This is a genomic window from Janthinobacterium sp. BJB426 (genome assembly GCF_002735705.1).
Lineage (GTDB): Bacteria > Pseudomonadota > Gammaproteobacteria > Burkholderiales > Burkholderiaceae_D > Janthinobacterium.
The window spans coordinates 1-57,671 of record NZ_PDZL01000011.1; the positions used below are offsets into that span (position 1 = coordinate 1).

The 57,671-nt window shown below is 63.5% G+C and carries 38 protein-coding genes (1 of these 38 running past the window's edge); 23 read left to right on the forward strand and 15 right to left on the reverse strand.

What is annotated here, in order from left to right; all coding sequences use genetic code 11:
• Positions 1-242: 242 nt before the first annotated feature.
• The gene (locus CSQ93_RS17750) at positions 243-716 is read left to right on the forward strand and encodes a MarR family winged helix-turn-helix transcriptional regulator (RefSeq protein ID WP_099379180.1); all 474 of its coding nucleotides are present in this window, start codon (positions 243-245) and stop codon (positions 714-716) included.
• A gap of 18 nt (positions 717-734) precedes the next feature.
• Positions 735-1,586 (forward strand): CPBP family intramembrane glutamic endopeptidase, encoded by an 852-nt coding sequence (locus CSQ93_RS17755; RefSeq protein ID WP_233516229.1) that lies wholly within the window; start codon positions 735-737, stop codon positions 1,584-1,586.
• 15 nt (positions 1,587-1,601) lie between these two features.
• Here CSQ93_RS17755 and dacB read toward each other — a convergent pair whose 3' ends face one another.
• Together dacB and CSQ93_RS17765 are read right to left on the reverse strand one after the other, a co-directional pair.
• A complete protein-coding gene (dacB, locus tag CSQ93_RS17760) occupies positions 1,602-3,104 on the reverse strand; it encodes a D-alanyl-D-alanine carboxypeptidase/D-alanyl-D-alanine endopeptidase (protein ID WP_099379181.1) in 1,503 nt (500 codons plus the stop codon).
• 8 nt (positions 3,105-3,112) lie between these two features.
• Positions 3,113-4,351, reverse strand: a complete 1,239-nt coding sequence (locus CSQ93_RS17765; protein ID WP_035823177.1) for a nucleoside recognition domain-containing protein — start codon at positions 4,349-4,351, stop codon at positions 3,113-3,115.
• A gap of 217 nt (positions 4,352-4,568) precedes the next feature.
• On the opposite strand from CSQ93_RS17765, the gene CSQ93_RS17770 reads away from it, so the two are divergent.
• From CSQ93_RS17770 to CSQ93_RS17785, 4 genes are all read left to right on the forward strand, one after another.
• Complete coding sequence (locus CSQ93_RS17770) at positions 4,569-6,371, forward strand: ABC transporter substrate-binding protein (RefSeq protein ID WP_099379288.1); 1,803 nt, start codon at positions 4,569-4,571, stop codon at positions 6,369-6,371.
• Between the two features lie 220 nt (positions 6,372-6,591).
• On the forward strand, positions 6,592-9,345 hold the full coding sequence (locus tag CSQ93_RS17775) for a TonB-dependent receptor (protein WP_233516231.1): 2,754 nt from the start codon (positions 6,592-6,594) through the stop codon (positions 9,343-9,345).
• 89 nt (positions 9,346-9,434) lie between these two features.
• On the forward strand, positions 9,435-10,514 hold the full coding sequence (locus CSQ93_RS17780) for a S66 peptidase family protein (RefSeq protein WP_099379182.1): 1,080 nt from the start codon (positions 9,435-9,437) through the stop codon (positions 10,512-10,514).
• Positions 10,515-10,599: 85 nt separating this feature from the next.
• Complete coding sequence (locus tag CSQ93_RS17785) at positions 10,600-11,493, forward strand: YihY/virulence factor BrkB family protein (protein WP_099379183.1); 894 nt, start codon at positions 10,600-10,602, stop codon at positions 11,491-11,493.
• 398 nt (positions 11,494-11,891) lie between these two features.
• Here CSQ93_RS17785 and CSQ93_RS17790 read toward each other — a convergent pair whose 3' ends face one another.
• The 7 genes from CSQ93_RS17790 to CSQ93_RS28920 form a co-directional block, all read right to left on the reverse strand.
• Entirely contained in the window at positions 11,892-13,019 is a 1,128-nt protein-coding gene (locus CSQ93_RS17790) for an acyl-CoA dehydrogenase family protein (protein ID WP_099379184.1), read from the reverse strand.
• A gap of 38 nt (positions 13,020-13,057) precedes the next feature.
• A complete protein-coding gene (locus tag CSQ93_RS17795) occupies positions 13,058-13,726 on the reverse strand; it encodes an SDR family oxidoreductase (protein WP_099379185.1) in 669 nt (222 codons plus the stop codon).
• A gap of 83 nt (positions 13,727-13,809) precedes the next feature.
• Positions 13,810-15,006 (reverse strand): acetyl-CoA C-acyltransferase, encoded by a 1,197-nt coding sequence (locus CSQ93_RS17800; protein ID WP_099379186.1) that lies wholly within the window; start codon positions 15,004-15,006, stop codon positions 13,810-13,812.
• Complete coding sequence (gene aceK / locus CSQ93_RS17805) at positions 15,003-16,802, reverse strand: bifunctional isocitrate dehydrogenase kinase/phosphatase (RefSeq protein ID WP_099379187.1); 1,800 nt, start codon at positions 16,800-16,802, stop codon at positions 15,003-15,005. The genes CSQ93_RS17800 and aceK overlap by 4 nt, the downstream gene beginning before the upstream one ends.
• 53 nt (positions 16,803-16,855) lie before the next feature.
• Positions 16,856-18,040: an isovaleryl-CoA dehydrogenase gene (locus tag CSQ93_RS17810; RefSeq protein WP_070260712.1), complete on the reverse strand. Its 1,185-nt coding sequence runs from the start codon at positions 18,038-18,040 to the stop codon at positions 16,856-16,858.
• Between the two features lie 124 nt (positions 18,041-18,164).
• Entirely contained in the window at positions 18,165-18,569 is a 405-nt protein-coding gene (locus CSQ93_RS17815) for a MerR family transcriptional regulator (RefSeq protein ID WP_099379188.1), read from the reverse strand.
• Between the two features lie 174 nt (positions 18,570-18,743).
• The gene (locus CSQ93_RS28920) at positions 18,744-19,037 is read right to left on the reverse strand and encodes a hypothetical protein (RefSeq protein ID WP_158301276.1); all 294 of its coding nucleotides are present in this window, start codon (positions 19,035-19,037) and stop codon (positions 18,744-18,746) included.
• Between the two features lie 244 nt (positions 19,038-19,281).
• On the opposite strand from CSQ93_RS28920, the gene CSQ93_RS17820 reads away from it, so the two are divergent.
• Positions 19,282-19,689 (forward strand): hypothetical protein, encoded by a 408-nt coding sequence (locus CSQ93_RS17820; protein WP_034753756.1) that lies wholly within the window; start codon positions 19,282-19,284, stop codon positions 19,687-19,689.
• Between the two features lie 62 nt (positions 19,690-19,751).
• On the opposite strand, the gene CSQ93_RS29510 is transcribed toward CSQ93_RS17820, so the two are convergent.
• From CSQ93_RS29510 to CSQ93_RS17850, 6 genes are all read right to left on the reverse strand, one after another.
• On the reverse strand, positions 19,752-20,159 hold the full coding sequence (locus tag CSQ93_RS29510) for a hypothetical protein (protein WP_233516247.1): 408 nt from the start codon (positions 20,157-20,159) through the stop codon (positions 19,752-19,754).
• A gap of 109 nt (positions 20,160-20,268) precedes the next feature.
• On the reverse strand, positions 20,269-20,883 hold the full coding sequence (locus tag CSQ93_RS17830) for a UbiX family flavin prenyltransferase (RefSeq protein ID WP_099379189.1): 615 nt from the start codon (positions 20,881-20,883) through the stop codon (positions 20,269-20,271).
• On the reverse strand, positions 20,876-21,187 hold the full coding sequence (grxD, locus tag CSQ93_RS17835) for a Grx4 family monothiol glutaredoxin (RefSeq protein ID WP_099379190.1): 312 nt from the start codon (positions 21,185-21,187) through the stop codon (positions 20,876-20,878). The genes CSQ93_RS17830 and grxD overlap by 8 nt, the downstream gene beginning before the upstream one ends.
• Before the next feature lie 105 nt (positions 21,188-21,292).
• Positions 21,293-21,769, reverse strand: a complete 477-nt coding sequence (locus CSQ93_RS17840) for a GNAT family N-acetyltransferase (protein WP_099379191.1) — start codon at positions 21,767-21,769, stop codon at positions 21,293-21,295.
• A 4-nt stretch (positions 21,770-21,773) separates the two neighbouring features.
• Positions 21,774-24,122, reverse strand: a complete 2,349-nt coding sequence (locus tag CSQ93_RS17845) for a Tex family protein (RefSeq protein WP_099379192.1) — start codon at positions 24,120-24,122, stop codon at positions 21,774-21,776.
• 94 nt (positions 24,123-24,216) lie between these two features.
• The gene (locus tag CSQ93_RS17850) at positions 24,217-24,582 is read right to left on the reverse strand and encodes a hypothetical protein (RefSeq protein ID WP_158301277.1); all 366 of its coding nucleotides are present in this window, start codon (positions 24,580-24,582) and stop codon (positions 24,217-24,219) included.
• 260 nt (positions 24,583-24,842) lie between these two features.
• Here CSQ93_RS17850 and CSQ93_RS17855 point away from each other — a divergent pair, with 260 nt between their 5' ends.
• The 16 genes from CSQ93_RS17855 to CSQ93_RS17930 all read left to right on the forward strand — a co-directional run.
• Positions 24,843-25,505 carry a secretin and TonB N-terminal domain-containing protein gene (locus CSQ93_RS17855; protein WP_158301278.1) on the forward strand — a complete coding sequence of 221 codons (663 nt, stop codon included), beginning with the start codon at positions 24,843-24,845 and terminating at the stop codon, positions 25,503-25,505.
• A 2-nt stretch (positions 25,506-25,507) separates the two neighbouring features.
• A complete protein-coding gene (locus tag CSQ93_RS17860; RefSeq protein ID WP_035823145.1) occupies positions 25,508-26,065 on the forward strand; it encodes an RNA polymerase sigma factor in 558 nt (185 codons plus the stop codon).
• Entirely contained in the window at positions 26,058-27,005 is a 948-nt protein-coding gene (locus tag CSQ93_RS17865; RefSeq protein ID WP_099379195.1) for a FecR family protein, read from the forward strand. The genes CSQ93_RS17860 and CSQ93_RS17865 overlap by 8 nt, the downstream gene beginning before the upstream one ends.
• A 186-nt stretch (positions 27,006-27,191) precedes the next feature.
• Complete coding sequence (locus tag CSQ93_RS17870) at positions 27,192-40,856, forward strand: filamentous haemagglutinin family protein (protein ID WP_099379196.1); 13,665 nt, start codon at positions 27,192-27,194, stop codon at positions 40,854-40,856.
• A gap of 141 nt (positions 40,857-40,997) precedes the next feature.
• On the forward strand, positions 40,998-42,635 hold the full coding sequence (locus CSQ93_RS17875; protein ID WP_199534447.1) for a ShlB/FhaC/HecB family hemolysin secretion/activation protein: 1,638 nt from the start codon (positions 40,998-41,000) through the stop codon (positions 42,633-42,635).
• A 56-nt stretch (positions 42,636-42,691) separates the two neighbouring features.
• Positions 42,692-44,473 (forward strand): DUF2341 domain-containing protein, encoded by a 1,782-nt coding sequence (locus tag CSQ93_RS17880; protein WP_099379197.1) that lies wholly within the window; start codon positions 42,692-42,694, stop codon positions 44,471-44,473.
• Between the two features lie 13 nt (positions 44,474-44,486).
• Positions 44,487-44,897 carry an ExbD/TolR family protein gene (locus CSQ93_RS17885; protein ID WP_034753784.1) on the forward strand — a complete coding sequence of 137 codons (411 nt, stop codon included), beginning with the start codon at positions 44,487-44,489 and terminating at the stop codon, positions 44,895-44,897.
• 10 nt (positions 44,898-44,907) lie between these two features.
• Positions 44,908-45,627, forward strand: coding sequence for an energy transducer TonB family protein (locus CSQ93_RS17890; protein ID WP_233516232.1), 720 nt, complete (start codon positions 44,908-44,910; stop codon positions 45,625-45,627).
• Between the two features lie 36 nt (positions 45,628-45,663).
• The gene (locus CSQ93_RS17895) at positions 45,664-47,400 is read left to right on the forward strand and encodes a putative porin (RefSeq protein WP_099379198.1); all 1,737 of its coding nucleotides are present in this window, start codon (positions 45,664-45,666) and stop codon (positions 47,398-47,400) included.
• Between the two features lie 9 nt (positions 47,401-47,409).
• Positions 47,410-48,093 carry a hypothetical protein gene (locus tag CSQ93_RS17900; RefSeq protein ID WP_099379199.1) on the forward strand — a complete coding sequence of 228 codons (684 nt, stop codon included), beginning with the start codon at positions 47,410-47,412 and terminating at the stop codon, positions 48,091-48,093.
• 27 nt (positions 48,094-48,120) lie between these two features.
• Positions 48,121-48,609 carry a YbjN domain-containing protein gene (locus CSQ93_RS17905; protein WP_233516233.1) on the forward strand — a complete coding sequence of 163 codons (489 nt, stop codon included), beginning with the start codon at positions 48,121-48,123 and terminating at the stop codon, positions 48,607-48,609.
• A gap of 209 nt (positions 48,610-48,818) precedes the next feature.
• Entirely contained in the window at positions 48,819-51,923 is a 3,105-nt protein-coding gene (locus tag CSQ93_RS17910; RefSeq protein ID WP_099379201.1) for a DEAD/DEAH box helicase, read from the forward strand.
• 49 nt (positions 51,924-51,972) lie between these two features.
• Positions 51,973-53,100 (forward strand): PAS domain-containing sensor histidine kinase, encoded by a 1,128-nt coding sequence (locus tag CSQ93_RS17915; protein WP_099379202.1) that lies wholly within the window; start codon positions 51,973-51,975, stop codon positions 53,098-53,100.
• 138 nt (positions 53,101-53,238) lie between these two features.
• Positions 53,239-53,919, forward strand: coding sequence for a response regulator transcription factor (locus tag CSQ93_RS17920; RefSeq protein ID WP_034780956.1), 681 nt, complete (start codon positions 53,239-53,241; stop codon positions 53,917-53,919).
• Positions 53,920-54,072: 153 nt separating this feature from the next.
• The gene (locus tag CSQ93_RS17925) at positions 54,073-54,780 is read left to right on the forward strand and encodes a transposase (protein WP_099379203.1); all 708 of its coding nucleotides are present in this window, start codon (positions 54,073-54,075) and stop codon (positions 54,778-54,780) included.
• A 194-nt stretch (positions 54,781-54,974) separates the two neighbouring features.
• Positions 54,975-57,671 carry the 5' portion of a glutamate synthase-related protein gene (locus CSQ93_RS17930; RefSeq protein ID WP_099379204.1) on the forward strand. It continues 2,004 nt past the right edge of the window, so 2,697 of the gene's 4,701 nt are visible here — the first part of the coding sequence; it begins with the start codon at positions 54,975-54,977; its stop codon lies beyond the right edge, outside the window.

Genomic DNA, 57,671 nt, shown 5'->3' on the forward strand with positions numbered 1-57,671 from the left:
ACAGGACCGTGAAACAACTTTGCGCCGATGATAGTGCTGCAACCAGTGTGAAAGTAGGTTATCGTCAGGCTTGTTATTCGCAGTAGAGAAAAACCCGATCAGCAATGGTCGGGTTTTTTTTCGTCTGGCAATTCCTGCCACTCCCCACCTGTTTCAGGCATCCACCATGTCTATTGTGCATAAAATGCAACAGCCTTCACTATTTATATAAGTGCTTATATAAATACTGTTACTATCGCTACATGAAACAAGGACTCGGAACACAACTACGCCACCTGATTGAACTGCTGGACGGTGCCGTCCAGCAAGCTTACGCAGACGCGGGCCTCGATTACCGGCCGCGCTACACGCCCGTGATGCGGGTGCTGGCGCAACAGCAAAGCACGACCATCGGCCAGTTGGCCGAGCTGGCAGGCATCACGCAGCCAGCCGTCACGCAAACGGTGGCATTGATGAAAAAGGAAGGCTTGCTGCTGGTCGCTGTCGGTGGCGAGGATGGCCGACAGCGTGTGGTACGCCTGAGCAGCCAGGGCGAGGCACTGCTACCCCATCTGCAGATGTGCTGGCAGGCGACCAAGCGTGCTGCCGACAGCCTGGATGCGGAACTGGCATTTCCTTTATCCACATGCCTGGCGCAAGCCATCACAATTCTGGAACAGCGTTCATTCGGCGAGCGGATCCGCGATGCAAGCAAGAAAGTAGCAGCCACTCCCTGACAACCCACGAGGAAAGCGATGATGGACAACACCCTGAGCATGGCAAGCAAAAAATCCCCCCTGGCTCGCCTGATGGCCTATCCCCTGGTGCAGATTGTGCTGGGCATGGTACTGACGTTTGCCGCGGTACCGTTGGTGATGGGCATCGCCTCCCATGTGGTGGAAAAGCCTTACCGCATCCTGTGGCCGCAATTGCTGGCGGCGCTGCTGGTGTGGTGCGGCTACCATTTTTATGTGCGCCACATCGAAAAACGCCAGCCGGATGAATTGGCAATGCCGGGCATGGCGCTTGAACTGGGATGTGGATTGCTGCTCGGCGCAGGCCTGGTCGTCCTCACCTTTGTTGTGCTCGCTGCGTTGGGCGTGTATCAGCTTGGCGGCGTCAATGCCCTGAGCGTCTTGTTGCTGTTCCCGCTGGCCGAACTGGTGCTGGTCGGCATGGCCGAGGAGATGATGTTTCGTGGGGTACTCTTTGGCGTGACTGCACGTGCGTTGGGCAGCAAGGCCGCCATCGTGATTTCATCCCTGGTGTTCGCCCTGGCCCATTTGCCCAATGCCGGATTTTCGCTGCTGGCGATCATCGCGCTTGTCGCGTATGGCGTGCTGCAGGCCACCCTGTACATGCAGACCCGGCGCCTGTGGGTGTGCATCGGCACGCATGTCGGCTGGAATTATTGTGTCAGCCAAGTGTTCTCCTCGACGGTGTCGGGCCATGCGGCCACGGATGGTCTGCTGCGTGGCGAACTGCTGGGCAATACCATGCTGACGGGCGGCGCCTTCGGCGTGGAAGCATCGCTGGTGACGGTTTTGTTGATCAGCGCCGTCGCCGCGTATGTGCTGCGCCTGGCCTTTGCCAGCGCACCACGCTAGGCCACTGCAGCGGCCTTATTGGCCAGCCACCACCGCCGTTGCGCCACTTTTGGCCACCCACTCGATCAGCGCATCGACGGCGGCGCGGCCATTGCCATTACCCACCAGGTCGCTATTGATCATGGCGACCACCACGCACAGCTGGTTGTTGGCATCAGGCACGTAGCCGGCGATGGCGACCACATTCTTTAACGTTCCCGTCTTGATGCGGGCGCGCGCGGCGGCCGGGCTGTTCAACAGGCGCTTGCGCATGGTGCCATCGAGCGCCACGATGGGCAGGCTGGACTGGAACTCGGGCGCCCACGGACTTTGCTGCATCGCCTGCAAGACGCCAGCCATTTGCGCTGGCGCAATGCGCCCTGTGCGCGACAAGCCGGAACCGTTGTCGACCAGCATGCCCTGGGTGTCGATATGGTGTCGCTGGAACCATTCCTGGATGACTAGCCGCGCGCGCGTGGCCGTGTCTTCCGGCGCCGCCATGGCCACGGGGCGACTGCCCAGCCAGCCATCGCTTTGCAAGCTGCCCAGGCTCAGGAACAGGGTGCGGGCCAGGGTGTTATCCGATGTCTTGTTGATATCGCGCAAGACTTCCGGCAAGGCGCGCGCCACATGGTCGGCCAGCATGCGCGTACCGACCGGTTCGGCCGTCGGCGGCAAGCCAGTTGCCGGCGCTTCGCGCACCGTGCCCGTGATCGTGCCGCCCAGGCGTTTCCAGGTGGCGCGGAACAAGCGGTCCGCATAATCGTTGCGATCAAGCACATTGATGCTGGTGGCCTTGCTGCAATTTTGCGGGAAGGTGCCGTGCAAGATCACCTGCAGCTTGCCGCTCGCATCGCGCCGGTATTCGGGCGGGCGCCAGCCATCTTCCCATCTGGCGCAACTGCCCTTGACCAGTTTCATGTCGCTCGTGATGCTGACGTTCTCGAGCGGCGGCTGCATCTGGAAGTTCAATTGCCGTTCCGTCGCACTGATGTTGATATCGATCAGATTGGTGTTCAGTAATAAGGCATCGGGAATGACGTTGTAGCGGAATTCGGCCGATTCATCGAACGGCGCTGCGCCGATATCGGGCCGGGCCGGCTGGAACAACTGGCGGTCGAGGATCAGGTCGCCCTTGATTTTCACGATGCCCTGGTTGCGCAGGGTTTGCAGCATGTGCGCCAGCACGTCCGCATTGAAATCCGTGTCGGCGCCGCCGCGCAGGATCAAGTCGCCCTTCAGCACGCCATTGATGACGTCGGCGCTGGTGCGCAACTCCGTGCGGCCGCGGAAGATGGGGCCCAGTTGCTCCAGGCCCACGGCCGTCGTCACCAGCTTCATGGTGGAGGCCGGTTGCATGCTGCGCTCGGCGCCATGCGACAGCACGGTGGTGTTGCCGCGCAGGACGATGGCGCCCATGGCGTCTTCGGGGATATTCGCGCTGCGCAGCAGCAGGCTGACGGATTCGGGCAATTGCGCGTGAGCAGTCGACAGGCCAAGACCCGCCAACAGCGCAGCCATCAGAACAGGACGTAACATGGTGCTCCTTAGTGGAAAAAGACGTAGGCGACAAAGACGGCCGTGATCACGCCGGCCAGATCGGCGATCAGGCCTGCCGTGATCGCATAGCGTGTCTTGCGGATGCCGACGGAACCGAAGTACAGGGCCACGATATAGAAGGTGGTGTCGGCCGAGCCCTGGAAGACGCAGGCCAGGCGGCCGACAAACGAGTCGACGCCGTAGGTATTCATGGCGTCGATCATCATGGCTTTCGAGCCGGAGCCGCTGAGCGGCTTCATCATGGCCGTCGGCAGGGCCGGCACGAAGTCCGTATTGATGCCCAGGTTGGCGAAGAACCAGTTCATGCCGCTCATCAGGAAATTGAACACGCCCGCGTTGCGGATCACGCTGATGGCCACCAGCATGCCGACCAGGTAGGGAATCACGGTAATTGACGTCTGGATGCCGCCTTTCGCCCCCTCGATGAAGGCGTCATATACGTTCACCTTCTTGCGCAGCGCGCCGATGATGAAAATGGCGATGACGCTGATCAACACCAGGTTGCTGACCACCTTCGAGACCAGCTCGATTTCCTGTTTCGTCAGGTATTGCGTGAAGTACCAGATCATGGCGACGATGGCGCTCGTCATGCCGCCCATCCAGCCCAGCACGACACGGTTGAGCAAGTTGATGCGTTGCTTGATGGAGACCGTAATGATGCCGACCACGGTGGCCACATAGGTGGCGATCATGCAGGGGATAAAGATGTCGGACGGGTCGGCCGCGCCGAGGATGGAGCGCTGCGCCATGATGGCCAGTGGAATCAGGGTCAGGCCCGAGGTGTGCAGCACCAGAAACATGATTTGCGCATTCGTCGCCTCTTCCTTGTTCGGATTCAAGGTTTGCAGGCTTTCCATGGCTTTGAGACCGAACGGCGTGGCCGCATTGTCCAGGCCCAGCAGGTTGGCCGAGAAATTCATCACCATGTGGCCCGTCGCGGGATGGTCTTTCGGAATTTCCGGGAAGATACGCGAAAAGAACGGTGCGATGACTTTCGCCAGCCAGCCGACGATGCCCGCCTTTTCACCGATGTTCATGATGCCGAGCCACAAGGTCATCACGCCGGCCAGCGGCAGGGCGATATCCATCACGCCCATGCGCGCCGTCTCGAAGGTGCCGTCGATGATGCGTTTGAAGATATCGGTATCGCCGAGAAACAGCCACTGCAGCACTGCGGCCAGGAAGCCAACGAGGAAAAAGCCGGACCAGATGTAATTAAGTGCCATATGCGATCAGTTCTGTGTGTCGGGAGTGAAAAATGTCTGCAAACAAAGTATAGGGGCAGCCCGATACGAGTTGATGAAAGAATGCAGCAATCACATGCCAAAAAGTTATAAGCTGGCAGCCTGTTTTCATTGGCGCCCCGTCGCTTGCCCGCGTAGTGTGGGGCATGCCTGTTGCTTACCGCTGTTCCTTACCTTTGTCTGCACTGGATCACTGATGATGTTTTTACGCAAAACCGCCTGCGCCGCCGGACTGGCCTTGTTGACGCTGTTCACTGTAGCGGCCCACGCCGCCACCGATGCCCGCGCGAATAAAACCTTGCACTTGTTTCTCAGCACTAGCGAGACGGGCCTGGACCCGGCCGTGGCGTCCGACCTGGCCAGCCTGAACTTGATGGAAAACATCTTCGATCCGCTGCTGCGCTATGACTACCTGGCGCGCCCGGTGCAGTTGCAGGGCAATACGGCGCGCGGCTTGCCCACCGTGGAAGATGGCGGGCGCACGTATATTTTTCACTTGCAGCCAGGTATCTTTTTTACGCCCGATCCCGCCTTCAAGGGCCAGCCGCGCGAAGTGACGGCGCAGGATTATGTCTACAGCCTGACACGGCTGTATGACCCCAGCCTGAAGTCGCCGTGGCTGTTCTTGCTGGAAGACAAGCTGGTGGGCGATGCGGCCCTGAAAACAAAATTCAGCTACGACACGCCGATCGCCGGCTTGCAGGCGCTGGACAAATACACCCTGCGCATCCGCCTGAACGGCGTCGACCCGAACTTCCTGTTTTACCTGGCCATGCCGGCGACAGCGGTGGTGGCGCGCGAAGTGGCTGAAGCGTACCCGGCGGCAGGACAGATCGGTAATCACCCCGTGGGCACGGGGCCGTTCCTCGTGAAGGAGTGGAAGCGCAGCGACAAGATCGTGCTGCAGGCCAATCCGACTTTCCGTCCCACTGTGTTCCATACGGAAACCAAGGCGCTGGCCGCCTTGCCGCCGGACGCGCGCGCCATCGCCACCGCACTGGAAGGCCAGCGTCTGCCCCTGATCGGGCGCATCGAGGTGCGCATCGTTGAAGAATATCAATCGCGCATGCTGGGATTCTTGAAAGGCGAATTTGATTACTTGGAGCAAGTACCCGAATCGATGACGGACATGGTGCTGGAAAATGGCGCGCTGAAGCCGGCGCTGGCCGCCAAGGGCTTGCAACTGACGCGCTTTCCCGTGCTGCAGACGTATTACATGTGGATGAATATGGACGACCCCGTGCTGGGCGGCACGAGCAAGGACAAGCTGGCCCTGCGGCGCGCCATCGCCCTCAGCTACAACAGCCGCGAAGACATCGCATTATTAAAAAAGGGACTGGCCTTGCCGGCGCAATCGCCGCTGCCGCCGAATGTGCTCGGTTACGACAAGAGCTATCGCAGCCCCGTCGGCTACGATCCCGTGCTGGCGCGCGCCTTGCTGGAGCGCTTCGGCTACAAGGCAGGGCCCGATGGCTTCCGCACCCAGCCGGACGGCACGCCCTTGATCCTTACCATGCATACGGAGCCGAGCACGGTGGGACGCTTACGTGACGAATTGTGGCGGCGCAACCTGAATGCCATCGGCGTGCGCGTGGAATTTAAAAGCGACAAGAAGACGGAAATCATCAAGGCCTCGCGCCTGGGCAAGGTGCAGATGTTCGAGACCAACTGGATCGCCGACTTCCCCGATGGCGATAACTTTATGCAATTGTTGTACGGCGGCAACGTTGGCCGCGCCAACTATGCCCGCTTCAACTTGCCCGATTACAATAAACGCTATGAGGAGGCGCGCCTGCTATCCGATACGCCGCGCCGACGCAGTCTGTACTTCGACCTGTTTCAGCTGATCCACGCTTACACGCCGTGGGTGTTGCTGACGCATCCCATCTCTGCCGACCTGCAGCAACCGTGGCTAAAAAACTACAGGCGCCACCCCGTGGAATTCACGTCCTGGCGCTATCTGGACGTCGATATGCACAAGGGTAGCCCCGCAGGCAAGTGACCATGTCGCTGAAAAGGGCATTCATTCCAAAAAGTTATGGTTAGGAAAGCATTTTTCATTGGCTGGGCCCGGATGCATCGCGCTACTCTGAAAATGAAAACAAATAAAGTCATGCGCAAATGTCATAAAAAAATGTACTGCGAGACAGACAGTTGCGACGTGAAAAAAACAGCCTGACTTGAGAACTCAAGTTTCGATTGCCCAAATAAAGGAGAGACCCGTGAAATTGAAGAAGCTAGCGCAATTGGTGGCATTGATGGGGGTGGTGGGGCCAGTGATGGCACAGGAAGCGGCGGCGCCAGCAATGCAACGGGTCGAAGTCACGGGCAGCAGCATCAAACGCGTCGCCAAGGAAGGCGCGCTGCCGGTGCAAGTCATTTCGTTTGAACAGATCGAAAAGCAGGGCATCACGACGACCGAGCAACTGGTGCGCACCCTGTCGGCAAACGGCACGGGCGCCGATAACATGACTTCGGGCAATAACGTCTTTGGCGCCGATGCCGACCGTGTCAGCGGCGGCGCTTCGTTCGCCTCGCTGCGCGGCCTGGGACCGTCGAGCACCCTGGTGCTGTTGAACGGCCGCCGCATCGCCACGCACGGCGCCAGCGGCAAGTCGGTCGACCTGAACTCCATTCCGCTGGGCGCAATTTCGCGCGTGGAAATCCTCAAGGATGGCGCCTCGGCCATCTACGGCACGGATGCCATCGGCGGCGTGATCAATTTCATTCTGAAAACCAATTACAGCGGCGTGGAAGCGTCCGTTTCCACCAACGATACGCAGGCAGGCGGCGGCGCCACGCGCCGCGCTTCGCTGCTGGCCGGCACGGGCTCGCTGGAAAGCGATCGCTATAACATTATGGCCAGCCTGACTGTCGACAAGGCGCAGCGCCTGAACGGCAGCGACCGCTCCTTCGTCAACGGCTACCAGCCGGGCCGTGGCTTGTCGCCCGATACCACGGGCACGCCGTTCGCCAACCAGATGGCGGGTGCCGGCACGGCGCTGGGCGCCTCGTTCCAGCTGCCTGGCGACGCGAATAAATACCTGCAAGCCAATCCGCTGAGCTTCCAGGGCAAGTGCGACAGCATCGCTGGCATGTCGCAGTACCAGACGGAGCTGTGGAAAGACGTGACCTCGCCGCTGCGCACCAAGTATTCCTGCGCCTATGACTATGGCGCTGACTATGTGCTGCAATTCCCCGTTGAACGGGCCAATCTGTTGTCGCGAGGCACTTTCCAGCTGGCGCCCGACCACCGCATGTTTGTCGAAGTGCTCGGTTCGCGTACCAAGGCCACGGCGATTTTGACGCCGATGCAGGTGCAGGCGACCGTTGCCAACAAGAATTTGTATCCGGTCGGCGGCGCGTATTACCAGGATCTGTCGGCCTACATCCCATCATTCGACAAGACCAAGCCGATTTCCTACAAATGGCGCGCCAATGACGTGGGCAACCGCACGCAGGAAAACACGACCGACAATGCCCGCGTGCTGGTGGGCTTTGAAGGCAACTTCGGCAAGTGGGATTACAAGGCTGGCATTTCGCGCGCCGAAAGCACGACCAAGACCAAGCTGACGGATGGCTATTCCTACACGGACAAGTTGTACGCGGCACTGGCCAGCGGCATCATCAATCCATGGGTGGGCGCCGGCCAGAGCCAGACGGAAGCGGCCAAGCAATTGATCGAATCGACCAAGTTCCGGGGCGACTTCCAGCATGGCAAGACGACCCTGACGCAGATCGACGGTTCCGTTTCGGGCGAGCTGTTCCAGCTGCCGGCCGGTGCGCTGGCCATGGCGGCCGGTTTTGATTTGCGCCGCGAAGGTTACAGCTTCGGGCAAGACGTCGACGCCATCCAGATCCTGCTGGCGCCAGGCAATGCCGCATTGAAAGATGCCAGCCGTACCGTCAAGGCCGTGTATGCCGAATTGCTGGTGCCGGTCACGAAGGACCTGGAAATGCAGCTGGCCATCCGCCGTGACGATTACAGCCTGGTGGGCGCGACGACGAATCCGAAAGTGGCCTTCCGCTACCAGCCGACCGATTTCCTGCTGTTCCGTGGTTCGGCCAGCAAGGGTTTCCTCGCGCCAAGCTTCCAGCAACTGTATTCCGGCTCGCTGAGCCAGGAATTGCCGAACGGCGTGATCGATCAGGAAGGCTGCGCCAAGCATCCGGGCGTGCCCGAGTACTGCGCCATCGACCGCCTCGACTACAAGACGGGCGGCAATGTCAACCTGAAGCCGGAAACGTCGAAGCAGGGCAGCGTCGGTTTTGTCATCGAACCATTCAAGGGCTATTCGGCTTCGTTCGACTACTGGGCCATCAATACCAAGGATCGCATCCTGAACCGCACGCCGCAAATCGTGCTGACCAACTACCAGGCGCTGAACCAGTACATCCACCGCAATCCGGACGGTACCATCGAGTACGTGCAGGCGGGCTGGATCAACGCGGCAGGCAGCCGCGTGCGTGGCCTCGACGTGGGCTTGCGTGGCGAAGGCAAGGTCCGGGACGCGAAATGGACGGCGACCCTGGACGGCACGTATATGGACAGCTTCAAGTTTGCGGAATATCAAGGCCAGGAATACCAGGAACTGGTCGGCAAATTCTATACGCGCGATCTGTACCTGCGCTGGAAACACAACGCCAGCTTCGGCGTGTCGCGCGGCGATTGGAGCGGCTTGCTGATCCAGAGTTTTGCTTCCGGCTACAAGGATCAGGTGCCGAATGGCGGCAAGGGCGCGCCGCCGCCGGGCTTCAAGCCGGATGTGTCCAGCTACACCACGTATAACTTGTCGGGCACGTACACAGGCTTCAAAAATACGACGATTACCGTGGGCATCCAGAACCTGTTCGACCGCGATCCGCCTTTCACCGCGCACAACGTGGATGAAGTGGTGGGCGCCGGCTGGGACCCGCGCGTGGCCGATCCACGCGGCCGTTCGCTGTCGTTCCAGCTGAAGTACAAGTTCATGTAAGGCGGCCATGCCGGCGGTGATCCCGCTGGCATGCTAACCTCGTGCGGCGGCGCCTGGCGTCGCCGTTTTTTATTTCAGGAAAGGGCCGCATGTCCAGTCAGACCAATCTCAGCCGGCGCCGCTTCGGCGGCTTGCTGGCCGCCAGCTTCGGGGCGGCAGGCACACCGGCGTGGGCGGCGGCCACGCAAGGGAAGGGCAAACGCATGCAACAGCCACACGCATTGATCAAACCGGCGCGCCTGCGCGACGGCGACCTGGTCGCCATCATCGCACCGGGCGGCTTTACGGATGAGGAGTCCATTGCCAAGGCCCAGCGCAATATCGAATCGCTGGGACTGCGTTCCAGCCTGGGCGCGAATATTCGCGCCGTGCACGGCAACTATGCGGGCACGGTGCAGCAGCGCCTGGACGACCTGCACGCCGCGTTCCGCGACCCGGAAGTCAAGGCCATCTGGGTCATCCGCGGTGGCTCCGGCTGCATTTCGCTGCTGGCGCTGCTCGATTACGCCTTGATCCAGCGCAACCCGAAAGTGCTGATCGGCTATTCCGACATTACGGCCCTGCACCTGGCCATCGGCCGCCAGACGGGCCTGGTGACCTTTCACGGCCCCGTGGCCTCGTCCACATTTTCCGACTACACGGTGACGCAGCTGCAAAACGTGCTGATGACGCCGCAAGAGCAGTACACGATCCCGATGGCGCAAGACAACCACCGCCGCGCGCAGACGCAGCCGAACTTTGCCATCCGCACCGTGCACGGCGGCCAGGCGACGGGGCGCTTGACGGGCGGCAATCTGTGCATGGTCAGCGCGCTGGCCGGCACGCCGTATGCGGCCGATTTCCGCGAGCATATTCTTTTCCTCGAAGAAATCAATGAAGTGCCTTACCGCATCGACCGCATGCTGTGTCAGCTCGACCTGTCCGTGGGGTTTTCCAAGGCGGCGGCGCTGATGCTGGGCATTTTCGAGCATTGCGAGGCGGCCGAGGGCGACACGGCGCTGACCCTGAATGACACCCTGGACCAGCATCTGCAGCCATTGACGGTGCCGGCCGTCAGCGGCTATTCGTTTGGCCACATCCGCCACCAGTTCACGATACCGATGGGCATCCTTGCCACTCTGGATGCGGACCGGCAAACCTTGACCTTGTTGGAGCCGGCCGTCTGCTAGCGCACGGTGCAGCAGGGTGATTGTCAGTATGCTAGTGTGATAAGGCGTGGCACGATGCCGCGCCGCCTTCTTCACCGCACCCGACATGATCAACCGCCACGCCAGTACCTACATCCTCAGCCACCCGCTGGCCTTCGTGCTGCAGGTGCTGAAGGCTTTTCGCGCCAACCAGGGCTTGCTGCTGGCGGGCGCCGTCGCGTATTACTCGCTGCTGTCCATCGTGCCCCTGCTGATGCTGGTGGTGGTGGCCCTGTCGCACGTGATCGCGCAGGATGAATTGCTGCAAACCATAGGTCATTACCTGGAATGGCTGGTGCCGGGGCAATCGAAGGCCATCGTGGCCGAGGTCGCGCATTTCCTCAACAACCGGGGCGTGATCGGCTGGCTGTTGCTGTTGACCATGCTGTTTTTCAGCTCGTTGGCGTTTACCGTGCTGGAAAACGCCATGAGCGTGATCTTTATTCACCGCGTGGCCATCCGCCGCCGCCATTTCCTCATTTCCGCCGTGCTGCCGTATTGCTACATCCTGTGCCTGGGCGTGGGCATCTTGCTGATCACCCTGGTGGCGGGCAGCCTGCAAGTGATGGGCGAGGAAAGCGTGCGCTTCCTGCGCCACGACTGGGGCCTGGAAGGCGTGTCCGGCGTGTTGCTGTATCTGCTGGGGCTGGCGGGCGAAATCCTCGTGCTCAGTTCGATTTACCTGGTCATGCCGGTGGGACGATTATCGATTACGCATGCGCTGATCGGCGGCGTGACGGCGGCCTTGCTGTGGGAAATCGCCCGTCACGTGCTGGTCTGGTATTTCTCCACCTTGTCGCAGGTCAATGTCGTGTATGGTTCGATGACGACAGCCATCGTCGTCATGTTCAGCCTGGAAATCGGCGCCACTTTGCTGCTGCTGGGCGCGCAAGTGATTTCCGAGTACGAAAGGGTGGCGCGTGGCGGGCAAGAGGACAAGCCGCTGGCGCTAAGGACTTGATTTAAGGTATGGCTTCAATTCATTATTGCACTGCACAAAAAGCTGTGCTATACTGCGTTCAGTGATTGAGATTTGGCAGCAAATCATCTCACCATCCAGTTTCAGCGCGGCGACCGACAGGTGTAATGTCGATGGCGTGACAGTGCGAAGAAATGGATTTTGTAATTCCGGATACGATGGTCGATTTACACTTGGAGTCACCATGCAGATAGCATGGGAGTCCGAAAATCAGGAGGCACTTTGCAGATAGCACTGGCGTCCATGACACGATTAAAGCATTGGTAATACATTGGAACAAGCCCGCGTTTTAGCGGGCTTTTTTTCGTCTATTGAAAACCCAACGGCGTAACCCCGGGGTCGTACCCTGCAGGGTACGACCCCAGCATCTGCCCTGGGGTTTATAGGGCCCGCGCAATCAAAATCTTCTGAATATCGCTGGTCCCCTCGTAAATCTGGCACACGCGCACGTCGCGGTAGATGCGTTCGACGGGGAAATCGGACACATAACCGTAGCCGCCGTGCACCTGGATGGCGTCCGAGCACACTTTTTCCGCCATTTCCGACGCAAACAGCTTGGCCATGGCCGCTTCCTTCAAGCACGGCAAGCCCGCATCCTTCATCGATGCTGCGTGGCGGATCAGCTGGCGCGCTGCTTCGATCTGCGTGGCCATGTCGGCCAGGCGGAATTGCACGGCCTGGTGTTCATAGATGGGTTTGCCGAAGCTTTCGCGCTCGCGCGCATAACTCAGGGCCGCTTCATACGCGGCGCGCGCCATGCCCACGGCTTGCGACGCGATGCCGATGCGTCCGCCTTCCAGGCCGGACAGGGCGATCTTGTAGCCTTGCCCTTCTTCGCCAATCAGATTTGCCGCCGGGATGCGGCAATTGTCGAACAGGATTTGCGCCGTGTCCGACGAATGCTGACCCATCTTCTGTTCCAGTCCCGCCACAATGTAGCCTGGCGTGTTCGTCGGCACCCAGAAGGCGCTGATGCCGCGCTTGCCGGCCGCCTTGTCGGTGACGGCCATGACGATGGCCACGTCCGCATACTTGCCGCTGGTAATGAACTGCTTGGTGCCATTGAGTACGTATTCATTGCCGTCGAGCGTGGCCGTCGTGCGCAGGGCCGAGGCGTCGCTGCCCGTGTGCGGTTCCGTCAGGCAAAACGCGCCAAGCATCGTGCCTTGCGCCAGCGGGCGCAGCCATTGTTCCTTTTGCGCGTCGTTGGCATACATCATGGCGATGCTGCACACGGGGCAATTATTCACGGAAATGATGGTCGACGTGCCGCCGTCACCGGCGGCAATTTCTTCCAGCACCAGGGCCAGCGACACGTAATCGAGGCCGGCGCCACCGAGCGCTTCCGGCACGGCCACGCCAAAGGCGCCCAGCGCGGCCAGTTCCTGCAATTCTTCTTTCGGGAAATGATGTTCCTTGTCCCAGCGGGCCGCGTTGGGCGCCAGGCGCTCGCGCGAAAAACTGCGCAGCGCTTCCTGGATCATTGATTGTTCTTCATTGAGTATCATGGGACGTCGTCTCGTATTTTTTATAGTGGATGCGGGAATTACCAGGCGATGGGCTTGCCATCATAGTTGCGGAACACGGCCTTGTCCGTGGCCGGCAGGCTGGCCAGGGTGGCGCGGATGCCGGCAGCGCTTTGCTCGGGTGAAATATCGGCGTCGGCGCCGCCCATGTCCGTGCGCACCCAGCCCGGATGGAAGGCGACGCAGCTGACGCCTTGCGGGCCATGCACGAGGCTAGTATCGATCAGCACGGAATTCAAGGCTGCCTTGCTGGCGCGATACAGCGAACCGCTGGGGTTGCCCCGCTCGCTCAGGGAACCCATGTGCGAGGACAGCACGGCCAGTTTGCCTTTGGCATTCGCCACCAGCGGCGCCAAGAGCGGCAGCAGCCGCATGGCCGCCAGCACGTTCGTGTGCATGACGGCATCGAAATCTTCTTGCGTGGGGGTACCGTCGTGACGGGGGCCGTACACGCCCGCGTTGAGAATGGCCACGTCGAGTTTTTCATCGTCGAGCTTCCAGCCCAGGCCGGCACAGCCTTCCACATCCGTCACGTCGAGCTGGTGCGCTTCCGCGCCCAGTTGCGCGAGGGCGTCGCAAGCGTCTTGCGTGCGCGCCGTGGCGATCACCCGCCAGCCATCGTGGCGGTATTGACGGACGATTTCGTGGCCGATGCCGCGCGAGGCGCCGATGATCAATGCGGTAGGCATGTCTTTTCTCCCTGGGTGAAATCAATGAAAAGGCGCGCAGCGAACGTGACCACGCCGCGCGCGCCTGTCGTCAACAGCGCAGCTTATACCAGTTCGATCGCCATCGCCGTCGCTTCGCCGCCGCCGATGCACAGGGCCGCCACGCCGCGCTTGCCGCCGGTTTTTTTCAAGGCGCCCAGCAGGGTGACGATGATGCGCGCGCCCGAGGCGCCGATCGGGTGGCCCAGCGCGCACGCGCCGCCGTGGATGTTGATCTTGCTGTGCGGAATGTCGAGATCGTGCATGGCGGCCATCGGCACGGCCGCGAACGCTTCATTGATCTCGAACAAGTCGACATTGCTGCTGCTCCAGCCCGTCTTGGCGTACAGCTTTTTCACCGCGCCGATGGGGGCCGTGGTGAATTCGTTCGGCGCCTGCGCGTGCGTGGCGTGGCCGTGGATTTTCGCGATGACGGTGCAACCGAGTTTTTTCGCCGTCGATTCGCGCATCAGCACCAGGGCGGCCGCGCCATCGTTGATCGACGACGACGAGGCGGCCGTGATGGTGCCGTCCTTCTTGAACGCCGCTTTCAAGGTCGGGATTTTTTCCAGGCGGGCCTTTTGCGGGCCTTCATCGATGCTGACGATGGTGTCGCCGCCGCGGCCGGAAACGGTCACGGGCACGATTTCCCATTCGAAACTGCCATCCTTGGTGGCCGCTTGCGCGCGTTTCACGGATTCGATGGCAAACGCATCCTGCGCTTCGCGCGTGAACTGGTACTGGCTGGCGCACTCTTCGGCAAACGTGCCCATCGAGCGTGCGTTACCCTTTTCATCGCGGCTGTAGGCGTCTTCCAGACCATCCATCATCATGTGGTCATAGATCATGCCGTGGCCGATGCGGTAGCCGCCGCGGGCCTTCGGCACCAGATAGGGGGCGTTGGTCATCGATTCCATGCCGCCCGCCACCACCACGTCGGCGCTGCCGGCGAGCAAGGTGTCATGCGCGAACATGGTCGTCTGCATGGCCGAGCCGCACATTTTCGACAGGGTCACGGCGCCCGTGGAATCGGGCAAGCCCGCCTTGCGCAAGGCCTGGCGCGCGGGCGCCTGGCCCTGGCCAGCCATCAGGCAATTGCCGAAAAACACGTGTTCCACGGCATCCGGCGCCACGCCGGCCCGTTCGACGGCGGCGCGGATGGCCACGGCGCCCAGGTCGCTGGCGGTGACGTTGGCAAAGTCGCCCTGGAAGGCGCCCATGGGGGTGCGCGCGGCACCGACGATTACGACTGGATCATTCATGTTGGATCTCCGGTTAAAGGTGGGGATGGTGACTGCATACAAAAACGCAGGTGCTGCGGATAAGGGAAGACGTCCTCGATATGGCCGTCTTCGATGCGCTGCTTGCGCGCCTGCCAATATTGCGCCGTCAGCAGGTCGGCATGGTGCTGCATGAAATAGCGGCGGATGCGGGGATTGCCCAGTAGGAAGGTGCCGAATTGTTCGGGAAACACATCGTGCTTGCCGATGGGATACCACGGTTCGGCCGACATTTCTTCTTCCTCTGTGCGGGCTTGCGGGATGACGCGGAACTGGCAATCGGTGATGTACTCGATTTCATCGTAATCGTAAAAAACGACACGCTGATGACGGGTCACGCCAAAGTTTTTATACAGCATGTCGCCGGGAAAAATATTCGCCGCCATCAATTCCTTGATGGCGTTGCCGTACTCGACGATGGCGTGTTCGACCAGGTCATCGCGGCCTTCCTTCTCGGCATTGCTCAGCCACATGTTCAGCGGCACCATACGCCGCTCGATGTACAGGTGGCGGATGATGATCTGCTCGTGGTCTTCTTCGATCAGCGAAGGGGCGAACTGTTTCAACTCGGCCAGCAGTTCTTCGGCAAAACGGGCGCGGGGAAAGGCCACGTTGGAATACTCGAGCGTGTCGGCCATGCGCCCCACCCGGTCGTGGTGTTTCACCAGCAAATACTTTTGCTGGACTTGCGCGCGCGTGGTTTCCTTGGGGGGCGGAAAGAAATCCTTGATGACCTTGAAGACATACGGAAACGAGGGCAGGGCAAACACCAGCATCACCAGGCCACGGATGCCGGGCGCGCTTTCAAAGTGGTCCGACGAATGTTTCAGGTGCTGCAGGTAGTCGCGGTAAAACAAGGTCTTGCCCTGTTTCTGCAAGCCCAATATCGTATAGATTTCGCTGCGCGGTTTGCGCGGCAGCAAACTGCGCAGGAATTGTACATAGGCCGACGGCACTTCCATATCGACCAGGAAATACGCGCGCGTAAATGAAAACAGCACGGCGATCTGCTGCTGCTCGAACAGCACCGTGTCGAGCACAAGCTTGCCGTGACGGTTGTGCAGGATCGGCACGACAAACGGGTATTCGCGGTTGCCGTTGATGCCCTTGCCGACCAGATAGGCGCCCTTGTTGCGGTAAAACAAGCTGGTCAGGACCTGGATCTGGTGGTTCGGTTCGAGCCGGTCGCCGCCGAACAGCTGTTGCAGCCGCGCTTCCACTTGGGCCACGTCACGCTCGAGGTTGGCAAAGGCGCAGTTCAGCTGGAAGTTGCTCACCATGCGCGTCAAGGTGTGGCGCAAGCCATCTTTGCCCGGGTAATACACGCGGTAGGTGGGGGCCGGATCTTGCGTTTCGATGTATTCCGTGGAAACGACGGGACGCACGAAAATATAGTCGTTATTGAAATATGTGCGGTGCAGGATGTTGCAGCAGACGGAATTGAAGAAGGTTTCCGCCAGTTCCGGCTGCTTGTGCTCCGTCAGCATGCCGATGTAATGCAACTTCAGTTCGCGCCACACTTCATCGCTCAACTCCGACTCTTCGTACTCATCTTCGAGCATCTGCACGCATTCCTGCACGCGCTTGTCATAAAAGTCGATGCGTTCGCGGGCCGCCGTCTGCGCCGCGGCCCAGGCGCCTTGCTCGAAATACTGCTTGGCTTGCCGGCTGGTTTCGCGGAACAAACGGTAATGCTTGTCGAAGCCGTCGCGGATGGTGCGCGCGATATCGAATGCAATCTGGGAAGAGAGCAATTTGGGGAAGGCAATGTGAGTCATAGTTGTGCTCGCATGAATGGCTCATCACCCAGTCGATCGTCGCGCGCCCGTGCTTACTTGGTTTCCGCAAACAGTTCGCGGCCTATCAGCATGCGGCGGATTTCGCTGGTCCCGGCGCCGATTTCATACAGCTTGGCATCGCGCCACAGACGGCCGGCCGGATACTCGTTGATGTAGCCGTTGCCGCCCAGGGCCTGGATCGCTTCGCCCGCCATCCAGGTCGCTTTCTCTGCACTATACAGAATGGCGCCGGCCGCATCCTTGCGCAACTGGCGCACGGCTTCCGGCGTGGTGGCGCGGTCGCAGGCCTGACCCACGGCGTAGACATAGGCCTTGCACGCCATCATGGTCGAATACATATCGGCCAGCTTACCTTGCATCAATTGGAATTCGCCGATGGGCTGGCCGAATTGCTTGCGGTCATGCACGTAAGGCACGACCAGGTCCATGCAGGCCTGCATGATGCCCAGCGGGCCGCCGGACAGCACGGTGCGCTCGAAATCGAGGCCCGACATCAGCACGTTGACGCCCTTGCCCAGGCCGCCCAGCACGTTTTCGGCCGGCACTTCGCAATCCTGGAACACCAGTTCGCCCGTGTGCGAACCGCGCATGCCCAGCTTGTCGAGCTTTTGCGCGATGGAAAAGCCCTTGAAATTCTTTTCGATCAGGAACGCCGTCATGCCGCGCGGACCCGCTTCCAGGTCGTTTTTCGCGTACACCACCAGCACGTCCGCGTCGGGGCCGTTGGTGATCCACATCTTGGTGCCGTTCAAGACCCAGCGGTCGCCCTTGAAGTCGGCGCGCAGCTTCATGCTGACGACGTCCGAGCCCGCGTTCGGCTCCGACATGGCCAGGGCGCCGATGTGCTCGCCCGTGATCAGTTTCGGCAAGTACTTGGCTTTTTGCTCGGCCGTGCCGTTGCGCTTGATCTGGTTCACGCACAGGTTCGAGTGGGCGCCGTAGGACAGGCCGACGGAAGCCGAGGCGCGCGAGATCTCTTCCATGGCGATGATGTGCGCCAGGTAACCCATGCCGGCGCCGCCGTACTCTTCGCTGACGGTGATGCCGAGCAAGCCCATGTCGCCCATTTTGCGCCACAGGTCCATGGGGAACTGGTCCGTGCGGTCGATTTCGGCCGCGCGCGGCGCGATTTCGGCGGCGGCGAATTGTTGGATCGCTTCGCGCAGGGAGGCGATGTCGTCGCCGTGGTCAAAGGTCAAGCCTGGGAGATGGAGCATGTCGTCCTCGTCGTCGTTATAAGTGTGGCGGTCATGGATGCCGGGTCAGTGAAGCTATGATACTCAGTTGTGACGTTTACGTAAACGTCAACCGATGCGCGGCAGCGGTCTGCTGCTCGCGCCTTTAGTTTGTTTGCGCCTTATCAAGGTTCGAGTCCGCCAGCATGCGCGCGCAAGCGTCTTCATGCGCGCTGATTTCCGCCAGCGCCATTTCGATATCGATGCGCTGCTGTTCCAAGGTCTGCCGGTGCTGCGCCAGCACGCCCAGGAAGCGGTCCATCTGCGCGCGCGTGTCCTTCGGCGATTCGTACATGTCGACCAGGCTCTTGATTTCCGACAGCGCCAGGCCCAGGCGCTTGCCGCGCAGGGTCAGCTTCAGGCGGGTGCGGTCGCGCGGCGTGTAGACGCGGCTGCGCCCGCCGGCACCTTCGCGTTTCGGACTGAGCAAGCCCTGGTCTTCATAGAAGCGGATGGCGCGCGCCGTGATGTCGAATTCCCGCGCCAGTTCGGTAATGGTATAGGTCGTCATGGGTGCGGGCGGTATCGGTTGCATGGGTGGTCGGTCACTGGATGGGTGCTGCGAGGCAATGGATGGCAAAGTGCCGTTTACGTCAACGTCAATACTATTGTAGCGTGCCCTGCCCGTGCTGCAACAAAGAAAAAAGAGGGGCTGGACAGGGAAATTTGGCGAATAAGGCAACAGTTACTGAAAATAAATTGATTCTTCTTGCGCAAACGCGCTTAAGATCGAGAGTTGGTGGCCAAGATGACACCAAAAAGAGCTTTCCTGGCATAACAGCGACATTCTTTTCGCTGCGATGGCAGTAAAATTTTCAGGCGCAGATTCTTTCCAGCCGGCACGATCAAAAAACAACGTTTCACTATGAGCACGCTGTTTGTATCGTTTCCATGTTGGAAACAAAATGGCCCTTCTGAAAACTTTGTCTATAAGAAATTGTATGACATGGGCATTGCGCGCATCGGTAGAGGAGGGCATTATCCGATACCGTACGTTGTAATGCCAAACCGAGGCTTTGAATCGTGCTGCAGTGCGAAAATCAAGGCTAGCCGCGAATTTGACCCGAAGCCACGCAGAATCGCAAGAGAAAATTCGGCCCACTTTTTGACTTGAAAAGCTCGGCCGGAGTGTTAATTGTTAATTGATACTATTTTCAAATGTAACAATCTGTATGGTCATTCAAGAAACTGACTTTCATGTTACAACATGAAATAGTACACCTATGAATTCTTCTAACGAACGCGAAAGCTTCAGCCAGCGACTTCAGTTGGCTCTCAAAAACGCCCATTATTCTCCAGACAGCCCGACCAGACTGGCCCGGGAATTCAATATCCGTTTCGACGGGCGCCCGATTACCGTGCATGCAGCTAGGAAATGGTTAGTAGGTGAAGCAATTCCGACGCAAGAGAAATTGCGCATGATTGCCCAATGGTTGGGCGTTCCGGCGGAATGGTTGCGTTTTGGCGGCCCGGAAAGCGCCACGCCGAATGGTGAAGCGGGCAGCGCTTTGTCGCGTTTTGAGTCCGCCGATGTGAAATTAATTGCCGATTTGCAAAGATTAGATGAACATCATCGTCAAATCGCGCGAGAATTTATTCGCATGCTGGTAAGAGTCAACTACCAAAAGTAAGCATTCAGGCCCTCCCCGGCCGGCACCGTCCGCTTTTCGCTGACGGTGCTCCCCCTGTCCTTTTATTTGCGCAAGGTCATACTGGAGACATGATTTTGCCGCACAATAAGACCTCGCATGTTGCGCTGCAGCGGAATTATTTGACAATAATCCCGCACGCAGCGGCGCAGCGGCCAATACCAGCGCATAATCACATCAGAAGCAGCCAGTTCATCCACTACGGAGCCGAGCATTTGAGCCGTCTTATGAAAAGTAACTACAGCAATACCGCGCAGCTGAAGGACTTGATGACCGTGCCCCCCATGACTGCCGCGCAACATGCGGAAGTGATGCGCAAACGGATCGCCCACCGCAGGATGGTTGAAGAAGCCAGGGATTTGAAGCAGGCAAGTGCTCACCAATTCGACAAGAGATGAGGGATGCCTGACCAAAGCTACTGCGCGTCGCGCTTTGCGGCCGGCGATGCTCACCGTGCTGGAGCACGGTTGCGCTTCTTGGCCACAAGGGGCGCCGAGCCTCGCCGCCGCTCGCTACGCTTTTGTCAGGCATCGTGACGCCAGAGTTACATCGTGACGCCAACTAGAGGATAGGGGTGTCGCTTGCAGACTTGAGACCATTCCACCGCGGCGCCAGGCTGTGCTCGATGCCGAGCAGGTCGATGACGCGCGCCACCGTATGGTCGACCATTTCCGCGATGCTTTGCGGGTGGTGGTAGAAGCTCGGTAAGGGCGGGAAGATGATGCCGCCCATTTCGGTCACGGCTGTCATATTGCGCAGGTGCGCCAGGTTGAACGGCGTTTCGCGCACCATCAAAATCAGGCGGCGGCGCTCCTTGAGCACGACGTCGGCTGCCCGCGTGATCAAATTATCCGACAGGCCATGCGCCACGGCCGCCAGGGTCCTCATCGAGCACGGTGCGACGACCATGCCATCCGATTGAAACGAGCCGCTGGCGATAGAGGCGCCGATGTCGCGCAGCTTGTGCACCACGTGCGCCTGCGCTTCGATGTCCTTGCGCCCCACGCCCGTTTCCTGGTGCAGGGTCAGTACGGCCGCATCCGACAAGACCAGATGCGTCTCGACGCCGGGGATGGCGCCGAGTAATTGCAGCAGCCGCAAGCCATACACGGCGCCCGTGGCGCCCGTGATGGCCACGACGATACGGCGCGGCCGCTGCGTTTGGCTATCAGGCATCCAGCAGGGACTTCAGTTCGCCCGATTCAAACATTTCATTCATGATATCGGAACCACCGATGAACTCGCCGTTGACATACAGCTGCGGAATGGTTGGCCAGTTCGAGTAATCCTTGATGCCCTGGCGCACTTCCGGGTCATCCAGCACGTTGACGGTGGCGATGTTTTCCACGCCGCACGCCTTCAGGATCTGGATGGCGCGGCCGGAAAAGCCGCACTGCGGGAACTGGGCCGTGCCCTTCATGAACAGCACGACTGGCGTGCTCGTCACGGTTTCTTTGATCCAGGTTTGTACGTCGCTCATAGCTGCCTCTGATGGGTAAATAAATAGATGCCGTCATTTTATAAGAAAACGACGGCACGGGTATGCGCTCAAGTCATAAATTGGGCAAGTCAGCCACGTTGGGGCTTATAAGGTCTTGCCCAGGCAGGTCGATTGTGCCGCGCTCACGTATTTGCCCCAGGCAATGACTGGTGCATAGCCGTGTTTGGCATAAAACGCCACGGCGCGGGTATTCGCCACGCGGGTGGACAGGTGCAGAGCCTGGTAGCCGTGCCGGCGCGCCTGCGCCTCCACATGGGCCAGCAGGGCCGCGCCCACGCCCAAGCCACCCTGGCCGGGGCGCGCATACATGCGCTTGAGTTCGCCTATGGCGCTGTCCGGCTCGCCCAGCGGCCGCAGGGCGGCGCAGCCCAGCAGTTCTCCAGCCGCATCGCGGGCCAGATAAAAACCGCCGCGCGGCGTTGCCGCCTCGACATCGAAGGAAGAACGGCCGCTGTCGCCATTGATGCGCAGCAATGCTGCCGACAATTCGTCGAGCAGCAGCTGCGCCTCCACGCTGGCGGCATCCACCGCCAGGATGACGAGGTCATGCCTGGCGGCCATGGACTTAGCCGCGCAGCTTGGCGAACGCGGCGGCCATGCTGCCGGCCGGCTCGGGCGCGTTGCGCGATTGCGACTGGTGCTGCGCCATGCTGCGGCGGTCGTTGCGGTCGCCTTTTTGCTCCGGCTTGCTGCCCGGCTGCGGCGCACTGTCCGTCAAACGCATGGTCAGCGCGATGCGCTTGCGCTTTTCATCGACTTCCAGCACCTTGACGCGCACGACCTGGCCAGCTTTCACCACCGTGTGCGGATCTTTGACAAAGGTGTTCGACAGGGCCGAGATGTGCACAAGGCCATCCTGGTGCACGCCGATATCGACGAAGGCGCCAAAGGCGGCCACGTTGGTGACCACGCCCTCGAGAATCATGTCCGGGCGCAAGTCGCGGATCTCTTCCACGCCTTCCTTGAAGGTGGCGGTGGTGAATTCAGGACGCGGATCGCGGCCCGGCTTTTCCAGTTCCTTCAAGATGTCGGAAATGGTCGGCACGCCGAACGTTTCATCCGCATATTTTGCCGGGCTGAGGGTTTTCAGCAGGGCCGTTTCGCCGATGACGGCCTTGATATCCTTCTTGATATCGGCCAGGATCTTTTCCACCAGCGGGTACGATTCCGGGTGGACAGCCGAGGCGTCCAGCGGATTGTCGCCGCCCATCACGCGCAAAAAGCCGGCTGCCTGTTCGTACGTCTTGTCGCCCAGGCGCGGCACGGCTTTTAAGGCCGCGCGCGAGGTGAACGCGCCCTTCATGTCGCGGTAGGTGACGATGCTTTGCGCCACGCTGGCCGACAGGCCGGACACGCGCGCCAGCAGCGGCGCGGACGCCGTATTGACGTCCACGCCGACGGCGTTCACGCAATCTTCCACCACGGCGTCGAGCGAGCGGGCCAGCTGGCTTTGACTCACGTCATGCTGGTACTGGCCCACGCCGATCGATTTCGGGTCAATTTTCACCAGTTCGGCCAGCGGGTCTTGCAGACGGCGCGCAATCGACACGGCGCCGCGCAGGGACACATCCATGTCCGGCAATTCTTTCGACGCGAATTCGGACGCCGAATACACCGACGCGCCCGCTTCCGAGACGACGATCTTCGTCATCTTCGCTTCCGGATGCTGCTTGATCAGGTCCTGCGCCAGCTTATCGGTTTCGCGCGAGGCGGTGCCGTTACCGATGGAAATGAGCGATACATTGTGCTTCGCGGCAAGACGGCCCAGCGTATGCAGCGAGCCATCCCAGTCGTTCTTCGGCTGGTGCGGGTAGATCACGGCCGTGTCGACGACTTTACCGGTGGCATCAACGACAGCGACCTTGACGCCCGTGCGCAGGCCAGGATCGAGGCCCATGGTGGCGCGCTGGCCGGCTGGCGCGGCCAGCAGCAGCGCTTTCAGATTGGTGGCAAACACGTTGATGGCGTCGAGTTCCGAGCGTTCGCGCAGCGCGCCCATCAGTTCCGTTTCCAGGTGCATGAAGCTTTTCACGCGCCAGGTCCAGCGTGCCGTGTCGGCCAGCCATTTGTCGGCCGGGCGGCCTTGTTGCTTGATGCCGAAGCGGGCGGCGATGCGGCCTTCGCACGGGTTGTGCGGCGCATCCCATTTCGGTTTTTCCGCTTCCGTGTCCAGGCGCAGGGTGACGTCAAGGATACCCTCGCGGCGGCCGCGCAGCAGCGCCAGCGCGCGGTGCGAAGGGACGGTCGAGATGGTTTCCGAGTAATCGAAGTAATCGGCGAATTTTTCGCCTTCGTCCTGCTTGCCTTCCACCACTTTCGATTCGACGATGCCGTGTTCCTGCACGTACTCGCGCAAGGTTTGCAGCAGGGTCGCGTCTTCGGCGAAACGCTCCATCAGAATCTGGCGCGCGCCGTCGAGGGCCGCCTTGGTGTCCGCCACGCCCGGATTGTTCCCGTCGGCACTGGTAAACGCGTCGCGCAGGAACTTGCCCGCTTCCATTTCCGGCGTCAGTTCCGGATTGTCCAGCAAGCCGTCGGCCAGCGGCATCAGGCCCGCTTCGATGGCGATCTGCGCCTTCGTGCGGCGCTTCTGTTTGTAGGGCAAGTACAAATCTTCGAGGCGCGTCTTGTCTTCCGCGTGCATGACGGCGTCCAGCAGCTCGGGCGTCATCTTGTTCTGTTCCGTGATCGAGGCCACGATGGCGGCGCGCCGCTCTTCCAGCTCGCGCAGGTAGCGCAGGCGCTCTTCCAGCAGGCGCAGCTGGATATCGTCGAGGCCGCCGGTCGCTTCCTTGCGGTAACGGGCGATGAAGGGCACGGTGGCGCCTTCGTCGAGCAGTTCGATGGCGGCGGCAACCTGCACCGGTTTGGCGGCAAGTTCAAGGGCAAGACGTTGTTCGATAGTGGGCAGCATGGTTGTTTCCAGAGCGATCAAGCCTGGAATGATACGCAATCGGCGCGATTGCGCAATCTTGACAGCGCAAATGGACTGTGCGTTGACAACAGCGTCAGCGGGCCGGCAGCAGTGGGCTGGCGGGCACGGGAGTTGGCGGCCTCTGCGGTACAACGGATTTGCCAAAGGCATTGCCCATGCGGTGTTCGAGGGCAGCGCGGTTGTACAGGCCCAGCTGGTTCGACGGGCGCTGCATGACTGCTTCCGCACCGGACAGGGCGGGCGGCGGCCGGTTCATGGTGTTGCTATTTGGCAATAATTTTTCATTCAAGCAAGACATCGATGGCGCCCGTTGGCCATTGGCTTCCACTTCCACGCAAGCCTTCTGCGGCGCGGCGGCCTTCACGACGACGGTGTGCTCGTCCGCCTGCGCGGGCAGGGCGGCGCAGGCCAGCAGCAACAGTGAGAACAGGCGTGCCATGGCGGCCTCCGGAGCGGTGGATGAGGCGTTCAGCATAGCAAGATCATATGTCGCGGCGATGACACAGGCCAGGATGCGGGCTGGCGCCATGTCATGCAGTTGTCATTTTATGAAGCTACCATCTTGCCATTCTGCAGACAACATTGCAGTCAAGACACTTCATGAGCAGGATTTTTCGTTGCTTCCCCTGGAAAATGACACTAAGCCACCGCCGCGCCGCAAGGGGCAATGCCCTGTCCGCCTGCTTGCTGATGACATTGATGACCTTGATGACATTCGTGCGGCCGGCTGCGGGCGCGGACGGTGCTGACGCCGGCGTGCACGCACCCCTGCGCTTCGACTTGCCCGCCCAGCCGCTCGATGCGGCCCTGGTGGCGTTCGGCGAAGTGACCGGGTATTCCGTGCTCGTCAGCAGCCAGCTGGCGGCCGGCAGGGTGGCGGCGCCCGTGCGTGGTGATTACACGCCGGCCGAAGCGCTGCAGCGCCTGCTGGCAGGCACCCAGCTGGGCGCGCGCTTCAGCGGCAGCAATGCGTTTACCTTGCTGGCGCTGGCCGACGCGCCCGTGGCGCCGGCGTCCGTGCGGGCCGAAGTGACCCCCGCCAGCGCACCATTGCAAGGCTATGCGGCCATCCTGCAGCGTTCGCTCACGCGCGCCCTGTGCCGCTTGCATCCGGAGGCCTTTGGCCGCTACCGGCTGGCCTTCCAGCTGTGGCTTGACGAGCGGGGCAAGGTGCGCGCCGTGCATGTGCTGGAACCGAGCGGCGTGGAACAGCGCGACCGCGCCGTGCTGCAGCGCCTGCGCAGCCTGCTGATCGATGGCGCGCCGCCGGCGGGCTTGCCGCAGCCGCTGACGATTTTACTCACGCCACGGCCCGATCCCGATGCCGATTGCGCGCCCTACCTCGTGGCCGGAGCGCCCTGAGCATGCCGGAACTGCTCAAAACCACCTTGCGCAAGCTGTTCCTGGAACGCTACGGACAGTTTCGCCGCCATCTGCAGCGCCGCCTCGGTTCGGAAGACCTGGCCAATGACGCGCTGCATGAAACGTATTTGCGGGTGGAACGGATGAACGCGCCCGAAGCGATCAGCTACCCGTCCGCCTACCTGATGCGCATCGCCATCAACATTGCGGAAGATCAACGCCGCGACAATGCGCGCCTGCTCAGCTTGCCCGATATCGACGATCTGTACGAGATGGCCGACGAGCTGGCAGACCCGGCGCGCACCTTCAGCGCGCGCGCCGAACTGGAAGAGCTGGAACGGGCCTTGCAGGAGTTGCCGAAACGCCGGCGCGCCATCGTCATCGCCGCCCGCGTCGACCAGTTGCCGCACCGCGACATCGCCGAGCGCTTCGGCATTTCCGCCCGCACGGTGGAGAAGGAATTGCGCGCCGGTCTCGAACATTGCTGCGAGCGCATGGGACGCGATTTCATCCAGCGCTTCGGTCCCGGCGCGGGAAAAACGTCTAAACATCATGACTGAACAAGCGGAAGACGACATGGGTGTCATCCAGAAGGAAGCGCAGGCGTGGGTCGTGCGCCTGGCCTCGGGCCAGGTCAGCGAGCGCGACGCGCAAGTGTTTCGCCACTGGTGCGCGCGCAGCCGCAAGCATGCCAACGCGTTTGCCGAGGCGCGCGCCGTGTGGGGCGCCATGGCGCCGGCCGCGCGCGCCGTCAAGCGGGCGCAGGCGCCCGTGAATATGGCGCGGCGCACCTGGCTCGGTGGCGCCGTGGCTGCCTCGCTGGGCTTGCTGGTGCTGCGCCCGCCGACGGACCTGTGGCCGGCCGTGGCGGGCCTCGGTGCCGACTATGCCACCGGCACGGGCGAGCAGCGCGAAGTGGCGTTTGAAGGCGGCGTGCTGGTGCAGATGAATACGCAGACGCGCCTCGACGCTGCGCCCGTGCAGGACGGCGCCGCGGCGCTGGTGCTGCTGGCGGGCGAGGCGGAATTCCAGGCTGGCTTGCGCGGCGCGGCGCGCGTGCGCGTGCAGGCGGGCGACGGCACCGTGTCGGCCGGCAGCGCGCGCTTCAATATCCGGCTATTTGGCCAGGAAGTGTGCGTGACATGCCTGGCGGGCCGCCTGCGCGTGGCGCAGGCCGGCAACGATGCGGAACTGGCGGCCGGCCAGCAACTGCGTTACCGGCCCGAGCATTTCGGCATCGCCCGCGCCGTGGCCAGGGCCGACGTCAGCGCGTGGCGCCACCGGCTGCTGGTTTTTAAACAAAGCACCCTGGCCGAGGTGGTGGACGAGGTGAACCGCTACCGTCCCGGCAAGCTGATCCTCAATGGCGACGCCTTGAAACTGACGCGCGTGCAAGCGAGCTTTTCGCTCGACCGCCTCGATGACGTGATCGCCCTGATCCAGGACGCGTATGGCGCGCGCGTGACGCGGCTGCCGGGCGGCATCGTGCTGTTCGGCTGAGCCCCGCCTTGGCGCGCCGAGGTGCTCAGCCAATTATGACATTTTCATGACCTTTTGCAGTCCCGGACCTTGTTCCCTGTCAATGCTGCTGGAAGCCGCGAATCAGTGCCTGCCGCCCGCCCCGTGCGTGCCGCGCGCCGCCTCGCGATATCGGTCAGCAACGGAACATGAAAAGGGAATGTCGCCATGCAGCGAAGCAAGTCGGTCACGAAACACGCATCCTCCTCCGCCATGGCGGGCAACCGGAACGGGCGCCCGGTGCGATTGAAACCGCTGGCGCTGGCCATCGCCATGCTGCTGCAGGCGGGCGGCGCGCAAGCGCAGCAGCCGTTCAGCGGCGCGTGGTTTGCCGGCAAGGGTGCGCAGCAGGGCACGGCCGCAGCCACGGGACGCTTGCCGAATGGCCAGCCGGCCACATCGCTGAACAATCCTTTGCTGCAGCAGCAAAAGGCCGAAGGCAAGCTGCAGCAATCGCTGAACAACCTGTTGCTGGCCGCGCGCGGCATCGCCGCCGAACAGGCGGTGCAGGCAGCTGCGCGCCAGGCGGCGCTGGCGGCGGGCGGTGCGCCCGAGGGCTTGGTCAAGGGCGGCCTGCAGGTCGACACTAACAGCCTGACGGCGGGCTGGCTCAACGCCCAGGGACCCGTGCAGACCCAGGCCGACGGCAAGACCGTCGTGAAGGTCGCGCAGACGGATGACAAGGCGATACTGAACTGGGAAAGTTTTAACGTCGGCAAAAACACCACCTTGCAGTTCGACCAGAAATCGAACTGGTCCGTATTGAACCGGATCAACGATCCGCTGGCGCGCCCCAGCCAGATCCAGGGCCAGATCAAGGCCGACGGCACGGTGATGATCGTCAACCGCAATGGCATCGTATTTACGGGAAGCAGCCAGGTCGATACGCGCAACCTGGCGGCGGCCGCCATGGGCATGAGCGACAGCCAGTTCAAGAGCGGCCTGTACGGCAAGGCGCAGGGCGCGGGCACCGTGCCGACCTTCGCGAATGATTTATTGCTGGGCCAGAATACCTTTACGCATGGCAAGGCCGAGGCCGACGTCGTCGTCGCCGCCGGCGCGCGCATCGACACGCGCAAGCCGCAAACGGTGACGGAAGGCGGCGGCTATGTGCTGCTGGCCGGCCGCAACGTCGACAATGCGGGCGCCATCACCACGCCGAATGGCCAGACCACCCTGGCCGCCGGCGACGCCATCGTCGTGCGCCCGGGCCAGGGCACGGACAAGAACCAGTATTCGAGCACGCGCGGCAATGAAGTCGAGATGCTGCGCACGGCCGGCAGCGGCGCCGGCGCCGTCGTCAACCGCGGCTTGATCCAGTCGGCCGGCGGCGACATCACACTGAGCGGCAACACGCTGCGCCAGGACGGCATGCTGCTGTCGAGCACCTCCGTCAACGGACGCGGCGCCATCCACCTGTCGGCGGCGGGCGAGGACGCCAAGGTCAGCATGGGACGCGGCAGCGTCAGCGCCATTTTTATCGACGACAACGGCGCCACGGCGCTCGATGTGCAGCGCGATACCTTGCTGAAAGACACGGGCAAGGGCACGGACACGCCGCTGGACCGGCGCGACCAGTCGCTGGTGCGCATCGTTTCGGCCGGTAACGTGGAATTCGAAGGCGATTCGCTGACCCTGGCCACGGGCGGCCAGGTGCTGGTCGACGCGGCCCGCCGCAGCCACGTGGCGCGCGACGCCGCCATCGACGTCTCCGGCGCCGTCGGCGTGAAGGTCGACATGAGCAGCAACAATGTGCTGATCAATGTGCAGGGCAACGAACAGCGCGACGCACCGGGCAGCCGCGACGCGAAATACCTGAACAACAGCGACGTGTGGGTCGACCGCCGCGACCTGGTGCTGGTGCCGGCCGGCACGAATGGCTACGCCACGGATCGCTGGTACACGGCCGGCGGCCTGCTGGAAGTGAGCGGCTACCTCAATACCAGTGGCCACGGCATCGGCGAGTGGGCGGCCCAGGGCGGCACCGTCGGCTTTGGCGGCGGCGAAGTGGTGACGCAGGCCGGTTCGCGCATCAACATCGCCGGCGGCTCGCTGGACGTGCAGACGGGCATGGTCAAGCAGACGTGGCTGAAGGGCGCCGATGGCGCGATGTACAAGCTCAGCACTGCACCCGGCGACAATCTGTACACGGGCTTGTACCGCGGCTATGAAAGCACGCATGCGCGCTGGGGCGCGAACACGACGGAGACGTACGCGAATGCCTTGATCGGCCCGCGCGAACGCCTGGAAAACGGCTACACGGTGGGCCGCGACGCTGGCCGCCTGATCGTTTCCACGGGCGCGGCCGTGCTGGAAGGCGATATCGACACGTCCGTGTTCCAGGGCGAGCGCCAGCAGCGCAAGCGCGATGACGGCATGGATAGCTACAAGCAGGCGCAGACGTCGGCCGCGCGCGCCGGTCAATTGATCGTCGGCAAAATGACGCCCGTCTTCGATACGAAGGCGGGCCAGCTGCGCGACAGCCCGCAAGCCGTGCTGGAAAAAGTCGAGATCGGCAAGGTGGCGCCCGTCGCCGATGGCCAGTTGCTCACTGAAGCCTTGCCGGCCGCGCGCAGCAAGACCCTGCAGCTCGATGCGGACTGGCTCAATGGCCTGGAACTGGGCGCCCTGAATATCTACGCCTACGACAAGCTCGACGTCAACGCGGACGTGCGCGTGGCCGATGGCGGCGACGTCGCCCTGCACGCCACCGACGTGGCCATCAAGGCGAACGTCAGCGCGCGCGGCGGCAGCATCGCCGCCGGTGACATCATCTCGCGCTACCTGGCGAATGCGGGCGCGGTATGGGTCGAAGGCAAGCTGGTGCCGGACAACCGTCCCACGGGAACGGCCGGCGTGCGCGTGGCGCCCGGCGTGCGTCTCGATGCGCGCGGCCTGTGGAGCAACCTGGAACTCGATCCGGGCGCGGTCGCCGGCTTGCCGTATTTGAATGGCGGCAAGGTCACCTTGAAAAGCTCGGGCGGCGTCGAACTGGCGGGCGGCAGCGTCATCGACGTCTCGTCCGGCGCGGCCTTGATGAGCAATGGCAGCCTGCAGGGCGGACGCGGCGGCGACATCACCCTGGCGGTCGATCTGCCGACGGAGAAAGCGCCGACGGGCGCCATGCTCAAGCTCGACGGCGAGTTGCGCGGCCATGGCGTGAAAGGCGGCGGACGCCTGGTGATCGACAGCGGCGCGGCCGTCAGCATCGGCGGCAAGCTGCAGGGTGGCGACGTGTTGCCAGGTGGCAGCAGCGCCCCCATCGGCCTGCGCCTGGCCGATGAATTCCTGATCGCGAAGGGCGAGAAGATCCCCTTCGATTTTGCGCTGAGTACCAGCCTGATCAAGCCTGGCCAGGTCTTGAGCAAACCCGTGACGGTGGATGTGTCGGTGCAGAAACCGCTGGTCCTGGGTGCCGACCTGCTGTTGCCGCCAGGCGCGCACGTCGTCATCGACAACAAGACGTATGTCTGGGCTGGCTCCACCGTTCCAGCCGGCAGCGTGCTGACGGTCATCAATGGCTTGAATCCCGGCTTCGTGGTCTCGGCGGCGGTCTTTCCGAACGGCTTGCCGATCCAGCCGGTGACGACCCAGTATGCGGCCGGCAGCATTGCCGCCGACGACGTGCGCGCGCCGCGCGGCATGCTGTTGCCGGCTGGCATGGTGCTGGGACGCGATGTTGCCGTCCAGCCCATGCTGGCGCTGGGCGCCAGCCTGTTCCAGAGCGGTTTTGCCGACTACGCCATCACGGGCCGCGATGGCGTCGTGGTCGTCAAGGATGCGCATGTCGATGTGAAGATGCCCGTGCTGCGCTTCAATCCCGCCACGGGCCACACGGTGGCGAGTGGCACGGATCCGGCTGCCGCGCTGGAACTGTGGACGCCGGAGCTGTACCAGGAAGATGCGCGCAAGGCCCGTCTGACGCAGCGCGCCGGCGCCGACCTGTCGCTGACGGCCGGCAGCCCGCACGTGAAAGGGGATCTGGCGGTGGCGCAAGGCGCCGTCGTCACGGTCGATCCGGGCCGCCAGATCAGCCTGACGGGCAATGCGCAGATCACCATCGATGGCCGGCTCGAAGCCTGGGGTGGCAAGATCGCCGTCCTGCCCGGCACGTTTGGCACGGGCAATGATGTGGATGTACCGAACGGCAAGGGACAAGCCACGTCGATCTGGATCGGCGACAGGGCCGTGCTCGATGTCGCCGGCCGCGCCACGGTCGCCACCGACATGCGCGGCGACCGCTATGGCCGTGCCGACAAGGGCGGCAGCATTGAAATCGGCGCCCGCTACAAGGCTGATGCGGCCAGCGTCGACGCGGCCGATGCCTTTGTCGTCGTGCGTCCGGGCGCGCTGCTCGACGCCAGCGGCGCGCAAGCCACGCTGGACTTGCCGAACCAGGGCGCCGTCAACGTGGCCGGCAACGGCGGTTTGATTTCGCTCAGTTCGTATAACGGCATCTTTGCCGACGGCACTCTGCGCGCCGTGGCCGGTGGCGCCGGCGCGGCCGGCGGCACCCTGGCGCTGGCGCTGGACACGCCCAATTATGGCAAGGTCAACCGCTACAACTTGCAGGGCGACAACGTGGACAACGCGGTGCGCGTGCCGCGCGAAATGCAGCTGGCGCAGGTGCAGGGCGACAGCGCCTTGCCCGAGGACTTGCGCGCCGGCCAGCAGGATGCGGCGCTGCGCTACGGCAGCGCGCGCCTGGGCGCCGACCGCGTGCAGGCGGGCGGTTTCGACAACCTGGCCCTGCATGTGAACGGCATGCTCAGTTTTGACGGCGACGTCAAGCTGTCGCTGGGCCAGAGCCTGCGCCTGAGCGCCACCTCGCTGGGGCTGGCCCAGCAGCCGCCGCAGCCGGATGCCGATGGCCAGGACAAGGCGGGCAGCCTTGCCAGCCAGGTGCACCTGGCGGCGCCGTATGTGCGCCTGGGTACGGCCGTGCGTGCGCAGAAGGACGATTACATCGTGCCCAATGCCGTGAAAGGTTCGAAGAACCTGGGCAAGGGACGCGGCATCCTGGGCGTGCCGCTGGTGGCCGAGGATTCCCTGCTGCAGATCGATGCGGGCATGCTCGATATCGCGGGCGAAGTCAACATGGGTACGCGCGGCACCATTGCGCAGAGCAGCGGCGCCGACCTGGTGGTCGAGCGCGACGCCTTCGAGCAGCTGACCCTGAACAGCCGCGGCGACATGCGCCTGTCGAACAGCGCCGCCCTGTACCAGCCCGGCAACGCCACCCTGGTGGCCGCGCAAATCTACCCGGCCACGGGCGACAGCGGCATGGTCACGGTGGGCCAGCAGAGCGGCATCGACGAATACGGCAACCTCCGCGTCACGCTCGATCCGCTGCGCACGCTCAATCTCGGGCGCAGCGGCGACGGCGCCACGCCGAACCAGCCGTTCTCCGTGTTCGGTACCCTGAGCCTGATTGCGCCCACCATCAACCAGCACGGCGTGCTGCGCGCGCCGCTGGGCCAGATCAACCTGGGCGCCGAAGGCTTTGAAGCCAATACGGGCCGCGTCAATCTGTTGCCTGGCAGCCTGACTTCGGTCAGTGCGAAAGGCTTGACGATGCCGTACGGCGGCACGCTCGATGGCTTGAGCTACCTGTATGACGGCAACGATGTCGTGTTCAAGGGCGTGGGCAACGGCCCCGAGATCGCCTTGACGGGCGCCGCCATCGACGTGCAGGCCGGCGCCGTGCTCGACCTGTCGGGCGGCGGCACCTTGACGGGCGCGGCCTTCCTGGCCGGACGCGGCGGCTCCACCGACGCGCGCCTCAATCCGCTGGTGCAGATGAAGCCGAACGGCGGCTTTACCTTGCCCGGCCTGAATACCAACCCCGTGTACGCCATCATTCCCGGCGTGCAGCCTGACGTGGCGCCGTTGACGGCCGAGCAGGGCGCGGGCAAGCCCGCCGCGGGACGCCAGATCACCATCGGCGCGGGCGTGCCCGGCCTGGCGGCCGGCACCTACACCCTGCTGCCGTCGAATTTCGCCCTGCTGCCCGGTGCTTTCCGCGTGGAACTGAATGGCCTGGCCGGCGCCGTCGAGACGGGCGGCACGATTGCCATGCGCAACGGCTCGTTTGCCACGGCGGCGCAGACGGGCGTGGCGGGCACGGCGATCCGCGACGTGGTGGCGCAACAAGCCATCCTGACGCCGGCCGACGTGCTGCGCAGCTATTCGCAATACAATGAAACGGGCTATGCCGCCTTTGCCGTGGCGCAAGCCACGCGCGACGGCGTGCCGCGCGCCGCGCTGGAGCGCGATGCCAAGGGCGTGCGGGTGCAGCTGATCGCCCCATCCGTGCACAGCGTCAAGGATAACCAGACGCCGTTGATGATGGATGGCAGCGCCCTGTATGCGCCGGCCGAGGGCGGCTTCGGCGGCTCCCTGTTGCTGGGCACGGGCAACCATGCGTCGACGCGCTACGAAGTGCTGGCCGACGGCACGGCGCCGCTGGCCGATTTCGATGGCGTGTCCGTGCATGCGTCGCAGATCAATGCCTTCGGTGCCCAGCGCGTGGGCATCGGCGGCTTGCCGCGCGTGAACTACAGCGAATTTGGCACGGGCAGCAACCAGCGCGCCAATATCGCCGCCATCAACGAATCGGCGGGCGGCATCGTGCTGCGCGACGGCGCCGTGCTGAAGGCGGCCGAAGTGTTTCTGGTGACGGCGAGAAAAGACGGCGGCATCATCCTGGAGCAGGGCTCCGGCATCAATACGCTGGGCCGCGGCAAGGCCGCCTGGGATTCGCGCGACGGCTATGTGTACGAGCCCATGGGCAGCGTGCTGGCCGTCTCGAACGGCTGGCTGGACATGCTGCCGACCGCGGCGCCGTCGTCCGAATCGTATGGCCCCGGCATCATCGATATCGGCGCCTGCGCCAAGGCGGGCGGCGCCTGCAGCGGCAGCACCTCGCTGTATTCCGAGGGCACCATCGCGGCCGTGACGGAGCGCGCGTTTACCCTGCGCGACAACGTGCGCTACGGCACGCGCAACCTGGTGCTGGGCATGGGCTCCATCAATGTCGGCAGCGAGGCGTCCCTGGCGGACGCCAGCACCCGCGGCGCCTTGCCCGACGGCCTGGCGCTGAACCAGGGCGTGCTCGACCGCCTGCTGCGCGGCGACACCAGCACGGGCGCACCGGCGCTGGAAAGCCTGGGTTTGACGGCGCGCAATTCCTTCAACTTCTATGACTCGTCGCAGCTGTCGACCATCGACGCGGCCACGGGCAAGTCCTCGCTGTCGCGCCTGGTGCTCAATACGCCGGCCATCTACGGCTATGGCGGCACGGACGCGCTGGCGCGCATCCACACGGATACCCTCGTGTGGCAGGGCGCGACGAATGCGCCCGGCGCCGTCGTCGCCAATGGCCCCGGCACGGGCAGCGGCCGTTTGCAGGTCGACGCCAGGCGCATCGAGTTCGGCTTCACGCCGGACAGCCGTCCCGATACCATCCATAACCTCGACCGTTTGATGCTGGGCTTCGGCCAGGTGGCGTTGAATGCCAGCGAACAGCTGACGGCCAACAACAAGGGCAGCCTGTCCGTCTACCAGTCGCTAAGCGCGTGGGATACGGCCACCAATGGCTACCGTTACAGCGGCGGCGATTTGCTGATCAGCACGCCGCTGTTGACGGGTGCGGCCGGTTCCGTCAACCGCATCACGGCGGGCGGCGACCTCAAGGTGAGCGCACCGGCCGGCGCTACCCCCGCCGCGGCCGCCACGCCGACGAATGCGGCGCTGGCCGGCGCCCTGGGCGCGGAAGTGGCGCTCAGCGGCAACAGCGTCAGCGTCGATACCTCGGTGGTTCTGCCAAGCGGAAAGCTGACCCTGTCGGCCGAGCGCGATGTATTGCTGGGCGACAAGGCCAAGCTGGACCTGGCGGGCCGCAAGATCGATTTCTACGACACGAGCAAGTACAGCTGGGGCGGCGACGTGATCCTCGACAGCCGCGCAGGCGATGTGCGCCAGGCGGCCGCTTCCGTGATCGACGTGTCGGCCGTGAATAACCGCGCCGGCAAGCTGAGCGTCGTTGCCACGGGCGACGCGGCAGGCACGGCCGACTTGCGCGGCAGCCTGCTGGGCGGCGCCAGCGGCCATTATGACGCGGGCGGCACCCAGGTGCCGTACGCGGCCGGCGGCGTGGAAGTACGCGCCCAACAGATCGGCGACTTCGCCGGCCTGAACCAGCGCCTGAACACGGGCAAGGTGTTCGGCAGCCGCAGCTTCCAGCTCAAGCAGGGCAATCTGACCATCGGCGACGAGCTCAAGGCGCGCGAAGTGAGCGTGTCCGTCGATGGCGGCAGCTTGACGGTGAGCGGCCGCATCGACGCCAGCGGCGAACAGGTGGGCAGCATCCGCCTGGCCGGCCGCGACGGCGTCACCATCCAGTCCGGCGCCGTGCTCGATGCGCACGGCACGGTGCTGCGCACGGACAGCTATGGCCAGGTGATCGAGGCGCCGAACCGCGCCGTGATCGAACTGGCCGCGCCAGGCGGCCGCCTGAGCCTGGAAAACGGCGCGCGTTTCGACCTGCGCAGCGGAGACAAGGGTGGCAACTATGGCAGCATCGACCTGAACGCACGGCGCCTGGGCGGCGCCACGGGCGACGATATCGACATCGACGCGGCCGGCGCGCTGAACATCGCCGGCGCGCGCACCATCAACGTCAACGCCTTCTGGCAATACAAGGATGCCCCGGCCGGCACGGGCAAGGATGCGGACGGCCGCAGCTACCAGAGCATCAACCAGGCTTACCTGGACGAGAAACACGCGGACAGCCAGGCCTTCATGGCCCACGCGCTGGCCAACGGCAATTTGATGAACAACAAGCTGCACGGCTTGCGCGGCGACGCCAACGCCTTCCACCTGCGCCCTGGCGTCGAGATCGTCAGCGCCACGCCAGGCGGCGACCTGCATATCGATGGCGACATCGACCTGTCCGGCCACCGCTATGACGGCGTCAATCCGCTGGCGCGCCTGAGCGGCGTGTACGGCTCGGGCGAGGCCGGTGCGCTGGTGCTGCGCGCCGGCGGCAAGCTCAGCGTCTTTGGCAGCATCACCGATGGTTTCGATACCAGCGCCCTGCCAGTCACGGTCGATGACAAGGGCTGGCAGCTGTTGAAAGGCCGGCTGCCGTGGGGCGGCGAGGTCGTCGTGCCGCAAGCGGGCCTGGTGACCCTGGCCGAGGACACGTATTTCAAATCGGGCACGAGCGTCAATTTCGCCGTGCCGATGAAAGCCATGGAGTTGCGCAGCGGTACCTTGCTGGCGGCGCGCGCCACCTTGACGGCGGAGTTGAACCTGCCGGCCGGCAGCGTGCTGGGCGGCGCCGTGCGCAATGCCGACGGCAGCGTGCTGTACGCGGCCGGCACGGTCTTGCCAAAGGCGCTGACCTTGTCGAGCGGGATGCAGCTCGATGCCGGCCTGCGCCTGCCTGGCGCGGCCAGGGTGGCGGCCATGCTGTGGCCGGCGAACGTGGCCCTGCCTTTCCCCGAAGGCAGGCCGTGGGATGTGGCCGATGCCACGAATGCCGTCAATGGCGTGGTGCTGGCCTCGGCGCTGGCGCTGGACAAGGGCAGCGTGCTGCCCGCCGGCACCGTGGTCAGGCTGCCGGGCGACGTCACCATGGTGTCGCTGCGCAGCGCGGATGGCAGCGGCAGCCAGGGCCGCAACCTGGCGCTGGCGCCCATGCTGGCCCAGGGTTCGCAAGCGTGGTCGCTGCGCCTGGTGGGCGGCGCCGATACGGCGGCGGCCGACACGCGCGCGCTGAAACCGCATGCGAAGGACGCCCATCTGATGCTGGCCGATGCGCATTACGGCATGGCCACTGTCCGCGAGCTGGTTCCAGGCACCGGCTTGCCCGCACAGTATGTATGGGGCGACGATGCCGGCCTGTTTGGCGAGATACCGGGCATGCCGATCGACCTGGCCAACTTTGCCAGTGAAGAAGTGCTGCTTGGCTTCAATGAATATGGCGCAATCGTGGTCAAGATTGCCGATGGCACGGAGCCTCAATACGTGCACGTGACTGCGCCGGCGCGCCAGCCCCTGTTCAGCGTGCTGCGCACGGGCACGGGCGACCTCGATTTGCTGGCCGCGGGCGACTTCGACATGCGTTCGCTGTATGGCGTCTACACGGCCGGCACGCAGTCGGCCTCGCCGCTGGTCAATGGCAAGGATCTGTTCAACCTGCCGCGCGGCCTGAACGCCAAGGGCCAGCTGCTCGGTGCGCTGGGCACGGACTTTACGCCGTTTGTCGATGGCGGCAGCCAGAGCCTGTACCGCGCCTGGTATCCCGAGCATGGCGGCAATCTGCTGCTGCGCGCCCAGGGCGACGTCAAGGGCGACACGCTGGGCACCTCCACGCAACGCCGCGAGGATGCCATCGGCTGGCTGCGCGCGCAGCAGGACAGCAGCGACATCGGCACCTGGCTGTGGCGCCAGGGCAGCGGCAGCACGGCGGGCGGCGTGCCGACGGCATGGTGGATCAATTTCGGCACCTATGTCGCGCGTCCCGAAGGCGTCGACCTGTTCTCGGGCTTGCCGGGGCTGTCGGGCTTTACGGGCATCGGCACCCTGGGCGGCGGCAATCTGCTGCTGCAGGCGGGCGGCGACGCCGGCATGCTGGCCTCGCGCGCCGATCCGGGCGGCGAGTTCGCGCCGCGCAGCCAGGGCCTGAACGTGGCCGTGGGCAGCACGGGCAGGGTGACGCCGGACGGCAAGCTGCTGCTGACGGGCGGCGGCGATCTCGATATCCGCATCGGCGGCGGGCTGAACCCCGTGGCCGAGGTGCGCAGCTTCGACAGCAATAGCGACCGGCCGAACCCGAACACGCGTTTCGAACGCCAGGTGCCTGGCCTGAACAGCACGCTCACCAACCTGCGCGGCGCACTGCGCCTGGAAGCGGGCGCCGTGGGCGGCATCGAATTGCGCTTCGACCGCGCCGATCCGACGGAATCGCGGCCGTACGAAACCTACACGGCGGGCACGGCGATCGCCAGCGGCGGGCCTATCCTGGTGCCGGGCGACAGCGGCGTGCGCATCGATGCGCGCGGCGACGTGGTGCTGGGCGGCGTGGCCGATGCGGGCCGCGTGAAGCAACTGGGCTATGGTTCGCCGTTCAGCTACCAGGGCGTGGAGCGCACCGGCGAAGGCTGGAGCTGGTTCTCGCTGTGGACGCCGGCCACGGCCATCGACCTGTTCAGCGCGGGCGGCAACCTGACGCCCACCTCGTCCTGGATCAATGCGATGGCCGGCGACAACCATGCGCCGACGGACGGGCGCTTCGTCATGCCGTCCGTGCTGCGCGCCGTGGCCGCCAGCGGCAGCTTGTACTACGGCAATGCCAGCCTGGGCAGGCTGGGTGATGGCGGCAAGGTGGACATGCCGCAAAACGGCGTGATCCTGGCGCCGTCGCCGGTGGCGCCGCAATTTGTCAGGACGGGCACGGGCCAGCTGGAAATGCTGGCCGCCGACTCCATCCATGCGGCCGGTTATCCGATCACGCCATCGGGCGCCGACCCGCGCCTGCTGCCGAATCCGTTCAATCCGGGCTTCGTCGGCGCGCTGGGCAATGTCTGGTTCGGCCTGCTGCCGCTGCATAACGTCAGCGCCGATGCGTTGGCGCCGGGGGCATTGAAATGGTTTGGTACGTCGTCGAATGGCGCCAGCGATGCCAATCAACAAGTGTATCCGCTGTTCAGCATGACCCCGCCGACGGTCTCCGACTATGTGCCGGCAGGCCAGTTGCCCGCGCACTTCTATGCCAATAGCGGCGACATCGTCGGCCTGCGCACGGGCGGTATCGTGTACCGGGGCAACCTGAAGGGCGTCAGCGGCGCCCTTGGCCTGTGGTACGAGGGCGGCGGCGCCGTGGCCGTGCGTGCCGGACGCGACATCGTCAACTCCGGCACGCCGCTCGGCAACGTCGAGAGCGTACCGGACGGCGCAGCGGGATGGACCGGCCAGCCCTTTGCCAACAGTCCCGAGCTGCCGGAAAAGCCGGTCGTCTTCGGCAGCTCGTCGGCGCGCGGCAACCTGTTCGTGCACCGCCATGCCGACGACGTTTCCGTCGTCAGCGCCGGCCGCGACATCCGCTACAGCACCTTCTATGTGGCGGGGCCGGGCCAGCTCAATGTGAGCGCCGGGCGCGATTTGTACATGGCCGACAAGGCGGAATTGCGCAGCCTCGGCTCCATCGTCCATGTCGGCCAGGACAAGCGCGGCGATGGCGCCGGCATCAGCGTGGCCGCCGGCGTGGGCCGCAATGGTCCCGACTATGCGGCCTTCGCGGCGCGCTACCTGGACCCGGCCAAGCTGGCCGACCCGGGCAAGCCGCTGGCCGACCAGGCCGGCAGCGCCGTGTACGTCTACGGCGGCAAGCTGACCCTGGCCGACTGGCTGCGCGGCCAGTTCGCCTACGGCGGCGACGAGGCGGGCGCTGCCGTCTTCCTCGGCACGAAGCAGGCCGAGCTGGAGAAAGCTGGCCAGCAAACGGGCGGCGTGCGGCGCGACCTGGCGCGCGAATACGCGCAGGTCAGCCAGCTGCACCTGGTGAACTGGCTGACGACGCGTTTTGGCGGCGACAGCGGCCTGGGCATCCGCTACGACCCGGCCACCGATGCGCGCAGCTTCTTTGCCGCCTTGCCGAAGGAACAGCAGCAGGTCTACCTGAGCAATGTCTACTTCGCCGAGCTGAAGGCGGCCGGGCGCGAGTACAACGATCCGGACGGCGTGCGCCGCGGCAGCTATCTGCGCGGCCGCGAAGCCATCGCCACCCTCTTCCCGACGCAGGACAAGGCGGGCAAGAAGATCGAGTACCAGGGCGACCTGACGATGTTCAGCAGCGCGCTGTACACGGTCAACGGATACGGCGGCGTGTACACCAAGCGTCCCGTCGCTGGCGTGCGCTACCTGAGTCCGCAGGAATGGGCCGAGGCGGGCCGTCCCGACTACAACGTGCCTTACGTGACCGTCAACGACACCGGCATCCACACGGATTTCGGCGGCGACATCGGCATCACGGTGCCGGGCGGGCGCGCGCTGATCGGCGTGGACGGCGGCTATGCGCCGGGCGAAGGCTCGGGCGTGCTGACACAGGGACAGGGCGAGATCCAGATGTATGCGAAAGACAGCATCCTGCTGGGCCAGAGCCGCATCTTCACCACCTTCGGCGGCAACATCCTGGCCTGGTCGGCCACGGGCGACATCAATGCGGGCCGCGGCACCAAGTCCACCGTTGTCTACACGCCGCAGCGCCGTACCTACGACAGCATCGGCCTGGTCAGCCTGTCGCCGAGCACGCCGACGACGGGCGCCGGCATCGCCACCCTGAACCCGATCCCGGAGGTGCCGCCCGGCGACATCGACCTGATCGCCCCGCTGGGCAGCATCGACGCGGGCGAGGCGGGCATCCGCGTCTCGGGCAACGTCAACCTGGCGGCCTTGCAGGTGATCAATGCGGAAAACGTCCAGGTGCAGGGCAAGTCGGCGGGCCTGCCCGTGGTCGCCACCGTGAACGTGGGCGCGCTCAGCAATGCCAGCGCGGCCGCCACGCAAGCCGTGACGGCGGCGCAGGACGTGCTGCAGCGCGAACGGGCCGCCACGCGCCAGGCGCAACCGTCGCTGTTCACGGTGAAGGTGCTGGGCTTTGGCAACGAGCAGGCGGACGAGGGCGGTGTTGGCAAGCACCAGGGCGGCGAACCGCAGGCGTCCAGCTATCAGCCGGCCGGCGTGGTGCAGGTGCTGGGCGCGGGGCCGTTGACGGCGCCGCAGCTGCAGGCGCTCACGCCGAACGAGCGGCGCGGCCTGCAACCGTGAGTTTTATGAACATTTGATGACATTCGGCAGTCGCCGCGCGCGGCGGCTGTCTAGGCATCAGTAGATCAGCATTAGCAACAAAAAAACGCCGGCCCAGCGCCGCAACACAGGGCAACCGTTTGATTTTAAGGTGAATGGAAGATGCGTGAGATGAAAAAACAGGGCAAGGGGGCAGCACCCGCGGCACCCGCGACCGCCTTGACGATGCTGTGCCTGGCCATGCTGGCGCTGCCCGGCATGGCGCGCGCGCAGGACGCGGTGCCGGCAGCCGCTCCCGTGGCCGCGCCGGAACGGCAGGTGACGATCGAGGAATACCTGGTGCGCGGCAATACCGTGCTCGATGCGCGCGCCATCGAAGAGGCGGTCACGCCCTTCCTGGGGCCGGGCCGCACCCTGAAGGACGTGGAAGGGGCGCGCGACGCCCTCGTTGCCGCCTACCAGGCCCGCGGCTACCAGTCCGTCTACGTGGACTTGCCGGAGCAGCAGGTGGAGCAGGGCGTGGTGGTGCTGCAGGTGAGCGAAACGAAGGTGGGACGCTTGCGCGTGGTCGGTGCGCAATACAACTCGCCGCTCGACGTGCGCCAGCAAGTGCCGGCCCTGACGGAAGGCAAGGTGCCCGACTTTACCCAGGCGCAAGTGGAACTGACGGCCCTGAACCTCGGTCCCAAGCGCCAGGTGATGCCGCTGGTCAAGCAGGGCAGCCTGCCCGGCACCATGGATGTGGACTTGAAAGTCGAGGACAGCAGCCCGTGGCGCGCCAGCGTCGGCTTGAATAACGATTACAGCGCCGATACGAAAAAGTTGCGCACAAGCATGTCGGTCGGCCACGACAACCTGTGGCAGATGGGGCATAGCGCCACCATCAGCTTTTTCGGCACGCCGGGCGACCTGAACCAGACCAAGGTGTGGTCCGCCTCGTACGTGGCGCCGATCGGCACGCAGGGCTGGAGCCTGGAAGCGACGGGCTACCAGTCGAACAGCAATGTGGCCAGCACGGGCGGCACCAGCGTGCTGGGCAAGGGCCACGCGCTGGGCATGAAAGTCAACTACACGGTGCCCAACAGCGGCGTCTGGTGGCACAGCTTTAGCGCCGGCATCGATTTCAAGGATAACCAGGAAGCGCTGCAGCTGAATGGCGCCGGCTCGAGCATTCCATTGAAGTATGTGCCGCTCAGCGTGGCCTACAACGGTTTTGCGCAGACGGACGCGGCAACGTACGGCCTGGGCCTGTCGCTGGTGGCCGGTACGCGCGCCGCGTTCGGCTACGGCAGCAACAGCGCCGCCTACGACAACAAGCGCTACAAGGCTACACCCAGCTTCCTCGTCCTGAAGGGCGACGCCAACGCCACCACTACCCTGGGCAGCGGCGCACAGCTGCATGGCCGCATGTCGGGCCAGCTGGCCGATGCGGCGCTCGTGTCGGGCGAACAGATGGCCGCCGGCGGCGCCAATTCCGTGCGCGGCTACCTGTCGGCCGAAGCGACGGGCGACTACGGCGTGTCGGGCACGGTCGAATGGCGCACGCCCCAGCTGACGTATTTCAGCCGCCTGGAAAACTGGCGTTTGTTTGCCTTTGCCGATGGTGCGCGCCTGCGCCTGCGCGATCCGATGATCGAGCAGAAAGACCTGTTCGGCCTGGCCTCCGTGGGCGTGGGCAGCAGCTTCCAGTTCCTGCGCTACCTGAATGGCCGTATCGATTTTGCTTACCCGCTGCGCGATGGCCCGCGCACGCACAAACACGTGCGCCGCATCAATTTCAACCTGTCGGCCAGCTACTGACGGGCCAGCTCACCAGCACTGCACTTTTTTAGACTTTTCTTCGGAGAATCACTGTCATGCAACGTTTTCTTTTTCTGCTCACGATCCTGGGCACGCTCGTTCCCGGCCTGGCGCATGCCTGGTGGCAGCCCGACTGGGCTTACCGCAAACCCGTCACCGTCGACGCCGGTCCGAAGGCGGGCGCCGTGGGCGGCGATCCCGGCCGCATTCCCGTGCTGCTGCGCTTGCATTCGGGTAATTTCAACTTTGAAGGCGTCAGCGACAACGGCGCCGACCTGCGCTTCGTGGCGGGCGACGATAAAACGGTGCTGAACCACCAGATCGAACAGTTCAACCCGCTGCTGGGCATCGCCCTGATCTGGGTCGACGTGCCGGCCCTGACGGCGGGCACGCCGCAGCAGCTGTGGATGTATTACGGCAATCCGAAGGCGCCCGCTTCCGGCAATGGCCAGCGCACTTTCGACCCCGATTACAGCCTGGTGTACCACTTCACCGAGCCTGGCGTGCCTTCGCGCGACAGCACTGCCTACGGCAACCATGCCCAGACGGCCGTGCCGGCGCTCGATGGTTCCGTCATCGGCGCGGGCGCCCGCCTGGGCACGGCACCTCTGATGCTGCCTGCCTCGCCTTCGCTGGCGCTGGCCGCCGGTGCGCCGTTCACCTTTTCCGCCTGGGTACGTCCCGATAACCTGGGCCCGCAGCAAGTGCTGTATGCACGCCGCGATGGCGCCAATGAATTGCTGATCGGCGTGGACCAGGGTGTGCCTTTCGTGCAGGTGAATGGCCAGCGCAGCAAGCCCGGCCAGCCGATCCAGGCCGCGCAATGGTCGCACCTGGCCGTCAAGGCCGACAAGAACAACGTGGCCCTGTACGTGGGCGGCCGTCCGGCCGTGTCGCTGGCCACCGCGCTGCCAGCGTTCACCACGGCCGCCTCGGTGGGCGCCGATGCGCCGCCGGTCGCTGCCGGTACTTCCACCCTGAACAATTTCACGGGCGCCATCGACGAGCTGCGCCTGTCGCGCACGGCCCGCGCCGACGCCCTGCTGCTGGCCGATGCCGTTTCGCAAGGTTCCGAATCGCGCCTGGCCGTGTTTGGCGCCGATGAACAGCAAGCGGGCAAGAGCCATTTCGGCTTCATCATCGCCGCCATGCCGCTCGACGCGTGGATCGTCGTCGGCGTGCTGGGCCTGATGATGGTCTTGTCGTGGATCATCATGATCGGCAAGGGCCGCAGCTATGGCGCCATTTCGCGCGCCAATGCGCAATTCATGCAGTCGTTCCACGAAGCGGCCGGCGCGCCGCTGGACCACCTGGCGCGCAACGGCAAGCTGAGCGCTTCCGTGAAGACGGATTCCTCGCTGTGGCGTTTGTATGACGTGGCCATCGACGAGATGCGCCGCCGCCATGACCGCGGCTACGACTTGAACGCCGTCTCGAATGCGACCATCGGCGCCATCCGCGCCGCCATGGATGGCGTGATGGTGCGCGAAAGCGAACGCATGTCGAAACGCATGATCTGGTTGTCGACCACCATCGAAGGCGCGCCGTACGTCGGCCTGTTCGGCACCGTGATCGGCATCATGCTGGTGTTCGTCGTGGCGGCCATGGCCGGTGCCGTGGATATCAACTCGGTGGCGCCGGGCATGGCGGCAGCGCTGCTATGTACTGCTGCCGGCCTGGGTGTGGCGATTCCCGCGCTGTTCGGCTACAACTGGCTGTCCTCGCGTTCGGACGCCATCGTCGCCGATATGGCCGTCTTCGTCGATGAATTCGCCACGCGCCTGGCTGAAGAGCAGGGCGACGGACGCCAGATGCGTCCCGTGCTGCAACAGGCGTGAGGGGCGCATAACCATGGCCACCTCCGCCAAGTTTACCCCCCGCAAGCGTAGCGGCGGCATCAACATCACGCCCTTCGTCGACGTGCTGCTGGTGGTGCTGGTGATCTTCATCTTGACCAGCAACGCCAGCATTCCCGGCATCAAGGTCGACCTGCCCAAGGCCAGTTCGGCCATGGCGCTGGAAAAACCGAAGACCAAGGCCATCACCATCGACAACGCGGGCCAGGTCTTCCTCGACGCCTATCCCGTCACCTTGCCCGAGCTGGAAGAGCGCCTGCGCACGGAAAAGGCCTTGACGCCCGACTTCCCCGTGATCGTGCGTGGCGATGCCGCCGTGCAATACGCGAAAGTGGTCGAAGTGCTGGACTTGCTGCGCCGCATAGACCTGAACCAGGTGGGCCTGGTGACCGGCAAGCCGGCATGAGGAGCGCAAGGTGAAGCGTGACGACATGATGAAGATGGCCGCCTCGGAACCGTCGGGCGCGGCGCAGTGGTGGCGCCGCTGGGGCGGCGTGGCCGGCGGCGCGCTGCTGGCCGGCGCGCTGGCCGCGCTGGTCTGGTATTTGCTGTCGGACACGGCGGCCACCAAGCGCGAAGTGGCAGCCCCGCCCATGCTGATGCTGCCCCCACCGCCGCCACCGCCGCCGGAACCGGAAAAACTGCCGGAACCGACGCCGGACAAGGTGGTGCCGGAAGTGTCGGAGCCGGAACCGACGCCGGCCGACAAGCCCATGGATGACGCGCCGGAAAGCCCGTCGCCGGACAAGGGCGACCCCGTCACCATCGACGGCGCGGCGCAGGCCGGCAGCGACGCCTTCGGCATCCAGGCCGGGCGCGGCGGCGGCATGACGGGTGGCGGCGGCGGTGGCGGCGGCCTCGGCGCGGGATCGTATGGCCGCTATGTAGCCAACGCGCTGCAGCTGGCCTTTGCCCGCGACCCGCGCACGCGCCAGCTGGCGTTTGCCGACATCCGCGTCGACCTGTGGCTCGATACGGAAGGCAAGACGACGAAGGTGCAGCTGGTGCAAGGCACAGGCAATGCGCAGACGGATGAGCAAGTGCTGGCCATGGTGCGCGATTTCCGCGCCGACGAGCGGCCACCGGCGTCCCTGCGTTTTCCGGCCCGCGTTTCCATTAAAGGTCGGCGCCCGTAAGCGCATGAACCAATTCCTCATTTACCGAAAGAAGCGATGAATTCCTTATTTTCTCCCTCACAGCACCTGCGCCGCCTTCCGCTGGCGCTGGCTGCCCTGGCCCTGAGCGTGGCGGCAGGCGCGGTACAAGCGCAGACGGCACCTGCCGACAGCACCATGGTCAAACTGATCCGCGGCCTGATCCAGAGCGGCGCCCTGAACAAGGATGCCGGCGAGGCGCTGCTGGCGCAGGCGCAGAGCGAAGCGCTGGCCGCGGCGCAAGCCCGTCCGTCCGCCGCGCCGGCGGCCCTGGCGCAGGTACAGGCGGGCGACGTGCGCGTGCCGTATATTTCGCAAACCGTGCGCGAGCAGATCCGCGACGAGATCAAGGGCCAGGTCATGGCTGAAGCGAAGGCGGGCGGCTGGGCGGCGCCGAATGAAACGCCGGCCTGGACCAAGCGCATCCGCCTGGAAGGGGATGTGCGCGCGCGTTACGAATCGCGCTACTACGACATGGCCAACAGCAATATCGAGATCGACTGGCGCTCGCTCAACAGCGGCAGCGGCTACGACGTCAATTCGAACACCAACCTGGCCCTGCCGGCGCTGCTCAACACGCGCGAAGACCGCAAGCACTTGCTGCGCGCGCGCGCCCGCCTGGGCATCCTGGCCGACATTTCCGACACCACGCAAGCGGGCATCCGCCTGGCCAGCGGCAATGACGACAGCCCCGTGTCCACCACGCAAACCCTCGGCGGCGGCCTGGGCAAGAAAAACATCTGGCTGGACCAGGCCTGGCTGTCGTACCAGCCCGCTTCCTGGCTGAAACTGACGGCGGGCCGCTTCGATAACCCGTTCGTGTCCGGCGACGAACTGTTTTCCAGCGAACTCAATTTCGACGGCATCGCCGCCAAGGTGCAGCAACCCCTCGGCGACAGCAAGGACGTCACCGTTTTCGGTACCCTGGGCCTGATTCCGCTCGAGTATTCGTCCGACAATGCGCCTAGCCGCAGCCAGGCAAAAATGTCCAGTGAAAACAAGTGGCTGCTCGGTGCGCAAGTGGGCGCTTCGTGGAAGATCAATAGCGACCATCAATTGCGCGGCGCGCTGGCCTACTACAACTTCCGCAACATCAGCGGCGAGTATTCGCAGCCGTGCGCCCTGTACGCGGGCGCCGATGGCTGCAGCACGGACTGGTCGCGTCCGTCGAGCATGCAAAAGGGCAATAGCTTGATGTTGTTGCGCAATATCGCCTTGAATCCGCTGGACCCGGCGAATACGCCGCAGCCGCAATTCGTGGGCCTGGCCTCGAAATTCCGCCTGGCCAACCTGAATGCGCGCTGGGATAGCAAGGTGGCCGGCGGCACGGACTTGCGCATCGAAGGCGATTATGTGCGCAACATGGCTTACGACAAGAACGCAATGTGGGCGCGCGCCAAGGGCGGCATCATGAATAACTTCGGCGGCACGGGCGGTGTCTCGCAAGCCGATTTCAGGAGCGGCGGCAATGCCTACATGCTGCAGGCGACCCTGGGCAAGGCCAGCCCGGCCGCGCGCGGCGACTGGAATGTTTTACTTGGCTACAAGCGCATCGAACCGGATGCCTTGCCTGACGCCTACAACGATTCCACTTTCCACCTGGGCGGCACGAACGCGCGCGGCTACTACCTGGGCGGCGCGTACGCGCTCGACAAGAATACCTGGCTGAACGGCCGCTGGACGTCGAGCCGCGAAGTGTTCGGCTCGGCGCTGTCGATCGACACCCTGCAAATCGAATTGAACGCGCGTTTTTAAGGAGCCACGATGTTGACATACAACAAAATGCGCTTGCCTTTGCTGCTGCTGAGCTTGCTGGCCGCCGGCACGGCCCAGGCGCAGGGACAGAAGGGGCAGAGCATGGAAGAGCGCCTGCGCGCCGAGTTGCGCAATGTCACGGCGCAATTGCAGCAGACGCGCGGCGAGCTGGAATTGCTCAAAGCCAAGGGCGCACCGGCCGCCAAGGCGGCGCCCGCTACGCCTGCCAGTGATGGCTTGAAAAAGGAGCTGGCGCGCAGCCAGTCGCAACTGGCGCAGGAGCGCGCGCAGCGGGAAAAACTGGGCGAGCAGCAACAGCGCAGCGCCACCGCCGCGCAAGAGGCAACGGCCAACCTGGCGCAGTACCGCCAGGCCAGCGAGCAGCTGGCCGCCACGGGCAAGCAGCTGGAAGCGGAGCGTGCTCGTCTCGACGGCGAAGTGACGTCCCAGCGTGGCGCCCTGGCGCGCTGCGAAAGCAAGAATGCCCAGCTGTATGCGGCCGGGCAGGACATCCTGCAAGCGTATGAGGGTCTCAATGTGCTGGACGTCATGCAGGCGCGCCAGCCGTTCGCCGCGCAAAGCCGGGTAAAACTCGAGCAAATCGCCCAGCAGTATGGCGACCAGCTGTATCAGGGCCGCTTTGATGCGCGTCAAACAGAAACACCGGCCGCGCCCGCGCCGGCCCCCCAATAATTTTATTTTGAAATGAATGGAATGACGATGGAACACACCAACAACTTGCTGACCACCCTGAACGCGGAACAAACGGCCGAGGCCATCAAGGCGGCCGGCTGCGCCGTGACCAGCATCGAACACGACGGCGTCGTGCGCCTGCACAGCGCCAGCCATGGCATCGGCTTTCAGGTGCTGTGGGGCAATGAAGCAGCGCCTGGCCAGTATGCGGATCTGACCCTGAGCTGCCCGCTGCGCGTGCAGGGCGGCGACTTGCCGTCCGGCTTGCTGGCCGAATGGCACCGCAGCAAGCGTTTTGCCCGCGTGGCCCAGCATGGCGATTTCGTCGTGCTGGAAATGGATGTGCTGGTCGCCGGTGGCGTCAGCCGCGAGTACCTGAATATCAATCTGCAACTGTGGACGCAGATGATGGGCCAGTTCTTCTTGTTTTTGCGCAACTTTACGCCGGCCGATACGAGCACCACACCGGTAGTCGAGGCCGTCAGCGTGGCAGAAGAAGAAACTGTGCCGGCCTGATAAGCGGGCCAATGGCGGTGAAAAAAGGCCCGTGACGGGCCTTTTTTGCCGCCTGCGGGTCCCAAGTGTCGTATTAAATACTTATTTTTTAGGCATCGCGCATTAAAACTGCTCAAAGAGCGTGTGTGAATCAAGCCAGCAACGGCTGTATGGCGGATAATATTGCCTGTTGCCGATTTGGATACGACCTTTACACAAAAATGCGCCCCATGGATTTTACCCGCGACGAAACCAGTGAAACCCCAGTTGCCCCGGCCAGTGCGCCGGGAGCGCCTTTGCCGTATGCCGTCGCCACCTGGCTGCAGCGGGTGGAGGCTGCCGCCCATCCGAAAGCCGTGCTGACGATTGCCGAGCCGGACCCCAAACTCAACGCGCATCGCTTGATCTACGTGCTGGCGCCCACCAGCGGTGGCCGCCACGTGGCCCTGTGCCTGTACAAGGCGCGGCTGCGGCCGAATGGCGACGTGGCGGCGGCCAGTCCCATCAGCGAGATCTTTTCGCTGCTGTCGGCGCCCCCCACATTCCTGACACCGGCCGACGAAGACCTCGTGCGTTTCTTCGTGGCCATGCGCAGCGGGCAAAATTCGCAGACGGGCAGCGCCACGGAGCCGAAGGGCAAGGTGGGCGCGGCCCTGCTGAAAATGCTGGCCGAGCAAGATAAACTGTTGTGGGCCAATTCTTGGGCCGACGTCGGCAATGGTCTCGTGTACCCGTTGAAGGAAGGTCCCGTGCGTCCCGCCCGCCTGTTCTGGCGCGACGAAGGCAAGACCATGCGCCTGGGCTGGCAAGTGGACCCGCCGGAAGGCGCGAAGCATCATGGCGCTGATCAGATCGACTACATGCTGCCCACCGATCCGCCGTGGTACATCGACAACCTGTCGTGCGGCGTGCTGGAACTGAACCAGGGCGGCTCCGATATTTCCCTGGCCGACTTGCAGGCGCTGGTGGCGCAGGCGCCGCCGTTGAACGCGAACGACAAGGTGCGCGTGTCGCAACTGCTGCTGGCGCAGGGCTTGCAGCATCTGATGCCGCTGCCGCAGCCGCTGCCGCAGCGCTTGCGCAAGGATGTACCGGCGCAACCGGTCTTGCTGCTCGATAGCGCCATGCTGGCCGATGGCAGCGCGCAGCGCTGGAGCGACTTCGCCGTGCTGTCCTACGACTACGATGGGGAACGCGTTTCGTTCGACCCGTCGCAGCGCGTGGTGCGGCAAGTGGGCGAGGTGACGGAAATTATCCAGAGAAATACGGTCGACGAGGCGCGCGCGCTGGCCACCCTGGCCGAGCTGCAATTCAAGAAGCCTGGCTCCGCGCCCTTGAGCGGCTTGAAGGGCGCCCTGCAACTGCCTTCCCAGGCGGAATGGCTGCGTTTTGCGGAGTCCGGCATCGACGCCTTGCGGAAGCAGGGCTGGATCGTGGAAAAGACGGCCAAGTACCGCTACGACGTGAGCGACGTGGGCGACTGGTACGCGGACATCGACGATCAGGATCCGGACAGTGGCAACGCCTGGTTCGAGCTGGAACTGGGCATCGTCGTCAATCACGAAAGAGTGCCGCTGCTGCCCGTGCTGGTGCAGCTGATCCGCAACGCGCCCAACGATTTCAACCCGAAAGTCATCGAAGCGCATGCCGACGATGACCAGATGCTGGCGACCTTGCCGGATGGCACGCGCGTGGCCCTGCCGTGGGGCCGTGTGCGCCCCATCCTGAACACGCTGGGGGAACTGTATTTCAGCGACAAGATCAAACATGCGGTGCGCATGTCGACCTTGGACGCGGCACGCCTGGAAGAGCTGGCGCGCGGCCTGGAGATGCAATGGACGGGCGGCGAGCAGCTGCGTGCCATGGGCCGCAAGCTGAGTCAGTTCGGTTCCGTGCAAAAAGTGGCGGCCCCAGCCGGCTTGCAGGCGACCTTGCGCGATTACCAGGCCGATGGCCTGGCGTGGATGCAATTCCTGCGCGACCACGACCTGGCCGGTATCCTGGCCGATGACATGGGACTCGGTAAAACCGTGCAGACCTTGGCGCATATCCTGGTGGAAAAGGAAGCGGGCCGTTTGACGCATCCGGCGCTGGTGATCGCACCGACGAGTTTGATGGGCAACTGGCAGGACGAGGCGGCAAAATTTGCACCCAGCCTGAAGGTGCTGCTGCTGCAGGGCAAGGACCGCGCCCAGCAATTCGACCAGATCGACCAATGCGACCTGGTGCTGACCACCTACGCCCTGTTGCCGCGCGATGAGGAAACCTTGCGCGAGCACGATTTCCACCTGGTCATCCTCGACGAATCGCATTACATCAAGAATACGCGCAGCAAGGCGGCGCAAAGCGCGGGCCTGCTGCGCGCGCGCCACCGCCTGTGTTTATCCGGCACGCCGCTGGAAAATCACCTGGGTGAACTGTGGTCGCAATTCCACTTCCTGCTGCCGGGCTTGCTGGGCGACGAGAAGACGTTCAACACCCAGTTCCGCCATCCGATCGAGCGCCAGGACGATCCGCTGCGCCGCATGCTGTTGAACCGCCGCATCAAGCCTTTCCTGCTGCGCCGCACGAAGGACAATGTGGCCAAAGAGCTCCCGCCGAAGACGGAAATGGTGCGCAAGGTGGAATTGACGGGGCCGCAGCGCGACCTGTATGAAACCGTGCGTCTTGCGATGGATCAAAAAGTACGCGAAGAAATCGACAAGAAGGGCGTGGCGCGCAGCCAGATCGTCATCCTCGAAGCGCTGCTGAAACTGCGCCAGGTGTGCTGCGATCCCCGTCTGGTGAAATCCTTGCCGGCGAAGAAGCAGTCGGCCGGTTCGGCCAAGCTGCTTGACCTGATGCAGATGGTGGAAGACTTGCTCGACGAAGGGCGCAAAATTCTTGTGTTCTCACAATTTACCAGCATGCTGGAATTGATCGAGGAAGAACTCGAGTCGCGCGACATTCCCTACGCCTTGCTGACGGGCGAGACCAAGGACCGGGGCGCGCAAGTGGCGGCCTTCCAGCAGGGCGCCGTGCCGATCTTCCTGATCAGCCTGAAAGCGGGCGGCGTGGGTCTGAACCTGACGGCGGCCGACACGGTCATCCACTACGACCCGTGGTGGAATCCGGCGGCGGAAAACCAGGCCACGGACCGTGCCTGGCGCATCGGCCAGGACAAGCCCGTGTTCGTCTACAAATTGATCGCGAAGGGCACCTTGGAAGAAAAAATCCAGCTGCTGCAGCAAAAGAAATCGGAACTGGCGCAATCGATCCTGGCCGAAGGCGAATCGCAGAAGATGGCTCTCACGCAGGAAGACTTGCAGCAGATTTTCGCCCCGCTGGAAGATTAACGGCGCCGCGCGCTTATACTTGGCGATTCTTTCTCGCCAGGTATACCGCATGCTGCCCTTTCTCCTTTTGCTGCTGGCCGGCGTCATCCTCATGGCGCTGCGTTTCGTCCAGTTGCGCCGCGCCCTGCTGCGCGCGCGGGCGGGCGAAGCGCAGTTCCGCCTGCTGGCCGAGCACGGCCGCGACGCGGCTTTCCTGCTCGACGCCACCACCCTCGAATTGCTCTACATCAGCCCCGCCGCACAGCGCCTGACGGGCCATGACCTGGCCGCCTTGCAGAGCCACGCGGCGCGCCTGGCGCAAGACGTGCCGGCCCGGCTGCAGCGCTGGCGCGATGGCGATACCAGCCGCTTGACCCTGTTGCGTGAAGTGGAATTGCCGCATGCCGACGGCCACCAGCTGGCGCTGGAAATCAGCTCGAGCATCGTACCCGCGGCGGCCGGGCGGGGCGTGACCTTGGCGGGCACGGTGCGCGACGTCAGCGCCATCCAGGCGCAGGAAGCCGAGCGGGAAAAGGAGCAGAAGCGCTTCGCCTCGATGCTGTCGCATGAATTCCGCACGCCGCTGGCCACCATCGACGGCGCCATCCAGCGGCTCGTCTCGACTTCCACGCAAGCGGACGAGGCCACGCGCAAGCGCTACGTGAAAATCCAGATGGCCGTCGACCGTTTGTTGTCCATGATCGACGACTACCTGTCACCCGAACGCATGGCGGCCATCGGCCGCGAGCGGGCCGCCGACGGCATCGCGCCGCTGGCCTTGCTGCAGCAGGCGGCCGCCACCGTGCCGGCCAGCCACCGCGTGCAGTTGGAACTCGACGAAGACTTGCCGGCCCGGCTGCGCTGCGACGTGCCCGGCATGGCCCTGTGCCTGAAAATCCTGTTGGACAACGCCGTCAAGTTCAGCCCGCCGGGCAGCGCTATCGCCTTGTCGGCCAGGCTGGTGCCCGAGGGCGGCGTGGCGCTGTGCGTGCGCGATGCGGGGCCTGGCTTGCGGGAAGAAGAACTGGTGCGGCTGTTCGAGAAAGGTTTCCGTGGAACCTATGCCACGCATCCCGGTGCGGGCCTGGGACTGTACATGGCGCGCGCCGTGGTGGACGTGCATGGCGGGAGTTTGCAGGGGCATAATCTGCCCGAAGGCGGGGCACTTTTCCGGATTTGGCTGCCGCTTCCTGTCTAGACAAGGAAAAGCCTTGCTTCCGCTGAAGGCAACCGTGATAATTCCTTGACGTAAACCTATTGTGCCGTCCATCATGGTGTAGAAGTGCATGGCATGGTTTGCCCTCGGTGTGCTCACTAACGGAAGAATGGCGTAGCAATGACGAAAATACTGATCGTCGAAGACAATCTCGACTACGCCGAAGACATGGCGGAGTTCCTCGTTGAGCTCGAACACGAAGTCCATATCACCAGCTCCGCTGGCGGCATGTGGACTGCGCTCAGCCATGGCAATGTCGGCGTGGTCGTGCTGGACCTGGGCTTGCCCGATGAGGATGGCTTCAACGTCATCCCCCGCATGCGCCAGCTGTATCCGCAAATCGGCGTGCTGGTGCTGACGGGGCGTGTCGCTTTCGACAGCCGCATCCTGGGCTTGCGCCTGGGCGCCGACCACTATCTCACCAAGCCGATCAAATTCCCCGAACTGGCTGCGCACATCGAAGCGCTCGACCGTCGCGTCGGTCCGCAAGATCCCGTGCCCGAGCCAGGCAAGTGGACCTTGAAAGTAAGCGCCCGCCAACTTGAATTGATGGGTTCAGTCATTGCCCTGACGGAAAAGGAATTCAACTTCCTGCACCTGCTGACCATCAACACCCGCCCCGTGCCGCGCGACGTCATCGTGGCCGGCATGGGCGGCGAAGATCCCGATGCGGGCCGCCGCGTCGACATGCTCGTGTACCGCCTGCGCAAGAAAGCCAAGACGGGCCTGGGCCAGGACTTGCCGCTGCGCAGCGCGTATGGCGAGGGCTACAGCCTGTCGGCCAGTTTCAACCTGTCCTGATGACCTTGTTGCGCCGCGCGCAAGTGGTCGGCGCAATAAAAGGGACAGAGTCAACCGGTTTTCCTAGTATTTCAAATAAAACAGGGTCAGAGTCGCGCCTTGTGCAGTAAGTGTGTAAAATCAAGGCCTTAGCCTATCTTTGCCGATTCTGCCATGGCCCGTTTGCCCCGCCTCATCATTCCAGCACTGCCCCATTACGTGATCCAGCGCGGCAGCAACCGCCAGCCCGTGTTCCAGGATGCGCTTGACTACGCGCAATTCCTGTCCTGGCTGAAAACGGGGGCGAAAATGTTCAAGGTGGCCATCCACGCCTATGTTTTATTGCCTGATCAGCTACATTTGCTGGCCACGCCGGCCGATGCGACGGGCCTGGGACAGCTGATGCAGTGGTTGGGACGCTATTACGTGCCGTATTTCAACCAGAAATACGGCCGCGAAGGCGCCTTGTGGCAGGGACGCTACAAAACTTCCGTCATCGATCCCGACAATTTCTTCCTCACTTGCTGCCGCTACCTGGAATGCGTACCCGTGCAAACGGGCCTGGCGGGCCAGGCGCTCGATTACAACTGGTCCAGCTATGCCCACCATGCGGGCGTGCGTCCCGATCCCGTCATCACCGACCATGCGCTGTACTGGGCGCTGGGAAACACGCCGTTCGACCGCGAGGCGGCGTATCTGCACCTGTGCGAGCAAGGCCTGGGCAGCAGCCAGGTGAAAGTGGTGGAACAGGCTGTATTAAAGGGTTGGCCGCTCGGTTCCGACGTGTTCAAGCAGGCGCTGGAGCAGAAAATGCAGCGGCAAGTGCTGCCGGCCAGGCGGGGCCGTCCCCGCAAAATCGTAGCCGAGGCGGACATTAATTGAAACCCATTCGCATTTAAAACAGAAAATGGTTCCTTTCTTATCTTTTATTGAAATTGCCGCGACTATGTCCCTATTAAATTTTTAGAGCGACGGAATCGAATTTAATTCAACTCCGACCCTAATTATTCTGGTTGAGTTTTTTGTTGCGTTGCACTACTCTAGTTTTTCGATAGTCATATGCAGCGGAGAAGCCCATGAAAGCGCAAGGCCTGTACGACCCAGCCAATGAACACGATGCCTGCGGCGTCGGTTTCGTCGCCCATATCAAGGGCAACAAGACCCATTCGATCGTCGAACAGGGTTTGCTGATACTGAAAAACCTCGATCACCGGGGCGCCGTGGGCGCCGATGCGCTGATGGGCGATGGCGCCGGCATCCTGATCCAGATTCCTGACCAGTACTACCGCGAAGAAATGGCCAAGCAGGGCGTGGAATTGCCGCCGCCTGGCGAATACGGCGTGGGCATGGTCTTCTTGCCGAAGGAACATGCGTCGCGCATCGCGTGCGAACAGGAAATCGAACGCGCCGTGCGCATCGAGGGACAGGTCGTGCTGGGCTGGCGCAACGTGCCCATCGATACGGACATGCCGATGTCGCCCACCGTGCGCGCCAAGGAACCCGTCATCCGCCAGATTTTCATCGGCCGCGGCCCGGACATCATGGTCACCGACGCGCTCGAGCGCAAACTGTATGTAATCCGCAAATCGTCGGGCCACGCCATCCAGGCCTTGAAACTGCTGCACGGCAAGGAATTCTTCGTGCCGTCGATGTCGGCGCGCACCATTGTGTACAAGGGCTTGCTGCTGGCCGACCAGGTGGGCGTGTACTACAAGGACTTGCAGGATGCGCGCTGCATCTCGGCCCTGGCCCTCGTGCACCAGCGTTTCTCGACGAATACTTTCCCGGAATGGCCGCTGGCCCACCCCTACCGTTTGATCGCCCATAACGGCGAAATCAACACGGTGAAAGGCAACTTCAACTGGATGCGCGCGCGCGAAGGCGTGATGAAGTCGGCCGTGCTGGGCGACGACCTGCAAAAGCTGTTCCCCTTGATCTATGAAGGCCAGTCCGATACGGCGTGCTTCGACAATGCGCTGGAACTGCTGCTGATGGCCGGCTACCCGATCGCCCAGGCGATGATGATGATGATTCCGGAAGCGTGGGAAAACCACACGACGATGGACGACAACCGCCGCGCCTTCTATGAATACCACGCGGCCATGATGGAACCGTGGGACGGCCCCGCCGCCATGGCGTTTACGGATGGCCGCCACATCGGCGGCACCCTGGACCGCAACGGCTTGCGTCCCGCGCGCTACATCGTCACGGACGACGACCTGGTGGTGATGGCGTCGGAATCGGGCGTGCTGCCGATCCCGGAATCGAAAATCATCCAGAAATGGCGCTTGCAGCCTGGCAAGATGTTCCTGATCGACCTGGAAGCGGGCCGCATCATCGACGACCAGGAACTGAAAAACACCTACGCCAACGCCAAGCCATACAAGGCATGGATCAACTCGGTGCGTATCAAGCTCGACGAGATCAAGATGGCCGAAGGCCAAGCCAAGCTGGACCGCGCGCAAGGCGAAAAAGAGCAGCCATCGTTGCTCGATCGCCAGCAAGCGTTCGGCTACACGCAGGAAGACTTGAAATTCCTCATGGCGCCAATGGCCGTGGCCGGCGAAGAGGCGACGGGCTCGATGGGCAATGACTCGCCGCTGGCCGTCATGTCGAACAAATTGAAGCCTTTGTATAACTACTTCAAGCAGTTGTTCGCGCAAGTGACGAATCCGCCGATCGATCCGATCCGCGAAGCGATGGTGATGTCGCTCGTGTCCTTCATCGGTCCGAAACCGAACTTGCTCGATACCAACAACGTCAACCCGCCGATGCGCCTGGAAGTGGCGCAGCCCGTGCTGGGCTTTGACGACATGGCCCGTCTGCGCAACATCAGCGCCCACACGGGCGGCAAGTTCAAGTCCTACGAACTGGACATCTGCTACCCGCTGGCCTGGGGCAAGGAAGGCGTGGAAGCGTGCCTGGCCTCGCTGTGCGCGGAAGCCGTCGACGCCGTGAAATCCGGCCACAACATCCTGATCGTCTCGGATCGCGCCATTTGCGCCGACCAGGTGGCGATCCCTGCGCTGCTGGCCACCTCGACCGTGCACCAGCACCTGGTGAGCAAGGGCTTGCGCGCCTCCACCGGCCTGGTCGTGGAAACGGGCTCGGCCCGCGAAACGCACCACTTCGCTCTGCTGGCCGGCTACGGCGCGGAAGCCGTCCACCCGTATCTGGCCATGGAAACCCTGGTCGAGATGGCGCACGGCTTGCCGGGCGACTTGTCGGGCGACAAAGCCATCTATAACTACACCAAGGCGGTCGGCAAGGGCTTGATGAAGGTCATGTCGAAGATGGGCATTTCCACGTATATGTCGTACTGCGGCGCGCAAATCTTCGAAGCCATCGGTTTGAACAAGTCGCTGGTGGACAAATACTTCAAGGGCACGGCCTCGAACGTGGAAGGCATCGGCGTGTTTGAAGTGGCGGAAGAAGCGCTGCGCCTGCACGCGCTGGCCTTCGGCAACGATCCCGTGCTGGCGGACAAGCTCGACGCGGGCGGCGAATACGCCTTCCGCGTGCGCGGCGAAGACCACATGTGGACGCCGGATGCAATTGCCAAGCTGCAGCATTCCACGCGTAGCAACAATTTCTCCAGCTACAAGGAATATGCGCAAATCATCAACGACCAGAGCCGTCGCCATCTGACCCTGCGCGGCCTGTTCGAGTTCAAGCTCGACCCGACCAAGGCCATCCCGCTCGACGAAGTGGAACCGGCCAAGGAAATCGTCAAGCGCTTCGCCACGGGCGCCATGTCGCTCGGTTCCATCAGC

Coding starts and splice junctions, on each gene's coding strand:
- CSQ93_RS17810 (WP_070260712.1), bottom strand. CDS start 18,040: ATGCTCCATCTCCCAGGCTTGACCTTTGACCACGGCGACGACATCGCC.
- CSQ93_RS17860 (WP_035823145.1), top strand. CDS start 25,508: ATGCCGGAACTGCTCAAAACCACCTTGCGCAAGCTGTTCCTGGAACGC.
- CSQ93_RS17865 (WP_099379195.1), top strand. CDS start 26,058: ATGACTGAACAAGCGGAAGACGACATGGGTGTCATCCAGAAGGAAGCG.
- CSQ93_RS17845 (WP_099379192.1), bottom strand. CDS start 24,122: ATGCTGCCCACTATCGAACAACGTCTTGCCCTTGAACTTGCCGCCAAA.
- CSQ93_RS17830 (WP_099379189.1), bottom strand. CDS start 20,883: ATGCCTGATAGCCAAACGCAGCGGCCGCGCCGTATCGTCGTGGCCATC.
- CSQ93_RS17880 (WP_099379197.1), top strand. CDS start 42,692: ATGCAACGTTTTCTTTTTCTGCTCACGATCCTGGGCACGCTCGTTCCC.
- CSQ93_RS17905 (WP_233516233.1), top strand. CDS start 48,121: ATGGAACACACCAACAACTTGCTGACCACCCTGAACGCGGAACAAACG.
- CSQ93_RS17925 (WP_099379203.1), top strand. CDS start 54,073: ATGGCCCGTTTGCCCCGCCTCATCATTCCAGCACTGCCCCATTACGTG.
- CSQ93_RS17815 (WP_099379188.1), bottom strand. CDS start 18,569: ATGACGACCTATACCATTACCGAACTGGCGCGGGAATTCGACATCACG.
- CSQ93_RS17900 (WP_099379199.1), top strand. CDS start 47,410: ATGTTGACATACAACAAAATGCGCTTGCCTTTGCTGCTGCTGAGCTTG.
- CSQ93_RS17780 (WP_099379182.1), top strand. CDS start 9,435: ATGTCCAGTCAGACCAATCTCAGCCGGCGCCGCTTCGGCGGCTTGCTG.
- CSQ93_RS17875 (WP_199534447.1), top strand. CDS start 40,998: ATGCGTGAGATGAAAAAACAGGGCAAGGGGGCAGCACCCGCGGCACCC.
- CSQ93_RS17915 (WP_099379202.1), top strand. CDS start 51,973: ATGCTGCCCTTTCTCCTTTTGCTGCTGGCCGGCGTCATCCTCATGGCG.
- CSQ93_RS17870 (WP_099379196.1), top strand. CDS start 27,192: ATGCAGCGAAGCAAGTCGGTCACGAAACACGCATCCTCCTCCGCCATG.
- CSQ93_RS17790 (WP_099379184.1), bottom strand. CDS start 13,019: ATGATACTCAATGAAGAACAATCAATGATCCAGGAAGCGCTGCGCAGT.
- CSQ93_RS17750 (WP_099379180.1), top strand. CDS start 243: ATGAAACAAGGACTCGGAACACAACTACGCCACCTGATTGAACTGCTG.
- CSQ93_RS17885 (WP_034753784.1), top strand. CDS start 44,487: ATGGCCACCTCCGCCAAGTTTACCCCCCGCAAGCGTAGCGGCGGCATC.
- CSQ93_RS17755 (WP_233516229.1), top strand. CDS start 735: ATGATGGACAACACCCTGAGCATGGCAAGCAAAAAATCCCCCCTGGCT.
- CSQ93_RS17770 (WP_099379288.1), top strand. CDS start 4,569: ATGTTTTTACGCAAAACCGCCTGCGCCGCCGGACTGGCCTTGTTGACG.
- aceK (WP_099379187.1), bottom strand. CDS start 16,802: ATGACTCACATTGCCTTCCCCAAATTGCTCTCTTCCCAGATTGCATTC.
- CSQ93_RS17795 (WP_099379185.1), bottom strand. CDS start 13,726: ATGCCTACCGCATTGATCATCGGCGCCTCGCGCGGCATCGGCCACGAA.
- CSQ93_RS17920 (WP_034780956.1), top strand. CDS start 53,239: ATGACGAAAATACTGATCGTCGAAGACAATCTCGACTACGCCGAAGAC.
- dacB (WP_099379181.1), bottom strand. CDS start 3,104: ATGTTACGTCCTGTTCTGATGGCTGCGCTGTTGGCGGGTCTTGGCCTG.
- CSQ93_RS17800 (WP_099379186.1), bottom strand. CDS start 15,006: ATGAATGATCCAGTCGTAATCGTCGGTGCCGCGCGCACCCCCATGGGC.
- CSQ93_RS17765 (WP_035823177.1), bottom strand. CDS start 4,351: ATGGCACTTAATTACATCTGGTCCGGCTTTTTCCTCGTTGGCTTCCTG.
- CSQ93_RS17785 (WP_099379183.1), top strand. CDS start 10,600: ATGATCAACCGCCACGCCAGTACCTACATCCTCAGCCACCCGCTGGCC.
- CSQ93_RS17910 (WP_099379201.1), top strand. CDS start 48,819: ATGGATTTTACCCGCGACGAAACCAGTGAAACCCCAGTTGCCCCGGCC.
- CSQ93_RS17850 (WP_158301277.1), bottom strand. CDS start 24,582: ATGGCACGCCTGTTCTCACTGTTGCTGCTGGCCTGCGCCGCCCTGCCC.
- CSQ93_RS28920 (WP_158301276.1), bottom strand. CDS start 19,037: ATGCCCTCCTCTACCGATGCGCGCAATGCCCATGTCATACAATTTCTT.
- CSQ93_RS17820 (WP_034753756.1), top strand. CDS start 19,282: ATGAATTCTTCTAACGAACGCGAAAGCTTCAGCCAGCGACTTCAGTTG.
- CSQ93_RS17895 (WP_099379198.1), top strand. CDS start 45,664: ATGAATTCCTTATTTTCTCCCTCACAGCACCTGCGCCGCCTTCCGCTG.
- grxD (WP_099379190.1), bottom strand. CDS start 21,187: ATGAGCGACGTACAAACCTGGATCAAAGAAACCGTGACGAGCACGCCA.
- CSQ93_RS17855 (WP_158301278.1), top strand. CDS start 24,843: ATGACCTTGATGACATTCGTGCGGCCGGCTGCGGGCGCGGACGGTGCT.
- CSQ93_RS17840 (WP_099379191.1), bottom strand. CDS start 21,769: ATGGCCGCCAGGCATGACCTCGTCATCCTGGCGGTGGATGCCGCCAGC.